Annotated in this window: 39 protein-coding genes (2 of these 39 only partly in view); 34 read left to right on the top strand and 5 right to left on the bottom strand. The window is 44.1% G+C overall.

Features of this window, described 5'->3' with window-relative positions; translation table 11 throughout:
• From AC0WRU_RS22240 to AC0WRU_RS22225, 4 genes are all read left to right on the top strand, one after another.
• Window positions 1–1132, top strand: the 3' portion of a protein-coding gene (locus tag AC0WRU_RS22240) for a DUF4179 domain-containing protein (RefSeq protein ID WP_476126322.1). It extends 80 nt beyond the left edge of the window; the window shows 1132 of its 1212 coding nt (coding positions 81–1212); its start codon lies beyond the left edge, outside the window; its stop codon occupies window positions 1130–1132.
• Window positions 1133–1344: 212 nt separating this feature from the next.
• Complete coding sequence (locus AC0WRU_RS22235; RefSeq protein ID WP_476126321.1) at window positions 1345–1728, top strand: hypothetical protein; 384 nt, start codon at window positions 1345–1347, stop codon at window positions 1726–1728.
• A 111-nt stretch (window positions 1729–1839) separates the two neighbouring features.
• A complete protein-coding gene (locus AC0WRU_RS22230; RefSeq protein WP_134912235.1) occupies window positions 1840–1953 on the top strand; it encodes a glycoside hydrolase family 48 protein in 114 nt (37 codons plus the stop codon).
• Window positions 1954–2243: 290 nt separating this feature from the next.
• On the top strand, window positions 2244–6311 hold the full coding sequence (locus tag AC0WRU_RS22225; RefSeq protein ID WP_476126320.1) for a glycosyl hydrolase: 4068 nt from the start codon (window positions 2244–2246) through the stop codon (window positions 6309–6311).
• Between the two features lie 902 nt (window positions 6312–7213).
• On the opposite strand, the gene AC0WRU_RS22220 is transcribed toward AC0WRU_RS22225, so the two are convergent.
• Complete coding sequence (locus AC0WRU_RS22220) at window positions 7214–7585, bottom strand: helix-turn-helix domain-containing protein (RefSeq protein ID WP_476126319.1); 372 nt, start codon at window positions 7583–7585, stop codon at window positions 7214–7216.
• A gap of 254 nt (window positions 7586–7839) precedes the next feature.
• Between AC0WRU_RS22220 and AC0WRU_RS22215 the strand changes: the two genes are divergently transcribed.
• A complete protein-coding gene (locus tag AC0WRU_RS22215) occupies window positions 7840–9249 on the top strand; it encodes a DNA-binding protein (RefSeq protein ID WP_476126318.1) in 1410 nt (469 codons plus the stop codon).
• A 206-nt stretch (window positions 9250–9455) separates the two neighbouring features.
• Entirely contained in the window at window positions 9456–9680 is a 225-nt protein-coding gene (locus AC0WRU_RS22210) for an aspartyl-phosphate phosphatase Spo0E family protein (RefSeq protein ID WP_025684164.1), read from the top strand.
• Window positions 9681–9913: 233 nt separating this feature from the next.
• Here the strand turns inward: AC0WRU_RS22210 and AC0WRU_RS22205 are convergent, their stop codons facing one another.
• A complete protein-coding gene (locus AC0WRU_RS22205) occupies window positions 9914–10726 on the bottom strand; it encodes a flagellar motor protein MotB (protein ID WP_476126317.1) in 813 nt (270 codons plus the stop codon).
• Window positions 10710–11540 carry a flagellar motor protein gene (locus AC0WRU_RS22200; RefSeq protein ID WP_476126316.1) on the bottom strand — a complete coding sequence of 277 codons (831 nt, stop codon included), beginning with the start codon at window positions 11538–11540 and terminating at the stop codon, window positions 10710–10712. The genes AC0WRU_RS22205 and AC0WRU_RS22200 overlap by 17 nt, the downstream gene beginning before the upstream one ends.
• Window positions 11541–11748: 208 nt before the next feature.
• On the opposite strand from AC0WRU_RS22200, the gene uvrB reads away from it, so the two are divergent.
• The 3 genes from uvrB (at window position 11749) to AC0WRU_RS22185 (ending at window position 18389) form a co-directional block, all read left to right on the top strand.
• The gene (gene uvrB, locus AC0WRU_RS22195; RefSeq protein ID WP_476126315.1) at window positions 11749–13740 is read left to right on the top strand and encodes an excinuclease ABC subunit UvrB; all 1992 of its coding nucleotides are present in this window, start codon (window positions 11749–11751) and stop codon (window positions 13738–13740) included.
• Window positions 13741–13908: 168 nt separating this feature from the next.
• Window positions 13909–16770 carry an excinuclease ABC subunit UvrA gene (gene uvrA / locus AC0WRU_RS22190; protein ID WP_476126314.1) on the top strand — a complete coding sequence of 954 codons (2862 nt, stop codon included), beginning with the start codon at window positions 13909–13911 and terminating at the stop codon, window positions 16768–16770.
• A 413-nt stretch (window positions 16771–17183) separates the two neighbouring features.
• Window positions 17184–18389: a hypothetical protein gene (locus AC0WRU_RS22185; protein ID WP_476128701.1), complete on the top strand. Its 1206-nt coding sequence runs from the start codon at window positions 17184–17186 to the stop codon at window positions 18387–18389.
• 165 nt (window positions 18390–18554) lie between these two features.
• Here AC0WRU_RS22185 and AC0WRU_RS22180 read toward each other — a convergent pair whose 3' ends face one another.
• On the bottom strand, window positions 18555–20180 hold the full coding sequence (locus tag AC0WRU_RS22180) for a nitrite/sulfite reductase (RefSeq protein WP_476126313.1): 1626 nt from the start codon (window positions 20178–20180) through the stop codon (window positions 18555–18557).
• A gap of 342 nt (window positions 20181–20522) precedes the next feature.
• Between AC0WRU_RS22180 and AC0WRU_RS22175 the strand changes: the two genes are divergently transcribed.
• From AC0WRU_RS22175 to galU, 5 genes are all read left to right on the top strand, one after another.
• Window positions 20523–21764, top strand: coding sequence for a S1C family serine protease (locus AC0WRU_RS22175; protein WP_476126312.1), 1242 nt, complete (start codon window positions 20523–20525; stop codon window positions 21762–21764).
• Window positions 21765–21812: 48 nt separating this feature from the next.
• Window positions 21813–23726: a stalk domain-containing protein gene (locus AC0WRU_RS22170; protein WP_476126311.1), complete on the top strand. Its 1914-nt coding sequence runs from the start codon at window positions 21813–21815 to the stop codon at window positions 23724–23726.
• A gap of 569 nt (window positions 23727–24295) precedes the next feature.
• Window positions 24296–26806 carry a U32 family peptidase gene (locus AC0WRU_RS22165; RefSeq protein WP_476128700.1) on the top strand — a complete coding sequence of 837 codons (2511 nt, stop codon included), beginning with the start codon at window positions 24296–24298 and terminating at the stop codon, window positions 26804–26806.
• 290 nt (window positions 26807–27096) lie between these two features.
• Window positions 27097–30537: an SNF2 helicase associated domain-containing protein gene (locus tag AC0WRU_RS22160; protein ID WP_476126310.1), complete on the top strand. Its 3441-nt coding sequence runs from the start codon at window positions 27097–27099 to the stop codon at window positions 30535–30537.
• Window positions 30538–30656: 119 nt separating this feature from the next.
• Window positions 30657–31550, top strand: coding sequence for a UTP--glucose-1-phosphate uridylyltransferase GalU (gene galU / locus AC0WRU_RS22155; RefSeq protein ID WP_476126309.1), 894 nt, complete (start codon window positions 30657–30659; stop codon window positions 31548–31550).
• Between the two features lie 75 nt (window positions 31551–31625).
• Here the strand turns inward: galU and AC0WRU_RS22150 are convergent, their stop codons facing one another.
• Window positions 31626–34082 carry an O-antigen ligase family protein gene (locus tag AC0WRU_RS22150; protein ID WP_476126308.1) on the bottom strand — a complete coding sequence of 819 codons (2457 nt, stop codon included), beginning with the start codon at window positions 34080–34082 and terminating at the stop codon, window positions 31626–31628.
• Window positions 34083–34199: 117 nt separating this feature from the next.
• Here AC0WRU_RS22150 and AC0WRU_RS22145 point away from each other — a divergent pair, with 117 nt between their 5' ends.
• The 20 genes from AC0WRU_RS22145 to ligA all read left to right on the top strand — a co-directional run.
• Window positions 34200–34991, top strand: a complete 792-nt coding sequence (locus tag AC0WRU_RS22145; protein ID WP_476126307.1) for an ABC transporter permease — start codon at window positions 34200–34202, stop codon at window positions 34989–34991.
• A 115-nt stretch (window positions 34992–35106) separates the two neighbouring features.
• Window positions 35107–36306 carry an ABC transporter ATP-binding protein gene (locus AC0WRU_RS22140; protein WP_476126306.1) on the top strand — a complete coding sequence of 400 codons (1200 nt, stop codon included), beginning with the start codon at window positions 35107–35109 and terminating at the stop codon, window positions 36304–36306.
• Window positions 36299–37204, top strand: coding sequence for a class I SAM-dependent methyltransferase (locus AC0WRU_RS22135; RefSeq protein ID WP_476126305.1), 906 nt, complete (start codon window positions 36299–36301; stop codon window positions 37202–37204). Before AC0WRU_RS22140 ends, AC0WRU_RS22135 begins: the two co-directional genes overlap by 8 nt.
• Before the next feature lie 21 nt (window positions 37205–37225).
• Complete coding sequence (locus tag AC0WRU_RS22130; protein WP_476126304.1) at window positions 37226–38752, top strand: hypothetical protein; 1527 nt, start codon at window positions 37226–37228, stop codon at window positions 38750–38752.
• A 41-nt stretch (window positions 38753–38793) separates the two neighbouring features.
• The gene (locus AC0WRU_RS22125; RefSeq protein ID WP_476128699.1) at window positions 38794–41022 is read left to right on the top strand and encodes a glycoside hydrolase family 99-like domain-containing protein; all 2229 of its coding nucleotides are present in this window, start codon (window positions 38794–38796) and stop codon (window positions 41020–41022) included.
• 17 nt (window positions 41023–41039) lie between these two features.
• The gene (locus tag AC0WRU_RS22120) at window positions 41040–41975 is read left to right on the top strand and encodes a glycosyltransferase family 2 protein (RefSeq protein WP_476126303.1); all 936 of its coding nucleotides are present in this window, start codon (window positions 41040–41042) and stop codon (window positions 41973–41975) included.
• A 21-nt stretch (window positions 41976–41996) separates the two neighbouring features.
• Entirely contained in the window at window positions 41997–42740 is a 744-nt protein-coding gene (locus tag AC0WRU_RS22115) for a sugar phosphate nucleotidyltransferase (RefSeq protein ID WP_476126302.1), read from the top strand.
• 13 nt (window positions 42741–42753) lie between these two features.
• A complete protein-coding gene (rfbC, locus tag AC0WRU_RS22110; protein ID WP_476126300.1) occupies window positions 42754–43293 on the top strand; it encodes a dTDP-4-dehydrorhamnose 3,5-epimerase in 540 nt (179 codons plus the stop codon).
• A 44-nt stretch (window positions 43294–43337) separates the two neighbouring features.
• Window positions 43338–45440, top strand: a complete 2103-nt coding sequence (locus AC0WRU_RS22105) for a DUF3329 domain-containing protein (RefSeq protein WP_476126299.1) — start codon at window positions 43338–43340, stop codon at window positions 45438–45440.
• Window positions 45441–45475: 35 nt separating this feature from the next.
• Complete coding sequence (locus AC0WRU_RS22100) at window positions 45476–46447, top strand: glycosyltransferase family 2 protein (protein WP_476126297.1); 972 nt, start codon at window positions 45476–45478, stop codon at window positions 46445–46447.
• Window positions 46444–46875, top strand: a complete 432-nt coding sequence (locus tag AC0WRU_RS22095; protein ID WP_476126296.1) for a GtrA family protein — start codon at window positions 46444–46446, stop codon at window positions 46873–46875. The genes AC0WRU_RS22100 and AC0WRU_RS22095 overlap by 4 nt, the downstream gene beginning before the upstream one ends.
• A 15-nt stretch (window positions 46876–46890) precedes the next feature.
• Window positions 46891–47910, top strand: coding sequence for a dTDP-glucose 4,6-dehydratase (gene rfbB, locus AC0WRU_RS22090; RefSeq protein ID WP_476126295.1), 1020 nt, complete (start codon window positions 46891–46893; stop codon window positions 47908–47910).
• Window position 47911: 1 nt separating this feature from the next.
• Entirely contained in the window at window positions 47912–48787 is an 876-nt protein-coding gene (rfbD, locus tag AC0WRU_RS22085; protein ID WP_476126294.1) for a dTDP-4-dehydrorhamnose reductase, read from the top strand.
• A 707-nt stretch (window positions 48788–49494) separates the two neighbouring features.
• Window positions 49495–49587: a putative holin-like toxin gene (locus AC0WRU_RS22080; protein WP_219727884.1), complete on the top strand. Its 93-nt coding sequence runs from the start codon at window positions 49495–49497 to the stop codon at window positions 49585–49587.
• A gap of 249 nt (window positions 49588–49836) precedes the next feature.
• Window positions 49837–50745 (top strand): glycosyltransferase family 2 protein, encoded by a 909-nt coding sequence (locus AC0WRU_RS22075; RefSeq protein WP_476126293.1) that lies wholly within the window; start codon window positions 49837–49839, stop codon window positions 50743–50745.
• Window positions 50742–52142 carry an undecaprenyl-phosphate glucose phosphotransferase gene (locus AC0WRU_RS22070; protein WP_476126292.1) on the top strand — a complete coding sequence of 467 codons (1401 nt, stop codon included), beginning with the start codon at window positions 50742–50744 and terminating at the stop codon, window positions 52140–52142. Before AC0WRU_RS22075 ends, AC0WRU_RS22070 begins: the two co-directional genes overlap by 4 nt.
• 106 nt (window positions 52143–52248) lie before the next feature.
• The gene (locus tag AC0WRU_RS22065) at window positions 52249–53121 is read left to right on the top strand and encodes a phosphatidylinositol-specific phospholipase C/glycerophosphodiester phosphodiesterase family protein (RefSeq protein ID WP_476126291.1); all 873 of its coding nucleotides are present in this window, start codon (window positions 52249–52251) and stop codon (window positions 53119–53121) included.
• A 146-nt stretch (window positions 53122–53267) separates the two neighbouring features.
• Window positions 53268–53960, top strand: a complete 693-nt coding sequence (gene pcrB / locus AC0WRU_RS22060) for a heptaprenylglyceryl phosphate synthase (protein ID WP_476128698.1) — start codon at window positions 53268–53270, stop codon at window positions 53958–53960.
• A 41-nt stretch (window positions 53961–54001) separates the two neighbouring features.
• Window positions 54002–56326, top strand: coding sequence for a DNA helicase PcrA (gene pcrA, locus AC0WRU_RS22055; RefSeq protein ID WP_476126290.1), 2325 nt, complete (start codon window positions 54002–54004; stop codon window positions 56324–56326).
• Between the two features lie 88 nt (window positions 56327–56414).
• Window positions 56415–57671: the 5' portion of an NAD-dependent DNA ligase LigA gene (gene ligA, locus AC0WRU_RS22050; RefSeq protein ID WP_476126289.1), read on the top strand. Its footprint extends 759 nt past the window's final position; only the first 1257 of its 2016 coding nucleotides appear in the window; its start codon is at window positions 56415–56417; its stop codon lies off the right edge, out of view.

Here is a 57671-nt window from a genome sequence, read left to right as displayed (position 1 = left end):
GCGTCAACGGCTGGAAACGGTATATAGCCAGATTGAGACGGGTTTTGTCTATCAACATACGAACTCTGTGGATTCAACCTCTCGTCGCCACGCATTTAAGAGAATCATCCTGACAGCTTCTTTAGTCACAGTAATGAGCAGTGGAATTATAGCTGCTGCATTCGTTTCTCCTACGATGGCGAAATCGTTGTGGCAAGTTCCACTGGTAAGCAGTGTCTTGCAATTGGCTGGTAACTGGGGGATTTCAACAGCAGGCGGGAGTGCATTTATGCGAGCGGGTGACTTGGGACTTCAGAAGGCCGAAGAAGCAGGTCTTGTAACAAAAATGGCGGCCAGCAGCACTCATAACGGAACCCAGCTCCGTATCTCTCAAGTTGCTTATGACGGTGTCCGTATGGCTCTGACGCTGGAAAGTAACCGGGAGGACTTGGGCACAACGCTGCATGAACGAATTGAAGATATTACGTTATGGTGCAATGGCAAACCATTTCAATTTGATGGTCCTTCGCTAATTACTAACTCTGGAGGCACTCCGGGTTCCGTCATCATTTATTATAGTGATTTGGAGAGAATGTACTCCACAGGCAAGGGACTTCCTGATCAATTTAAACTAACGGCAGAAATACAAATTACAGGAATAAAACAGCCCTTTAAGCTTGAATTACCTGTGCAAAAGATTCCTTCTAAAAACGTAGTGCTCACGCCCCGAATGGAGAAATCTAATGATTTTACCCGTTTCGTTGTGGAAAAATTAGAGATGACACCGATGTCTACCATGATTGTGACCAAGACCCATTACATAAGTCCAGGCCCGACTACGTATAGGAGTGAGGCATACGGGTATGGACTGGCTATGAATACACTGGGCTACGCGGTTTTGGATGATGAGGGGCAGGAACAACAATGGGTTAATGGGGATTCAGGACGTCCTGGAACTAAAACAAGGACAGGTATTCACCAAATCCTCGTAGCTCCCTTTGAGAAAACACCGAAATTCATCACCATTAAACCCTATTTTAATGTAACCGGGCCGGGAGGCAAACCTGTATACGATGAACAAGGAAATTCGAAAAGAACATACCTGCCTGAACTGGAAATGAAAATTCCAATCGGAGAAAATAAGCTCAAGTAAGGTTTGAGTTTGAGGTAGATACGGAGAACTCTTCGGATGAAGTAGATCTGGAGAGTTCTTTCTGGAGATATAGGGATATGTTAAAATGCAAAATTTGTTAAAGGAATCATATTTTAAAATGGGACTTAACCTATATATTACATATGCTGGAACCTGTTAGATTTTGTGCGATTCAACGATAAATCTGAACTTTTGTTAAAGGAGATTTATATATGGTAAAACCGCTGATGTTCATGCGTTGGTGTGAGTATTATGAATTAAGTGATCGTGAGACGGATTTTATATCGTTTTTTATGATGAATTTCTCAGCCGCCCGATCAGGCAATCAACCAAAGCTTAGAGAGCAATTTATCGAAATTCAGAAAAAAACCTTTCCCGAATACCCGTTTGATATCACCCCGGAGGAACTGGATTATCCCAAATTTGAAGGACTGATGAAACAGGTGTTGAAAATTCATTTTGACACGGCGGAGCTGCTATACTCCTTCTATCTTCAAAAGCTGTGCGCCCCCTTGGCAGAATACATTTTATCCACTGGAGAATCAGAGCCTGCACGCATCTATTATGAGCTAATTCAAAAGGACAAGGTACGGTAGGGGAGATGGGTGTGAATCAATCCAGTTTCAAAGCAAGACGGTGACATAGCTAGAACAACTTTGCGGCGAATTTATGTTCTACTATATGGCTATATGGAATAATCTGTGTATATGGACCTTCCGTCCAACAAATGGTTCGATATGCAGGCTTGGTCGGTAGAACGTATAGCAGAGCTGTACTATTACACATTTGTCAACAAGAAGCCGGTAACGGTACTCCCTTGATGCAAACGGCAAACCCATCATGTGCGGTGTGAATACGGCTGTTGCAACACTTGAAGATCCGGGCCAAATCTGGATTTCGGACGGAGAGGAGAGTGTAGTCAACCGAGTGGACAAACTACAATGTGGCAGATGAATACTCCTACGATCCTACAAAAAATTAATTTGCAGATTAGAGTAAGGTGACGTTGTACCAGAACGATAAACTCGTTTGGAGTCAGGAGCCTTAAAGCCTGACGGAGGCGGCACTCGTATGGGTGCCGCTCTTTTCAAATGTAGAGGAGGAAAGCGGCATGAAGGCGGAAAATAGTAGTAGTGGTATTTTGTCCAAACGTTCCAAATGGCTGGCTGTCGTCATGGCATGCACGATTATAGTAGGGGGGGCTCTACCAGCTCCAACTGTAGTTCACGGTCAAACGGCAAAGACCGTTACCATTAAAGTCGATACATCCAAGGATCGTAAGCCTATTAGCCCTTATATATACGGTACGAATCAGGATTTGGCAGGTGATGAGAATCTGACTGCCAGACGACTGGGTGGTAATCGAATGACCGGATATAACTGGGAAAACAATATGTCCAATGCAGGAAGCGATTGGCAGCAATCCAGCGATAACTATTTATGCAGCAATGGCGGTCTGACAAAAGCCGAATGTGAAAAGCCGGGGGCGGTGACGACTTCGTTTCATGATCAATCGCTGAAGCTTGGCACTTATTCTTTAGTCACGCTGCCGATGGCCGGTTATGTGGCCAAGGATGGAAACGGAAGTGTGCAGGAAAGCGAAAAGGCCCCTTCCGCTCGTTGGAATCAGGTCGTAAACGCTAAAAATGCGCCGTTCCAACTACAGCCTGATCTGAATGACAATCAGGTTTATGCAGATGAATTCGTCAACTTTTTAGTGAAAAAGTACGGCGCTGCTTCAACAAAGACGGGTGTGAAAGGATATGCGCTCGACAATGAACCCGCTCTCTGGTCGCATACGCATCCGCGCATTCATGGTGAAAATGTCGGAGCGAAAGAGTTGGTGGATCGGTCGGTAAGTTTATCCAAAGCTGTTAAGGCGGTTGACGCGGGTGCGGAAATTTTTGGGCCGGTCCTTTACGGTTTTGGCGCCTATAAAGATCTTCAAACTGCACCTGATTGGAGCTCTGTAAAAGGCAGCTACAGTTGGTTCGTGGACTATTATCTGGATCAAATGCGTCTCAGCTCGCAAGCCGAAGGCAAGAGATTGCTGGATGTGTTCGATGTGCACTGGTATCCTGAAGCGATGGGCGGAGGCATACGAATTACGAATGAGGTAGGCAATGACGCAACGAAGAAAGCCAGAATGCAAGCGCCTCGTACTTTGTGGGATCCGACCTATAAGGAAGATAGCTGGATCGCTCAAGGGAACAGCGAATTCTTGCCTTTACTGCCTCGATTGAAGCAGTCAGTGGACAAGTATTACCCGGGAACCAAGCTGGCTTTGACCGAGTATAGCTACGGCGGCGAAAATGATATTTCCGGCGGGATCGCTATGACCGATGTGCTGGGCATCTTGGGCAAAAACGACGTTTATATGGCAAACTACTGGAAGTTAAAGGATGGTGCCAACAACTACGTTAGTGCCGCTTACAAGCTTTACCGCAATTATGACGGAAAAAGCTCTACTTTCGGTGATATCAGCGTTAATGCGCAAACGTCCGATATTGTCAATAGCTCGGTGCATGCTTCCGTAACGGATGCATCCTACAAAGAACTGCACCTTGTTGTCATGAATAAAAGCATGGACAGCGCATTCGATGCCCAATTTGATCTTTCCGGCGAGACGACTTACGGTTCCGGTAAAGTATGGGGCTTCGACAAAAATAGCTCGGAAATTAAGGAAGCAGCGCCAATTACGCAAATTTCAGGCAACCGCTTTACCTATACAGTACCGCCTTTGACGGCTTATCACATCGTGTTGACTGCCGGCAATGATACGTCTGTGCCACCTGGGGAAGGTCCTGAAAGCTTTGCGCTGAGAGCTGAGGCTGGCGATGGGAAAGTCGATTTGTCCTGGGACGCTTCCAGCGGAGTTGTAGGTTACAGTGTACAGCGGGCAACGTATGAAAACGGTCCTTTTACTGCTGTAGCATCCAACTTGATCGAAACGTCTTATACGGATACTAACGTAACGAACGGCACTTCGTACTATTATAAAGTAAACGCAAAAACAAATGCGGGAACGAGCGATTCCAATGTCTTGAAAGCGGTTCCGCAGGCGTCTGTAAAGGGTTCGCTTCGCTATGAAGCCGAAGATGGCACGCTGAAGGGAACCATTGTGGAATCCAGCGGGACCGGCTTCTCCGGTACCGGTTATGTAACTAATTTCCACAATGCAGGGGATTCCCTGACGATGACGATCCAGGCAGAGGCGGCAGGCTTGTACAATCTTACAATCGGCTACCGTTCTCCTAGTGATGACAAACGCACGAATTTCTCTTTAAACGGCAAAGCGTCTGGAGAGCTGGTACTTTTGAAATCGGCTGATTTTAAAGAAACTTCCGGAGGCAAGCTTCTGTTGAATGCAGGGGCGAATACGATCGGTTTTGAAACGGGCTGGGGCTGGTATGATATCGACTACGTCAAGCTGGAGCCAGCTGCTGACCGTCCGCCGCATGCGGTAACCAAAACGCTCATCAATCCGAATGCGACGGTAGAAGCAAAAGCATTGATGAACTACCTGGTTGATCAATACGGCAAGAATATGCTCTCCGGTCAAGAGGATATGCCCGAAATTGATTGGCTTCAAGCGAATGTAGGTAAAAAGCCGGCTATTGCGGCGCTTGACCTGGTTGACTATTCGCCAAGCAGAGCGGAACACGGTCTTCGTTCCACAGAGACGGAAAAGGCGATTGAATGGGATAAGCAAGGGGGCATTGTTACCTTTGCATGGCACTGGAACGCGCCGAAAGGTCTTATCGATACGCAGGGAAAAGAATGGTGGAGAGGCTTCTATGCCGATTCGACCACATTCGATATAGAATATGCGATGAATAATCCAGAGTCCGAAGATTATAAATTACTTATTCGCGACATCGATGTAATTGCAGAGCAATTGAAGAAGTTGCAGGATGCGAAAGTTCCTGTCCTGTTCCGTCCTTTGCACGAAGCGGAAGGCAAATGGTTCTGGTGGGGCGCTAAAGGTCCTGAGCCTGTTAAAAAATTGTATATTTTGATGCACGACCGTTTGACTAATGTGCACAAATTGAACAATCTGATCTGGGTCTGGAATTCGGTTGCTCCCGATTGGTATCCGGGAGACGACTATGTGGATATTTTGAGCTTTGACTCTTATCCGCAAGCAGGCGACTACAGTCCTCAAATTGTAAAATATGAAGACCTTGTTACATTAGGCAAGGACAAAAAGTTAGTTGCCATGAGCGAAAACGGACCTATCCCGGACCCTGATCTGATGAAGGCGTATCAAGCCCATTGGAGCTGGTTCGCTACATGGTATGGGGATTTTCTGAGAGACGGCAAACAAAACAGTCTTGAGCATCTGAAAAAAGTGTATAATCATCCGAACGTCATTACGCTTGACAAGCTCCCGACCAACTTAAAAACGTATGGCATTACCGAGCAGCCGTCAGTACCGGGCAGCTTCACGCTGAATGCAGCGGGCGAAACGGCGAAAGTAAAACTGAGCTGGACAGCATCGGCGAATGCGGCAAGCTATGAAGTGAAGCGTTCGATGGTTGAAAACGGCATGTTCGCGACAGTAACGAGCGATGTATACGGAAGCAGCTACACCGACACAGCCGTAACGGCAGACACGACGTACTATTACCAAGTCGTAGCGAAGAACGATGCAGGACAAACGGTTTCGAACACGGCTAGCGCAGCGCCGAAAGCGGATACTCAGCAGCCGACAAAGGGACTGTTGCTCCAGTATCGCGCAGCGGATACAAATGTGAACGACAATAACTTGAAGCCGCATTTTCGAATTTTAAACAAAGGTACAACCTCCGTACCGATCAACGAGTTGAAAATTCGCTACTACTACACGATCGACGGTGACCGTGACCAGACATTCAACTGCGACTATGCGGTGCTGAGCTGCTCGAAGCTGAATGGTAAGCTGGTTAAAATGGATAAATCTGTAACCGGCGCTGATTATTATTTGGAAGTCAGCTTCAACTCGAATGCAGGCGTGTTAGCACTTGGAGAAAGCACGGGCGAAATTCAAACCCGTATTCATAAAACAGACTGGTCGAACTATAACGAAAGTGACGATTACTCGTATAAAGGCACGCAAACTTCATATGCTGATCATACGAAAGCTACGTTGTATCATAATGGCGTACTTGTTTGGGGAACCGAACCGACAGCTAATTAAGACAAGCGTCCGTTATACGGCAACATGTGAATCAACCGATTATTTGCCAAGAGAGGGGGGGCATTACGTTCTTCTCTTGGTTTAAGCCACCAGTTTCTATGGAGAGTCTTTAAGATCATATGCAATTAGACTAGGCCAATCTTAAGGGATTGGTCTTTTTTATTGATTATTTTGTAAAAAGAGAAATGATTTGTTTATTTTCATCGTTCTTGTAACACATCAAGAATTATAATTTCCTTTAGAGCTGGTGGGAAGGGGGATAGATAAGATAAGTACCAGTGCACGATTGAGAGCAACTGGCTCGGTGGATAAAGGGGGGACTTTAGAAGGAACTTGCTAAAAGCGATTCGTATGTAACAATGGCGCTAAAACCACTTGTTTGAAAGGAGTTCGTAGGTATTGAAATAGTTTTATAGAGGGGCTGACCTGTTGTGTACCTCATGCTCAAAGGACATAAGGTAGTGTCGCATTTTGGAAAAATTCATCTTTTTTTTATTAGACGATCCAAAACCAAACCAACAAGATACCAGAAACCTAGTGTAGTCAAGTATACAACGACTATTGGAATACCTGCTTCTCGTACAAATCGAAATGATTCATACATCCAAACCAACGGGCTAATGATAGCCAATAGTATATTATAGTCATCATAGCCCAAAACATTTACAACAATCACTAAAATTGAGATTAGGATCAGCCAAAATCGAAATGATTTCATTGACCATACCTCCAAACAAATATTTACAGTTAACATAACATATAGTCGCCGTAGTTGCAAAAAATAATACAACTACTTCTTAGAATATAAAAAGGGCTATGTAACCTACCACTCTAGGTAGAGAAAACATAGCCTTTTTGATCTTTTGCGTACATGGCTAGTCGGGAGCAAATTAAAGTTATCCTTAGTCGTCCGAATCATCGGGGTTACTTGCTGTAAGCCCGCTTTCTGAGGAAGTGAACAGTTCCTTCAATATCCGATAAGCTTTATTTTGGTCGGCTTCATTCTGCTTGGACAGTAAATGAACACATTCCCATATCCAAGGCTGGCTTCGAAGTTCCTCATATGGGTTGAAGTCAAAAAATGCAAATACGTTTGTTTCCAGCGCTTCGGCTATTTTTTCCAAAGTTTTAATCTGTACATTGACCTCACCGCGCTCCAACTTGCCGATATAGGAGCCTGTTGAATCGGATGCTTCCGCCAGTTGTTCTTGTGTAATACCACGCAAAGTCCGAAATTGGCGGATTTTCGCTCCTATGAGTTTTGTTGTTTCCATAGACATCCACACTCCTATAGTATGAGTGTAGACAAAGGTAGATCAAGCGTGGAGGTAATCGAATTGCCTAAATAATATAGTATTAAGTCCCTGTAAGGACTTTTATACACATTAAATTACAATATATATTAAAACGGTGTAAAAAAAGGGGTTGACCATCATCCAGTTTATTCATATAATTTCTAGTATATTGTAATTGTTTGTCGAGGAGGGTGATTTTTTAAAATCATCTGAATATGCCGGGGGTGTTTTTATTGGAAAATGCAACCACGATTCGTTCGGAAATTGAGAAAGAGTTAAAACTTGGTGGCTACACTTTTAATAGTTTTGGACAAGCTACGGGTCTTAATCGGGGCATATTTAGTGCTATGCTTAATGGCAATCCGCCTAAACCGATTTCCGTAAGACAAATGGACTTAATTACTAAAGCGCTTAACTATCCAGAGGACTGGTTGTATGACCTATACGTAGATGAATGCTTTTACGATGGCAGACCTCATTGGAAAAGAGTTAAGCCATTCCTGATTCGTTGTGTTGAAGTGGGGAACTTGCGGTGTGTGGAGAAAGTGCTTTCACGCCTAATGGAGGATCTCAACCACATTCCAACGATCTTTGCTTTGGCAGAGGAGTTGTATGAAGAAGGGAAGCTGCAAGAAGCAGTTCCTTTCTATGAATGTGTTATTGAAAATGAGAAGTATCAACATTCCGAGAGGTTGGCAATTAGCCATTATAGAATTTTTTCAATCTCTGTTAGTGAAAATATGAAGATAAATTTTGAAGCTGCACTAAGATTCGTACCCTTTAGAAATCGGGTACCCTTAGATTATCATCTAGATGGTCTGCTTAAACTGTCAAATCTTTATTACAACTTGCATCAATGGAAAGAAGCAGAGCGTTATGCAGATGAATTAAGAGCTCTTGCAACTATTGTTTGTAAGAGCAGAGAAACTAATAAAAAGAAATTTACATTGAAAACTGAGAGACATTTAGTCGTCTACTATGGTCAAGGTTACTTGACGAAGGGAAATGCATTGGAAAAGCAAGGAAGATATGAAGAAGCCATGCAGTATATTTCTGGCTATGCCGATTTGAGTTGGTTTAAAGATTTAGGGGAAATTGGTCAGCAAGAAGTGCAAAGGTTTACTCTTTGGGCACATGCTAATCAACTTAATTTAAATATTCTTATGGGAGATACAGATAGTTTACCAAAGTATATTCAATTTCTTAAAAGTAATCCCCCTGAAATTTTATTGGGGTTATTAACGATAGTAGAGTCGGCTAACAAGCATGGTTTTTTGATAGAACATATTCTACAACAGTTTTCTAACGAACTGACGTCCTTTAATAATGAATTATCTGTTGGTACCAGTTATTATAAGCAGTCATTTAGTTACGACACTTATGCTGATTTGTGTTACCAACTGGCTATATATATGTTTAATAACCTTTTCCATGAGAAAGGTGTTTATTATATTTTAAGAAGCTTAAGAAAATATCTTGAAATCAATAATAAAGATAAGTGTATGGTCTGTACAGCTTTGTTTGAAAGATTCAGACTTGAGGCTACGAAAGATCAAAAATCAGAATATGAAAGAATCATGGAGGAGGTTTTAGTTAATGCAAGTAAAAAACCTGAAATACATGCTAATTATAGGGCTTATTAGCTTCTTTGAATTTTCCCATAATATTATTGTTTTTGGACATGGAACTGGAGCTTAATAGTTATCAAAAAACCAGTCCTAATAAGGCTGTTTTTTTGATTTATCCCGTTAAAGGGATGAAATGGGTTTTATTATATTATTAACCTGTAGGGAAGGTATCAGCTTGTAAACTAACTATAAATACCATACCAAACAGGAGGTTTGTTGATGTGAAATTGCAAAAATTGGAGGACTGCATCGAAGAAAAGCGTAAGGAATTAAATGATTTGGCGAAAGAGGTGGGCTTGAAGGATCGGCAGGTGTTGACCAAGTCTATGGAGTTGGATCGGCTCCTTAATTTGTACAGCGATTGGAAATATAGCTACCACAAGCAGACCATCCCCCAAAATTCACCATTGCAAGAGAAGCAACACGAGTGTGCCTTATCTTATTGATTTTCCAGCATCATGACAAGATATACCTAACTTCACCTTGGCTTCTAATACATAGTGGGGATATAGACTTAAACAAAATAACCTCTCTCATCTCTCGTACGCCGCTCTATACAACGCTGTTCGTACGGTTTATTGTTCTGCGTCATCAGAGCGGAAGCCATGTAGAACTATATAATATGTATCTAAAAAACCTCCCGGTTCACGTTGAGTGTGACTGAGGAGGTTTTTGGCATTTACTGTTGAAGCTGGCGCAGCACGGTAATTTCGACACGGCGGTTTTTTTGTCGTCCGGCCTCGGTCGTATTATCTCCAACCGGTCGGGTATCGGCATAACCCGCATATTGAAATTCCGAGGGTGACAGATTTTCTCTGTCGAGAAAGAATCGAAGCACCGATAGCGCCCGTGCCCCGGAAAGCTCCCAGTTGTCCTTGTAGGTCGAAGCGTTCGAAGAGCGTGTGAACGGAATATTGTCCGTATGGCCCTCGATGCTGATCGGCGTTTTCAAATCCCGGAACAGACTGGCCAGCTTGGATAACGTGTTTGCAGAGCCTTGCTTGAGTGCAGCCCTGCCCTGATCGAATAAAAAGCGGTCGCTCAGGGTGATGACAATACCGCGAGGCTGATCTGACACAAAAATCTGATTTTCCAGTTTGTTGTCCGTAATATATTCTTGAATGACACCCATTAAATTTTGTAGCTCTTTTTCCTGCGTGCGAAATGCTTGTTCACGTTCGGTGAGCTTTGTCGATCCAGCTTCCTTTTTATCGGCTGCTGGTTGCTTGGTCGTGGGCGGATTCTTACTTGTGTGCTGATCCGCAGTACCCGTAATGCCTGAGCCTTGCTCCAAAATAGAATCGCCCTTATGGAACGTATCCTGTAGGGATTGAACAACGACATCGTATTTTTTAGCATCCAGACTACTCATGGCATACATCACAACGAAAAATATGAGCAGCAGGGTGATCAGATCGGCATAGGTAATCATCCAGCGGTCACGATGGTCTCCGCCTCCTTGACTCCCACGGCGCTTAGCGCGCGCTCTCATGGAAGTCCTCCTTTGGAGCAACGTCATCTGTACGTGAGCGACGACGAGGTGGCTTAGGCCCCAGAGTTTTCTCTGAACGGATAAAGAACTCCAGTTTTTTGCGTACAAGCTTCGGATTCTCACCGTTTTGGATGGCGAGAATGCCTTGCAGCAGTAAATCCATCGTGACCATTTCATTTTCGCTGCATGCTCTGATTTTGGATGCGATGGGCAGGAAAATCAGATTGGCACTGGCAACGCCGTATAGTGTAGCGATAAAGGCCACAGCAATAGACGGTCCAAGCGCTGTTGGCTCGGTCAGGCTGCCGAGCACATGGATCAGGCCCATCACAGTACCGATAATCCCCATCGTAGGGGCATAGCCGCCTGCGGATTCAAATATTTTGGCATATCCTTCGTGTTTATGCTCAATGGTATCTAACTCGAGTTCCAGAATTTGCTTGATTTGCTCCTGCTCGGTGCCGTCAATGACCAGTTGAAGACCTTCGCGCAGAAATGCATTCGGATGCTCTGAGGAAATACGCTCCAGCGCAAGCACCCCGGATCGGCGGGAGGTGGCCGCCATGGAAACCAAATCTTCAATATATTGCTCGGAGAGGTTGTCCTCACGGCTAAACGCCATCCGAAGGGCAACTGGTACGGTCTTCAGCTTGGAAACGGGGTAGCTGATGACGACTGCGGCGAATGTTCCGCCAAATACAATCAGAGCCGATGTACCTTGAAGCAGCCCTGTAAATTCTCCGCCTTCCCATAAGAAGCCACCGATTAATGCTATGATTCCGGCGATGATGCCCAATACGATGGTGATATCCAAAATTTAATTCACTCCTATTCAAGACTTATCGTTTGCATCCAAGGTAAGAAAGAGGTATAATACGGGAACAAACATTCTTATTCAACCATATTTCCCAAGTATCATTGCTCGGGAAATATCGACATAGGTTTACAGGTAAAGACGTTTCAGCTCGACTGTTGTAGAAACATGATGTTTCCATTTTAGACGATAAGGGTGATGCAGGGCAATGAGTGATATCGTTGTTAGCGATAAGACTTTTGAAATTCAGTCGGAATTCCAGCCTCAAGGCGATCAACCCCAGGCCATTTTTGAATTGGTAGAGGGGATTGCAGAAGGAAAAAAGCATCAAACACTATTGGGTGCTACGGGAACAGGTAAGACATTTACCATCGCGCAGACCATTGCCAAGCTGAATCGGCCTACTTTGGTTATTGCACATAACAAGACTTTGGCTGCCCAACTGGCGAGTGAGTTTAAGGAGTTTTTTCCGAATAACTCAGTCGATTATTTTGTCAGCTACTATGATTACTACCAACCGGAAGCATACATTCCGTCTTCCGATACGTATATTGAGAAGGATTCCAGCATCAATGAGGAGATTGATAAACTTCGCCACTCCGCCACAAGCTCTCTGTTTGAGCGTCGTGACGTTATTATTGTAGCGAGTGTCTCCTGCATTTATGGTCTGGGTTCCCCGAAAGAATATTCAAGCCTGCTGCTCTCGCTTAGAGTCGGCATGGAGAAACCCCGCAATCAGATTTTGTCCCGCTTGGTCGATATTCAATATCAGCGGAACGATATCAACTTCGTGCGGGGTACTTTCCGTGTACGGGGAGATGTTGTTGAAATATTCCCGGCTTCCCATGGGGAACACGCTATACGGGTAGAACTGTTCGGGGATGAAATTGAACGGATCACCGAGATTAATGTGCTTACGGGTGAATTGATCGGTGAACGTGATCATATTGCCATTTTCCCTGCATCTCACTTCGTTACTCATGAGGATACGATGAAGGTAGCACTAGTCAACATTGAACGTGAGCTTGAAGAGCGGTTAGTGGAGCTGAAGGAACAAGGGAAGCTGCTGGAGGCACAACGTTTGGAGCAACGTACCCGCTATGATATCGAGATGATGAAAGAGGTTGGTTTTTGTTCCGGCGTCGAGAATTACTCAGGTCCACTGACATTCCGCGAGCGGGGGGCGACACCGTATACGCTGTTGGATTATTTTCCGGATGATATGCTGATCGTGATTGATGAGTCTCATGTTACATTGCCACAGATTCGGGCGATGTATAATGGTGACCAAGCGCGTAAGAATGTACTGGTGGAGCATGGTTTCCGTCTGCCATCCGCGCTGGATAACCGCCCGCTGAAGTTTGAAGAGTTCGAGGACAAGGTGAGTCAGATCGTCTACGTTTCAGCTACACCAGGCCCCTATGAGCTGGAGAAATGTGAAACGACTGTGCAACAGATTATCCGGCCTACGGGGCTTCTTGACCCGATCATTGAGGTGCGGCCGAGCAAAGGACAGATTGACGATCTCATTAGTGAAATACGGCTTCGGATGGAGCGTGAGGAACGGGTACTGGTCACCACGCTTACCAAGAAAATGTCTGAGGATCTGACCGACTATTTAAAAGAAGTGGGTATCAAGGTCAGGTATATGCATTCCGAGATTAAGACGCTGGAGCGGATGGCGATTTTACGAGATCTTCGTTTGGGTACCTTTGATGTCCTGATTGGAATTAATCTGCTGCGGGAAGGTCTGGATTTGCCAGAAGTGTCGCTGGTGACGATTTTGGATGCGGACAAGGAAGGCTTCCTGCGTTCCGAGCGTTCACTCATCCAGACGATTGGACGGGCAGCACGGAATAGCGATGGCCGTGTTATTATGTACGGTGACAAAATTACGGATTCTATGGATAAAGCGATAAAAGAAACCGAACGCCGCCGTACGATTCAAATTCAGTACAATGAAGACCATGGCATTACCCCGCAAACGATTCGCAAAAAGATTCGTGATGTCATTGAAGCAACCAAGGTGGCCGAGGCACGTAATGATTACCTTCCTGGTGAGACAGGTAAACTTTCCAAGAAAGAGCGTCAGTCGCTGATTCAGCGTTTGGAAGCGGAAATGAAGGATGCCGCCAAGAATCTTCAGTTCGAGCGGGCCGCCGAGTTGCGTGATGCTTTGCTGGAGCTGCGGGCTGATTAAGCTTTCAGGGGCGATTAGTAGAACGAACACATTGAAAATGAAATGGATGATTGCTTTTAAAAATAGAGAGGGCGGCCCATGTGGTCGTTCTCTTTGCGATATATCACTTGCTTGGGGTATCCCATGCAATATAGCATGACGTGAACTATGGCTAAGGAGATGAAACATTTGGCGAATGAAAGCATCATCATCAAAGGCGCTCGGGCGCATAATCTCAAAAATATTGACGTGACTATCCCCAGAGACAAATTTGTCGTCCTGACGGGGCTAAGTGGCTCAGGTAAATCGTCACTGGCTTTCGACACGATTTATGCAGAAGGACAGCGGCGTTATGTGGAGTCTTTATCCGCGTATGCGCGTCAATTCCTGGGACAGATGGAGAAACCGGATGTGGATTCCATTGACGGACTGTCTCCTGCGATTTCCATTGACCAAAAGACTACGAGCCGTAACCCGCGTTCTACCGTTGGTACGGTTACGGAGATTTATGATTATTTGCGGTTGCTGTTTGCCCGAATTGGTCACCCTCATTGTCCTGAGCATGGCGTTGAAATTACATCACAAACGGTTGAACAAATGGTGGACCGCATTTTGCAATATCCTGAAAAGACAAGACTGCAAATTTTGGCTCCATTGGTTTCGGGACGCAAAGGTGAGCATAAAACGCTGTTTGCGGATATTGCCAAGCAAGGCTTTGTACGGGTGCGTGTCAATGGCGAACTGCGTGAGTTATCCGAAAAGATCGAGCTGGAGAAAAACAAGAAGCATTCCATTGAAGTGGTTGTAGACCGGATCGTAGTGAAGGAGGATGTGCGTACACGTCTGTCCGACTCTATTGAGACAGCATTGAACCTTTCAGGAGGTCAGTTGCTGGTGGACATAATGGGGCAAGAAGAGCTGCGTTTCAGTTCTAATTTTGCCTGTCCGATCTGTGGTTTTAGTATAGACGAGCTGTCGCCGCGGATGTTCTCTTTTAACAGTCCATTCGGTGCTTGCCCGGATTGTGATGGATTAGGCGTTAAAATGGTTGTCGACCCCGACCTGCTTATTCCTGACCCGGAGAAAAGTGTAGAAGATGGAGCATTTCAGGCGTGGAGTGGAGGAACTTCTACCTATTATCCGCAATTTTTACAGTCCGTATGCGAGCATTATAGTATTCCACAGAACATTCCTGTCAGCCAACTGACCACGGAACAAATGAACATCTTATTACATGGAACGGGCGACCAGAAGATCCGGTTTCGTTATGAAAATGATTTTGGTCAACGCAAGGAAGCCTATGTGACCTTTGAGGGAATTATTCCGAATCTGGAGCGTCGCTATCGTGACACAGCTTCTGATGGTATCCGTGAATTTATTGAAGGATTTATGAGCGCAAAGCCGTGTAATACTTGTAAGGGACATCGTTTGAAGAAAGAAACTCTGGCGGTGACTATTCAGGAGCGTAACATTGCCTATGTAACTGATTTGTCCATCGGCGAAGCATCTCAATTTTTCATAACGTTGGTGTTGAGTGAGAAAGAACAGTCCATTGCTAATCTTATTCTTAAGGAAATTAACAGCCGTTTGGGATTCCTCGTTAATGTTGGTTTGGAGTACCTGACCTTAAGTCGTGCAGCGGGAACGTTATCCGGTGGTGAGGCACAACGTATCCGGTTGGCGACACAGATCGGTTCCAGCCTGATGGGCGTACTGTATATTTTGGACGAGCCAAGCATCGGGTTGCACCAGCGGGATAATGACCGACTGATTAGTGCATTGGAGCATATGCGGAATCTCGGGAATACACTGATTGTGGTGGAGCATGACGAAGATACGATGATGGCAGCAGATTATATTATTGATATCGGACCGGGAGCTGGAATCCACGGCGGCATGATCATGTCACAGGGGACTCCGCAGGAAGTTATGGAGGACCCGAATTCCTTGACCGGGCAATATTTGAGCGGACGCAAGTTTATTCCGGTCAATACCGAGCGGCGTAAGCCTGCTGACAAGTGGCTGGAAATCCGGGGAGCCAAAGAGAACAATCTCAAAAATGTGAATGTCAAAATTCCGCTTGGGGTTTTCACGGCTGTTACGGGTGTGTCCGGCTCCGGAAAATCTACGTTGGTTAACGAAATTTTGTACAAAACACTGGCGCGTGATCTGAACCGGGCGAGAGTGCGTCCGGGTCAGCATAAGGAAATTCGCGGGCTTGAAAATATCGAAAAGGTCGTAGAGATTGATCAGTCTCCAATTGGCCGCACGCCGCGCTCCAATCCCGCAACTTATACTGGAGTATTCGATGATATCCGGGATTTATTCTCGCAGACGAATGAGGCCAAGGTGCGGGGCTACAAAAAGGGTCGTTTCAGCTTTAACGTAAAGGGCGGCCGTTGTGAAGCTTGCAGAGGCGACGGGATCATCAAGATTGAGATGCACTTTTTGCCAGACGTGTATGTTCCATGCGAAGTGTGCAAGGGCAAACGCTATAACCGGGAGACCCTTGAAGTGAAATACAAAGGTAAGAGTATTGCTGACGTACTGGAGATGACGGTAGAGGATGCGACAGAGTTTTTCCAAAACATCCCGAAGATCCATCGCAAGATCCAGACGCTAATGGATGTAGGTCTGGGATATATCAAGCTGGGACAGCCTGCGACTACCTTGTCCGGGGGCGAAGCGCAGCGGGTGAAGCTGGCTTCCGAACTGTATCGTCGCAGCACGGGTAAGACGATTTACATTTTGGACGAGCCGACAACGGGTCTGCATGTTCACGATATTGACAGATTGCTGACGGTGCTGCATCGTTTGGTTGATTCGGGAGAAACAGTATTGGTCATTGAGCATAATCTGGATGTGATTAAAACAGCCGATTATCTGATTGATTTGGGACCGGAAGGCGGTAGCGGCGGTGGCACGATTTTGGCTACTGGAACACCTGAGCAGCTTGTGAAGGTCGAAGAATCCTATACAGGACGGTATTTGAAGCCAATCCTTGAACGGGATACACAGCGCAGCAAAGCGCTTCAGACAGCCGATCTGTAGACATCATTTAATGTAAGTCTTGTAAGCCCCACACAGGTATGGAGGCAGAATACGAATTAGCGTATTCATTCCTTTGCCTTGGTGGGGCTTTATTTTGTAAAAAAAGAGAACTTTTATCCAAATCTTGCGTTAAAGCATGTGACACATAGTTTACCAAGCGCTGGAATAATAAATCTATACGTATATTCATCGGCAGAAAGTCTCGGAGCAGTCTCCATTTTGGAGTTTCAAATGTTTGGGCTCGGGCTTGAAGAGGTAAATATATAAATCATGATTGTATAGCATCGCATGAAGTTCCGTGACCACGTGACAACCAGTACAAGTTGAAGCGAAACCGTTAGTCTATCACATCTAAGGTTTTTAAAAACATCTCTGAGGTAAAGTCATGAAGGGAGCTGGAACGTTTGAAGGGAATGCGAAACGGGTTTCTACGTACACGTGTTTATTCATGGACAGCAGGAGTTGCCTTAGCGGCATGGGTCATGGGTTTTAGCGCTGTTCCGTCTTATGCATCCGAGGTGTCCGAGGCGGCTGTGCCCAAGCAGGCTGAAATTGAAACAAGCGCGGCAATTGGAAGCTTTGAGGATGAAGGGAATCCACACAATTATATTCAGCCCGCAGCGAATGGTGGGTTTCTGGTACTGAACATCGAAGACAACACTGAGACAAGTGTGGCGCATGTCACGTACGGCAAGCTGGACAGCTCGCTGGAGAGTGTGTGGAAACATGAGCTGGATCTGAATGTGCAGCCTGGTGCAAGCAGTAGGGGAGTCCAGCGGGAGACGTCGGATGGTGGCTCGCTGCTGCTTATCGACTATACGAAGCCAGACGGGATACGGGAGTTACAGGCTTCACGGTTAGATGAGGGCGGGAATAGCGTGTGGTCCAAAACGTTACAAACGGATGGCTTGGCATCCCATGGACAGAACTCCCTTATAGGTTTGGAACCGCTTGCGGACGGCGGATTTCTTGTATCCTCTCTCGACCGGGCGGAACAAGCATTTACCGTACTCAAATACTCAGAAACTGGTGAGGAGCTGTGGAACCGAACGAAGGACGGGGTGACCTCGGGTTGGCTGGTTGGCAATCACGATGGATATTATGCACTTATGAACAGTCCGCATGGCCCGGTAGGAGTACAGGCAGATGTGTACGGCCAGGAAATCCGTAACATTAATTTCGATTTGGGCTCTGGTAAGGATATTGCAGAGGTACGGGAGTTGTCCGGTGGCCATATAGCCGTCACAGGGCTTAAAGGGAACAGCAAGCGTACACAGATTTTGAGCAACGGACTGCAATTGTTCGGTGATACAGAGGATTATCCGGCTGACCGGGTATATCTGCCGGAGGAGCAGGTGTACGTTCGGTTTAGTGACCGATATGATCCGCTGGGAGGCAGCACGAAGATGCATGGGATTACCATCACTGGCTTGAAAGGGAACGGTACGAAGGTTTGGGAAACCACTACCCATTACAAGGAAGACAATTCCTTCGGCATCCGATATGACACGGGACTCATATACAAAATACCGACAGGCTATGCAGTGGTGACATCCACATCCGGCGGCGCTCATAAACCGGTAGTACTTGATTTTGCGAAAATATGGATACCGGAATAATCTGAATAATCCGGTATCTTTTTTTGAAAGCGCAGAAGATGACCTTTTGCAGCCATGTTATGACCACAAGAAAATAGCCTGCTTGTATGCGAGATACAAACAGGCTGCCTTGGAAGGCCTATTAGGTTAAGAGAACACATGATAGAAGAGCCTTACTTACAGACCTCAGGAAGCAGCGGTGCTGGCCTGCAAAATAGCAGACAGCTTTTCCTGAAAAGTCGGAATGCCTACCCGATGTACATACGCATAAAAGGTTTCGTCGGCATTTCGATTTTCTTTGTAAAACAGAATCAGTTCGGCCAACACAGGGCCAACCTGATCACCACGTACGCGGCCTTTGAGGGCTTTACTGAACTGGGCACCCGGTCCGAGCGCTCCGCCGACAGCAATGTCGAACGCGTCGACCATACCCTCGGGTGTTTTAATGAGCGAGCCTTGCAGACCGATGTCTGCAATATGCTTGTGTCCGCAGGAATTCGGGCAGCCGATGAAATGAATGCGTACTTTTTCGTCCAGCTCTACGTGCTGATCCAAATACTCGGCAACATCAACCGCCCGCTTTTTAGTCTCCACAATCGCCAGATTGCAGAATTCATTCCCGGTGCATGAAACGGTACGGCTCATAAAATGCTTGGGCTGTGGCGTCAGGCGTTGCAGCACAGGAGCCTGTAGTAATTCATCCACCTGATTGTCCGGCACGCCGCTCAGCAAAATATTTTGTGACATGGTGGTACGAATCTGTCCATCACCGTAGCGGTCAGCCAGGTCGGCCAGCTCGTGCAGTTCGTCAGCATCCAGACGGCCGACTGGCACGTTCAGACCGACATAGTTTAGACCCTGCTGCGCTTGTGGATGCACACCGTCAAAGTAGGCTGCTTGCCAGCCGATCGTTTTATCCTCGCCCCGGCCGGGCATTTCGCCGATATACTCCGTGAGCTTGGCTAAAAACTTTTCCGGGCCCCAATCGGCGATGAGAAATTTTAAGCGGGCATGATGTCGTTTTTCCCGATAGCCGTAATCCCGGAAAATGGTGGTGACTGCAATGGAAACCTTCAAAACTTCATCAGGACGGACAAACAGGTCCAGCGATTGCGCCAAATGCGACTTGGCGGATAAGCCCCCACCGACCATCACATGGAAGCCGATGACTTCTTCCCCGTCGATTACTTTAGTGGCTGGCGTAAAGGACAAATCGTTAATTTCAGCCTGCGCATTATTGTACGTGTTACCGGAGATGGACATTTTGTATTTACGCGGCAGATTGGAGAAGTCCCGATTTAACACGAAAAAACGGTTGACTTCATCCACAATGTCCTTGGTGTCGACCAATTCATTCGGATCAATGCCTGCCAACGGATTGCCAACAATCGTACGCGGGCAGTCGCCACAGGCTTCAAAGGAGTACAAATCAACTTTTTCCAGCCGCTCAAAAATATCGGGTAAATCTTGAACCGTCAGCCAGTGAAGCTGAATAGCCTGACGGGTGGTGACATCAACGAGACTGCGTCCGTACAGTGTGGATATGTCCGCCAATGCATGTGCCTGCGCTGATGTCATGATACCTGTAGGAATACGGATGCGCATCATAAAATGACCGTCCTTGGGCTTTTGCTGATACACTCCGGCCCATTTGAAACGATCCATATCGTCCGCAGTGATCGAATCGAAGCCTTCGCTCGCATAGTTTTCGATAATGGTGCGTATGACGTCGAGGCCGTCCTTTTCCAGCTTGGCAAATTCGAATTTGTTCAGTTTATCGGGATGAGCGGTCCAGATTGGTTCGTAAGCCATCCTTTCAACCTCCTTCATAAGCGTTGATTACAGGGATTCAAAGTTATTCTTTTATTTCCGACAATAGAACTAAGATATAATGTGATGGTATCATAGTTGGGAGTGCCCGTAAACGAAGGAATGGCCCAAACGCTATAACGATTATTTATCGTTTTTGCTTATTTTCTTGATATAAGGATTTGGTAATTTTATAGTATAAATGACATGAGGGGTCATGTAAGCGGCAAACATAGCTTTTAAAAAAAAAGATAGGGCTTAAAGCGATTGTATGCGTGTCTCCTCTATGGTAGATTTGGACTAACTGATAGAACAGGGTCATGTTAGAGAGGAAAAGGTGAAACTATGCGTAAGATGGGGAAAAGGGCTGTCATACTGGCTTTGAGCAGCGCTTTGTGTGTTTCTGGAACAGCAGGTGCAGCCAGCAGTGGAACTGCTTTGAAAACAAAGGTCATTAACGGCGGGGTCTATGTCAACGTAGGCGATGTGAATAAAGCATTAGGAACCAGCGGCGCGTATAACAGCGCAAATGGTACATATACGTTATCGGCCGATCGTGTGCCGCAGGTGGTTAAAAATGTATCTCCCTCTGTGGTAGGCATCATCGGTCGCTCAGCAACGGGACAAACCGTGGCAGGCGGAGATCGGTACAATCTTGCTCACGGTACGGGGGTTATTATTCGGACAAATGGATGGATTGTCACGAATGCACATGTTATTGAAGGATTAAATGATGCTGTGGTCGTGACCTCGGACGGTAAATCTTACAGTATTACAGATAGCTACAGTGATCCGGTCAGCGACCTGGCATTGGTTAAAATCAAAGCAAGCGGCCTTAAACCTGCTACCTTAGCGGGCTCGCCGAATAATCTTCAGGTGGGAGAGCAGGTAGTGGCTATCGGTACGCCTATCTCTTTTTCCCTGCGTAATTCGGCAACTTCGGGTGTCGTCAGCGGATTGAACCGTGGCGTCAACGCTGCCTATCGACTTATCCAAAGCGATACCGCGATCAATCCTGGTAACAGTGGTGGTCCGCTCGTAAACCTCAAAGGAGAGGTAATCGGGATCAATACGATGAAATTTTCGGCTGTCGGTATTGAAAATATGGGCTTTTCGATTCCTTCGGATACGGTGAAGTATGTTATTGCTCAATTTTTCAAGTATGGTGAGGTTCGGCGTGCCAGTCTTGGTCTAGGATTGGAAGAGAGCTGGTCGGCGATCGTGGGGCTGCCTACGGAGGACCCTTTGAAAGTCACAAAAATTACTTCGGCTAGTGCTGTTCAGGCCAAAATCAAGGAAGGCGACGAGTTGTATAGCATAAACGGCAAGCGTGTGGCTTCCGCTATCGATGTTAACGAGTTGCTTAAAAGCTATCAGCCTGGGCAGACGGTGAGCTTGCTTATGCAGACGGACGGCGATATTGTAAAACGCAAGTTGGTACTGTCACAGGATAATGGTGAAATCTATGAATCTATTCAGGGCGGAGAGGATGCCGGGGACTCGGATGAGTCGGCTGGTGATGGCAATGTAGTGCCTTCCAAGGGAGCATCTGAGTCAGTCCAAGAGGCAGCCGCTACAGGGAAGTAAATGAAAACGGATCGTTATGATATCAAATATAGCTAGAGGGAGATTACTGTGAAGCATATTCAAAGAAAAATGATGCATAAGCTGGGAGCTGGCGCGGTTGCATTGTCCGTTCTGCTATCTGCTTTGCCAGCAGTGGCGGCGGACAGCGATAAACCGATCTTGGAGCTACGCCTGCAAGGCGGCAGCAACACAGCCATCGTGAACGGTCAGAATGCCAATATTGCAAAACCCTATTCAAAAAGCGGTGCGTTGATGGTTCCGGCTGGTGTGTTCAAAAAAGCATTTAACAGCAAAATTCGGCTGGCCGAAGATAATGTGGTCAAAATTAGCAGCGGTGCTCGCATCGTATCGCTGACCATGGGTAGCCGTACTGCCTGGGTGGGCGGTCATAAGGTAACACTCCCCGCTCCACCGGAAATGTCATCAGGTGTCCTGATGGTTCCGCTGCGTCAAGTAGCAGAAGGCCTTGGAGGCAAGCTGGAGAAGAATGGTGCGGGCATTGTCATTCGGATGGAGGCGCAAGAAGAGGCAGGCACGGTAGCTGAAGAGACGCCAAGCATTGATAACGATGAGGGCAAGACGCAGATCGGGAACAGTTACTACGATTGGTCCATGAACTATCCAACAGGGCTGGTCATCGGTCAGGGTGGCGGGGATGAGAGCATTTCCACATTTATGGACGAGAATAGTGCGTATTATATGGAAGTGCATACGGCCCCACAGCCGGTCCCGTTGAATGCGGACGATTTGCTTCAACAACTGGTGCAAGCCGCCAAGGAGACGGGAGAAATCGTTATAGATCGAAAATCCTTCCCGAAATCAAAGGTACCTTATGCTCGTGTCATTACGAAGGATGGGGACGGCGTGCTGTGGGAAAACCGTCAGTATTATGACAACGGAAGATTGTATGTCATTTATTTTTCCGATGCCAAAGCAACGAACTATAAGGATCTCGCACAGTATGCGGGTCTGTTAAATTCCTTCAAGACCTCCTTCAATGCACAGGATAAAAGCATTAAAGACCTATCGACCGTCGTAGGGGGAACACGTGAGGCTGGAAACCTGGACTATGGTGTGTCGCTTAGCATACCGGCAGGTTGGAAAATGGACGATCAGCGGATGCAGTACGAAAGCAATGATGGATCGAGTTTCCGCTTGAACGTGACTTCAGCTCCTGCTGATGCCACGTTGGAGAACTGGAGCCAACAGCTGCAAAAGTGGCTGAGTGATTCATTTGTATCTACAGCTTATGAGTCCCAGAAGACCTATCCACTTGAGGTTGCGGGGGTTAAGGGGCTGGTTCAGGAGTATCGATACAACTTTGGCGATGGATGGGTTAAGGAATACAATGTGCTGATTCAGCAAAATGGATACCGCTATCTGGCTGAATACGCTGTGCCGGAAAAAGTGAGCAAAGGGAATGATCAGTTCAATGCGCTCATTTCCTCGCTTCAAATCGATTTCCAAACCGTAGCGAGCAACTTCGGACAACTGGAAGAGGACGACTATCTGGCAGACAAAACGAAAACGGTCAAAAAGACTTCCAAAGCCTATGCGTACACGGTGAATATTCCACGATACTGGACAGCGATCAGCGACCAATTTGAATTGGGTGATGTGGAATACCAGTTTACTGGAGGACGCTTCTCTATCAAGGTCGACAATGACCAATCGTTCGAGTTAACGGTATCCCAGCTCAAGGACTTTTACGATAAGCAGGGTAAAAGCTACAAAAACCTCAAGGTTGAAGAGGTTAAGGACGTGACGTTCGCCGGGGTTCCGGCAGCTTCCTTTACATTCCACCGTGTGGAAGAAGGTATTGGCTATACAGGCCGCCAAATTGTTCTGGAGCGTGACGGAAAAACGTATACCGTGGCAACGACGCTGAATGACGCGAACAATACGGCTGTGCAGTCTACTGCACTGGATTCGACGCTGAATTCGTTTAATTTTGTGAAGTAGAGGGTGTAGGGAAAAGATTAGCGAGTTATGGTGGGGAGAGCGCTGCGCGTGCCATTTGATCCTTCGATCGCTGTTGACCCGGGATTCTTTGATTGTATAAGGGATTGAATGGTAAGAATCCCGGGTCAAAGGCGAACGCTGCGCTTCTACGGATTCAAATGGCCCGCTTCGCTGGTGCCCGCCATAAGATCGCCAATCTTTTTAAGAGTGAGGTAAGCAGGGAAGATCAAGGGTTGTTCAAGCATCTCCAATGTACCGTTTGACGGGGTAGGGGGTGTTTTTTATTTTTAGTACGATATTTTTGCAAGGAATCGCTTGGAAAGTGTAGAAGCTTGGGGCGCAGTCTGGTACACTAGATTAGTTACAAGATAAGAATGATTATGCCGCAATGTTTGTCATGCGGATTTTTTGAGTTGGATGTCAATGATCCCGTGAGCCTATGGTTCAGAGTAGGGATGATCGGATAGGATGATAGTTCATAGGATTTTAAAATAAGCAGCATTGCTGCTCTGGAAAATAACGCTTTACCAAAGAATAATAAGTTATTTCTCAGTATAGGGAGGACAATGATGAAATCAGCAGTACGAAGAGAAGATGTCGAGCTTCTGGCACCAGCCGGTGACTGGGATTGTATGCGTGCGGCGGTAGCGAATGGAGCCGATGCGATCTTTTTCGGAGTGGAAAAGTTCAACGCACGGGCGCGGGCGAACAATTTCCGTATGGATGAACTGCCTGAAATTATGGCGTTTTTGCATAGCTATGGGGTTAAAGGCTTTCTCACATTCAATATATTGGTGTTTGAAAACGAGCTGGAGGATGCCAAGGAACTGGTCGATGCCTGTGTGGATGCGGGTGTGGACGCGTTGCTTGCACAGGATATGGGCTTGGTGAAAATGGTTCGCGATATTTCACCGGATTTTCCGATCCATGGCTCTACCCAGATGACGATTACCTCGCCGGAGGCGGTAGAGTTTACGAAACCGTACAACATTGAGCGGGTTGTGCTCGGACGTGAAAATAACTTAAAACAGATTCAAAAAATAGGTGAGCAAGCGAGACTTCCGATGGAAGTATTCGTGCATGGCGCATTATGTGTATCTTACTCGGGTCAATGCTTGACTTCTGAAATGTGGGGCGGGCGCTCTGCGAACCGTGGCGAATGCGCACAGGCATGCCGTTTGCCTTACGATCTGATGGTGGATGGCGAGCAAAAGCCGATGGCCGACGTGACGTATCTACTGTCACCTAAGGATTTGGCTGCAATTGATCTGCTGCCGGAGTTGATTGGCGCGGGCGTCATCTCTTTTAAAATCGAAGGACGACTGAAAACGCCTGAATATGTAGCCAACGTGGTCAGTAAGTACCGTAAGGCGATTGATAAGTATTTTGAAGGTGACACTTCCAAGACCAGCAAAGAAGATATCCGCGAGCTTCAGCAAAGCTTTTCACGCGGCTTTACGCACGGGTTTCTGGAAGGAACGAATAATAAGAAGCTGGTTGACGGTACGTTCCCGAAAAGCCGGGGTGTTTATCTGGGTCGGGTGGAACAAATCCTTCGTGACGGCGTAGTATGCCGTATTGATGCGCCGCTGAAGCGTGGCGACGGTATTGTATTCGATGCAGGAGATCCCACGCAAAAAGAAGAAGGCGGACGCGTATACGATATCCGTCGCAAGGGTGTAAAGATCGAAGGCGAAGCCGGAGAAGGCTGGATTATCGACATCGTAGCGGGACGCAACGATGTGGATCTGCGCCGTGTACATGTTGGCGACCGCATTTGGAAGACCAACGACCCGGCGCTGGACAAGCGTCTGCGCCAGACGTATGAGACCGACAAGCCGTACCGTGTCTTTCCGGTACATGTGCGTGTCAGCGGCTCTCCAGGGCAGCCGCTGACGACCTGGTGGACCGATGTGCAGAAAGGCACGACGGTCCGCGTGGATTCCGAGCTGGAACTTGAAATCGCCCAGAAGCGTCCAATGACGCGCGAACTGCTCGAGGAGCAGTTCGGCCGACTGGGCGGAACGGTGTTCCAGCTGGAAGAACTGGACGTCCACCTGCATGGGGACGTCATCGTGCCGATGCGCGAGCTGAACAGCATCCGCCGTCAGGCGGTGGAATTGCTCGCGGGCGAGCGCCCCAAACCGCCCGTGTACACGAAGCGGGCGGTAGAGGTGTATGGCGATGCATCGGTTCCTGCATCGCCAGTGGCACGCGGTCAGGCAGAACTGACCGCGCTGTGTCGCAGCCTCCCGCAGGTTGAGGCTGCGCTGGAGGCCGGCGTGGAGTTCATCTACGCCGACTTCGAGTTCATTAAGCAATTCCCGGCAGCCGTAGAGGCTGTACACGCCGCAGGGCGTCGAATTGCGTTGGTGACCCCGCGTATTCACATGCCGGGTGAAAACGGCTACCACAACAACATCCTGCGTCTGAAACCGGATGCTGTGTTGGTACGCAATCCGGGGGCGCTGTATTTCTACATGCGTCATCGGTTGGAAAATCCGGACGCACATCATCCGCAGCTGATCGGTGACTTCTCGCTGAATGTCGCCAACCACAAAGCGGCTGATCTGTTCCTGGATTCCGGCTGCGACCTTGTTACGCCGTCGTATGACCTGAACATCCAGCAAATGGTCGATATGCTCGGACGCACGCGTACCGATAAGCTGGAGATCGTGATTCAGCAGCATATGCCGATGTTCCATACCGAACATTGCGTATACTGCACCTTCATGAGCGAAGGCACGGACTACACCAACTGCGGGCGTCCGTGTGAGGACCATCGCGCATCCCTGCGCGACCGTATTGGTATGTCTCACCCCGTTCGCGTGGACGAAGGCTGTCGCAACACGGTATACAATGCCATCGAGCAATCCGGCGCCGAGTACCTATCCAACTTTATGGAGCTGGGTGTGTCCCGCTACCGCGTGGAGTTTCTTGAGGAGACCCCGGAGCAGGTACGAGAGGTGATTGACCTCTATAACCGTGCCCTGCGCGGAGAAATCAGTGGTACACAGGTCTGGAAGACGCTTAAAGCGACGAACCAGTTGGGTGTTACACGCGGGCAACTGGTCAAGTAGTCTGTGTGATGCATACGTAACTGCTACAGTGTTTGAAGAATTATACTGACATTCAGCATGATGAACAAAGCAGACCATTGCCCTTTCCGGGAAGTGGTCTGCTTTTATGTATAGCCAATGAGGCGGCCCTTTTTTAATATCTTTCCGCGTGTCCAATTGCGCAACTGTTGTACAATGGACTTACAAGTGTGCTGAACATGTGGAACAGCTACCATTTCCAATAAGCTCAAATGATTCAATTATATTAAGGGATTTTGCGAAATTTTCATGGATACAAGGAGGGAGTGTAAATGAGTCATTTTACATTGGAGGATGTGCGTGACATTTGTGGGACAACGGCATACAACAAAGGGCGGGAATATGTCGAAAAGGGCAGAGTTACGTCATTAAAAATCAATGCCCCATGCACCAGAATAGCTGCTGTAGTGAAGGGGAGTCGCAACTATCAGGTCCATATTGATCTGGATGAGTTCGGTCTGGACGCGGAATGTACCTGCCCTGCCTATCAAAACAGCTACTATCATGAGGGATGTAAGCATATTGCCGCAGTGCTGATTGCTGTACATCGAATGATCAAGGCCGGGACGCAGAGCCAAATTATTGTACCTGACTATCAATTGGATATTCCAGCAGCGGGACAAACCCAGCCAACCTCCATTTTTGGACCTGATTCACTTCTATCATCTGCACCTTCCCGGCGACCTGCTATACGTTCTGCTATTGAGCCATTCCAGCAGATGATATCCTATCGTACCGCCGATCAACTGATGGAGCTATTCAAGCAAACTGATGAATCGGGAGACAACGGCTTGTCGCCAGCTAGCAGCGAATTTACAACCACCCCTCAGGAGAAGCTCCAGGTTGAATATATTTGTCATGTAGAGGATAGCTCATATAAAGGTGAGCAGATCAATATTGAGATGAAAATAGGGACGAAGCGAACTTATGTTGTGCAGAAGCTAAGGCCATTCTTGGATAGTGTGGAAAAAGGGGAGTCTTTTCGCTTTACGAAGTTGTTTTCCTACGAACCAGCAACGCAGTATTTTGCCCATGCAGATCGACAGTTGATGGAACTTCTGATTCACATTAAAAACGGTGAGCGGATGTACAAAGAACTATTGAACCCCTCTAGCTTATCAGACAGCTTTGCCGGAGATGCTCGTGCTATGTTCATTCCTCCCATGAACTGGCCTGATGTGTATAAGCTGCTCCAGCAATGTCATTTTGTGACCTGGGAGGGGAAGGGAACGCTAGGCAATGGTCAAATCACGGCTTCTGATGAAGTTTTACCCATAGAGTTTAACATTGCTCCAGGCGTTAGCGGTGGCTACAAACTCAATGTCAATGGATTGCAGGAAGCCGCTTTGCTCCCTTCCTACGGTTTGACTGTTAGCTATGGGAAGATTTTCGAAGAGAACCCGCTGAAGCTACGGCGACTTGCCAAAATGAGAGATACTCTCTCGGCCTATGGAGGTAATAGTAGCGTAGATATATCGGCAGCCCAGATCGAGCCATTTGTGCAGCAGACGCTGCCCGTGTTACGCAAAGCGGGGAAGGTAAGCGTAGATAAGCGGGTCAGAGAACGGATCGCCGAGCCGGAATTGGTGAGTAAAAGCTTTGTTGATCGGGAGGAAGGCAAGCTGTTCGTACGGTTAGAATTTGATTATGAGGGCATTCTCCTGAATCCTTTGGATGAAAAAGGGAAACAACGTGCTGACAGTAAAATGATTTTAATACGAAATATGGACAGTGAGCGTCGGGTACTGCATGTCCTGGAGTCTTCGCGTATGCGCAGGAACGGGCTCCGATGGATTGCCACCACCGATGATGAGATCTTTGATGCTCTATATCATGTTCTGCCTGAGCTGGAGGAACTGACCGAGGTATATATTTCCCAATCCGCCCGAGGCATGCGCTATGACCCTGACAGCAGACCCAAAATCAAAGCGGAGCTTACTAGCGAGCTGGACTGGCTGAACGTGTCTTTTGAACTGGGGGGAATGAATCAACAGGAACTACGGGACATTATGCTCAGTGTTGTGGAAAAGAAAAAATATATTCGTCTGCGCAGCGGTGCTTTTCTGTCACTGGAGGGTGAGGAATATGCGACTTATGGACGTATGGCCGAGGAACTGAGTGTCAAGCGAAGTGACGTGAAGGGTGGTACGGTCAAACTGCCTGCTCTACAGGCCCTTCAGTTGTCCGACGATATTCAAGGTGCCAGTTCACTTCGGATGGGCAAGCATCTGCGCCGTTTCCTGGAGCGTTTGCGTCATCCTGAGCGGCTGGAATATGATCCACCGGAATCCTTGGCAAATGTGCTGCGAGATTATCAGGTACAGGGTTTTCAGTGGCTTAAGAGCCTGTCTTTCTTCCGTTTTGGCGGGATTTTGGCAGACGATATGGGCTTGGGGAAAACGCTGCAAACGATTGCTTACATCTGTTCCGAATTGGACAGCCACGCAGAGATTGGGAAGCAAACGGACAAGTCGTCCTCGCCTGCCCAGGCTTCCATGCCTGTACTAATTGTTACCCCGGCGTCTCTTACGTATAACTGGGAAAATGAATTCAAGCGCTTTGCTCCCCATGTTCGTGTAGAGGTCGTTGCCGGACAGAAGGGGGAGCGTAGCGGCTTGCTCGCCACGGTAGAAGGAGATCAAGGGCCAGAGGTCATAATTACCTCCTACCCGCTGTTACGGCGCGATTTTGAATGGTATGAGGACAAAACGTTCAGCACGCTCATTCTGGATGAAGCCCAGGCGATTAAAAATGCAGGCTCCCTAACCGCTCAATTGGTCAAGCAGCTGTCAGCTCCGCGCCGTTTTGCTTTGACGGGCACACCGATTGAAAACTCATTGGAGGAGTTATGGTCCATCTTTGACGCTGTGTTCCCCGGCCTGTTCTCGGGTCGTAAAAGCTTCAGGGACATTCCGCGTGAGCAGCTTGCACGTATGGTCTCTCCCTTCATTTTGAGACGTCTGAAAGAGGACGTGCTTGAGGAACTGCCGGATAAAATCGAAACTGTACAACGTTCAGAGCTATCCGGAGAGCAAAAGAAGCTCTATGTCGCATATCTGTCTCAACTGCGGGATGACACCATTCAGGACTTGCAAACAAATGGATTTCAAAAAAGCCGTATGAAAATTTTGGCAGGGATTACCCGGCTGCGCCAGTTGTGCTGCCATCCCTCCCTCTTTGTGGAGGATTATCAAGGCTCCTCAGGCAAGATGGAACAGCTGCTGGAGACCGTTGCCGAGGCACGCGCCAGCGGTAGACGTATGCTCGTCTTCTCCCAGTTCACCAGCATGTTGGACATAATCCGTTCCGCACTGGAAAAGGAGGGGGCAGGAGTATTCTATCTGAGCGGTAGCACCCCTGCACGTGACCGTGTAGAAATGTGCCGCCGCTTTAACGAAGGAGAGAACGACGTGTTCCTGATTTCCCTCAAGGCAGGTGGAACGGGTCTGAACTTGACCGGAGCTGACACGGTTATCTTGTACGACCTGTGGTGGAACCCCGCCGTCGAGGAACAAGCCGCCGGACGCGCCCACCGCATGGGCCAGAAACGCGTCGTTCAAGTCATCCGTCTCGTCGCCGAAGGCACCATTGAGGAGACTATGCTGGAGCTTCAACAGCGTAAGAAGGACCTTATCAAGGACGTTCTAGATCCGGCCGAAGGCCCATCATCCACACTCACCGAGGAGGACATCCGGGAATTGTTGAGGGTATAGTAGGGGAAGTCCAGTACATGTCGGAAAATATAGCATACACTATTAAAATAGTTCGCCTTCTTGTTATAATCATAGACAGTATATCTATCCGTTATATTGAAGACAAAGGAGTTTAACCCATGAAAATCCGTAAAGCAATTATTCCTGCTGCGGGATTAGGAACCCGTTTCCTTCCTGCTACCAAAGCGATGCCTAAAGAAATGCTTCCGATTGTAGATAAGCCAACCATTCAATATATTATCGAAGAGGCTGTAGCATCTGGGATTGAAGATATTATTATCGTAACAGGTAAAGGTAAAAGAGCGATTGAGGATCATTTTGATTACTCATTTGAGCTGGAGCATAATCTGGCAGCCAAGGAAAAATGGAATCTGCTCAATGAGGTGCGCAAGCCATCAGAGATGGCAGATATCCACTATATTCGTCAGAAGGAACCTAAAGGGTTGGGACATGCCATCTGGTGTGCACGTAAGTTTATCGGTGACGAACCTTTTGCCGTACTTTTAGGGGATGACATCGTTGAGTCTGAGAATCCATGTCTCAAACAGATGATTGACGTGTTCGATGAGTATCAGCGTTCTGTTGTAGGAGTAAAACAAGTGGATTGGAACGAGGTTAACCGCTACGGTATTGTTGAAGGCCAAGCACTTACAAGCAAGATTTCAGAGGCTAGGCGTTTAGTTGAAAAACCGAAGATTGAAGATGCGACTTCCAATTTGGCTATTATGGGGCGTTATATTTTGACACCTGATATTTTTGATATCCTGGGTCAGCAATCCGCAGGTGTGGGTGGCGAGATACAATTGACGGATGCTATATCCAAATTGAGTGAGATCAATCCGATCCTGGCCTATGAATTTGATGGGAACCGTCATGATGTTGGGGAGAAGTTGGGGTTCATTGAAACAACCATTCATTATGCCCTGCAGCATAACGAGATTAAAGATGAAGTTTTGGCTTATATGAGACAGGTTATTGAAGAGATAGATCAACAAAAAAAAGTATCACCGTAATAAGCCCCTCTTCCTTTATAAAAAAGAGACTGCCAGATGATGTGTTATATCACGGCAGCCTCTTTTTGTGTTGCTCTATTTCTCCGATTTCAACTGAGCGATTTGCTCCTTCTCCTTCGGATCAGCTTTTATCAGCTTATCGTACAATGCTTTGTCATCCTGTCCCTGCTTTTGCAGAGCGACGATATAATAGCGAGCCACCTCACGATTCGTAGCATCGCTCAAATCGTCTTTCAAGCCGTTTTTGAGGATGTTGGCAGCCTCTGCAGGCTTACCTGACACGAACTCAATTTTGCCAGTACTGAGCGCAATGCTTGGGGTTACTTCAAAAGTACGTGTCAATTGAATTTCAGGTGGAACCGTCCTAATATGAGCTACCCCATCCAGAACCTGCTGGTAAGCAGCAAGACCTGCTTGGAAATATTTCTGCTCCTTGGCCGTGTCCTTCTGCTCACGTGCCTGATCACCAAGAGAATAAGCTTGAGTGATCAACATATTGTACCAGTCATTGTCCCATTTAAAGTTGGAAATGTTATTTTCCAAAATGCTGAAGGCCTGCTCATTCTCACCCTTTATTTGTAAAAGGTTAATTTTGGAGTTATACATGATTTTATTATACGGCTCTGCCTTCAGGCCCGTATTTAGCACCTCTATTGCAGCAGTATAAAATTCCTCTTTTTTCGTTTGCTGATAAACACTCTTGTACAGTGCAGCCAGTCTTATAACCGAATCCGGATGTGTAGGGCGAAGTTCAAGATCTTTATTAATAGCACTTTGAATTTCCTCAAATGATGTGCTGACCGCCATAATCTGTTTGGCATATGTGGCAGCATTAGCCGATTGCACGAAGCGGAGACCAGCAAAAAGCAGCACGATGCTCAGGACACCAATGACTGCACTGTACATGATCCGGAATCCGGAAGCGTTCATAGACAGGCGTTTAAGCGGCTTGCTGTCCATAGCAGCGGCCATACCACCGAGACTCACGAATACCAGTATGCCCATGAACACGTAACTGAGATTAAAGTCCAACAAGCTATGAAGTAGGATTGAGAGTGCCACAATAAGATACAGAAAGTGAGAATCCCGTTCTTCATCATTCTGTCTAATATAGTTACGAATATATTTGTAGAAAATATATAAGATGAATGACATGAAAATTACAAAACCGAGAATGCCAACTTCAACCAGGTACTGCATAAAAAAGTTATGGGCCTGACGGCTTGTATAAGGATAATCTTGGTATTTTTCGTATAAAGTTGCCCAACCGCCACCGCCGCTTCCAATAACAGGGTGATCCTTAATCGATTTGGCAGCATCCTGATAGAATACAAGTCGCTCTAGCACACTATGCTGCCGGAAATTGATGTTTTCTAACCGGACCTGGACGTTATCAGGCAGTACGCTGCGCAGGCCGGTTCCAATAAACAGAAAAGCCAGCAAGCCAATCACCACAACCGATCCGACAGGCAGCCACAGGTTGGAGAACTTCCGGGAGGTCCACCCTTTGAGGGCATTCTCCAGCTTTGGTGCCAGATAACGTTCAACAAGCCACAGTACGACAGCTACAGCAAGGGAGACACCAATAAGTAATCCCCAAGCCTTGGCCGCCTCCCCGCCGTTGTAGGTCTTATTGAGTTGTAATCCCATATTCGTAATCGGAGCCAAGATAGATATTGACGCTACACCAGCAATGGCGCAATGCAAAATCCATATAATCTGGCGTGCAGGTTTAAAGAAAAGCAAGAGCAGCACGAATACGACTGGCAGCATAACCAGACCGCCCCGTGACAAGGTCAGGAATAGCGAGACCAGAATTGGCACCAACATGAAGCCATGAGTAGCTTTGCCATACCATGATTTTGATTTCATCAGACAAAAAACGGCTGCGAATAGGAAAGCCATTAGAAAGGCGGCATATGTATTCGCATATTGAAACACTGATGTCAGCCGGAGCCCATTTGAATCTGTCATGACTGCATTGGTATAACGGTTTTGATAAACATATTGGCTAAACCAACCTACCAGCTTGCCGGTAAGCACCCACTGTCCGAACCAGTTGATAAAGCCAAAGCCTACAATGACATAAGCAACGGTCATAATCAGATTGTGAATAATCTTATTGCCTAACCGATCCTGGAGTAGATAGATTGAGATGATAAACAGAGCGGCATATATGCACTGCACTACTACCATATTCATTGCGAGATAATGAGAAGCTGCTGAAGTTAGCGAAAGCACATAAGTCAGGGGAAGCAGCAGTACCAATACAGCCAGCCAATCCCTTTGCTCTTCCAGCTTGAATTTCTTATAATAGGTTACGATTCCTAAAATCAATAGAATCGTGCTGATGATCAAAGCCCAGTATAATGGCTTCTCAAAATCGAGCATTTGCCCATTAAAAAGTGCAGCCTGGAAGGGGGCCCAAGCTAAAAACAGAATGATCCCAACAATTAACACCCAAAAAATAGCCGGCCTTTTATCGTCACGGGTCGACGTTTTGGCCTGTTTCCCGTATACTGGATTCGACAAGGTTTACAATCTCCTTTTCTTGTAGATACGTCAATATTTTAGCATAGAATGTTGTTTAGTTGAAATTTATAAAACAAAAATCAATGAGATAGTTATTAGTTAGGGGATGCTTGAGTAGTGAGCCATTTGAAAGAGTACATTTCTAAAAGAAGACTGATTATAGATCTATCAAAAAATGATTTTAACAAAAGATTTAAGGGATCCTACTTTGGAGCTATTTGGGCATTTGTAAATCCAGTTATAACAATTTTGCTGTATTGGTTTGTTTTTGCAATTGGATTTAGAAGCGGTAGTACACCAGAGGGATACCCTTTTGTATTATGGCTGATCTGTGGAATGGTGCCCTGGTTCTTTTTTTCAGAAGCCTTTATGAATGCAACATTGAGCTTTTCCGAGTATAGCTTTTTAGTCAAGAAAGTTGTATTTAAAATTAGTATACTCCCAATTATAAAAATTCTTTCGGCTCTATTTATACATTTATTTTTTATTGTATTTTTTATAGCTATTTTATTTATTTATGGAGTTATGCCAACTTTATCATGGTTGCAATTAATATATTACGTTGTCTGTACAGTTGTTTTACTATTAGGTGTAACCTTTATAACCGCGTCAATACTGCCGTTTTTTAAAGATATTGCACAAATCGTTTCTGTGATGATACAAATTGGTTTTTGGCTGACTCCTATTGTGTGGAACTTGAATATTGCTCCAGCCAACTATCAATTCCTGTTTAAGTTAAATCCTTTCTACTATATTGCTGAAGGATTTAGAGACACCTTTTTGTATAACAATTGGTTCTGGGAAAAACCTTTTCAAACTCTCTATTTTTGGATTGTTTGCGTTGTTTTGCTTTCAGTAGGCTTAGTCATATTTAAGAAATTAAAACCTCATTTTGCAGATGTTTTATAAATTGATTCGTGTAGGAGATACTATGATGACCCCAATAATCGATGTAAAAGAACTGACGAAAATATACAAGTTGTACTCTAATCCCTCAGATCGATTAAAAGAGTCGCTTCATCCAATGAAAAAAAGTTATCATAAAGAATTTTTTGCTTTGAATAATCTTTCATTTCAAATTAATAAAGGCGAATCAGTAGGGATTATCGGTAAAAATGGATCGGGGAAATCGACTCTGCTGAAAATTGTAACAGGTGTGCTATCGCCTACTACTGGAGACGTCCAGGTTCGTGGGAAAATATCTGCTTTGTTAGAGTTAGGTGCAGGATTTAATCCCGATTTTTCAGGGATCGAAAATGTGTATTTGAATGGTACAATGATGGGATTCAGTAAAGAAAAAATGGATGCTAAATTGGATGATATTATTCAGTTTGCGGATATCGGTGATTTTATTTACCAGCCTGTAAGAACCTATTCTAGTGGAATGTTTGTTAGGTTAGCCTTTGCGGTTGCGATTAATGTTGAACCGGAAATCCTTATTGTAGATGAGGCATTGTCTGTGGGGGATATTTTTTTTCAAGCAAAGTGTTTTAAGAAATTTTCAGAGTTTAAAGAGCAAGGTAAAACAATTCTCTTTGTTACTCATGATATGAGCAGCATTATGAAATACTGTGAACGTGTAATTGTAATGAACGAAGGCGAAATTGTTGAAGAAGGCCTGCCCGGCCCTATGATTGATATATATAAGAAAATATTAGTTGGTATGTATGATACCAATAATAGTAGTGAACCTTTAATATCTAAACATAGTAGGGATGATAACGAAATATGGAAAGATAAACTTAATATTAATCCAGCTTATTCAGAATATGGTGACAAACGAGCTGAAATTTTAGATTTCGCCATTTTTGATCACAATAATGATTTAACGAATGTAGTTTTGAAAGGAAAGCCTTTTAAAATTAAAATGAGAATTCGGTTCAATAACGACATAAGAGATCCTATTTTTGCCTTTAGCATCAAGGATGCCAGAGGAACGGAAATAACTGGCACGAATACAATGTTAGAATCTGTAAATATTGACAAGGTAGTACCTGAGAAAATTATCGAAATTAGTTTCACCCAAAACAATGACCTTCAAGGTGGAGACTACTTAATTTCATTAGGATGCACGTGCTATGAAGGGAATGACTTTGTTGTTTTTCATAGATTGTACGATATTATGAATCTTCATGTTATATCTAATAAGAATAGTGTGGGCTTCTTTGATATGAACTCAACGATCCTCATTTCAGATTTCGAAAGGAAGGGGCAAGATGATTGAGTATATTGGAAGTGTGAAAATGAACTATAGTTATTATAATGGCGAAGATAGCTATTCAGATGGAAAAATAGAAGATGAACTACTGAGCATGTTGTATAATGGCCGCGATTTAGGTCAAGTTCTTCGAGAAGATAGCCGATGGCCGATTTTGTATCATTTTTCTCCTACTCGTCACAATCTATTAGAGTGGTATCAATTTAGACCAGAAAGTGAAATTTTAGAAATAGGTGCAGGTTGTGGAGCTTTAACAGGTCTGCTATGTAACAAGTCAAAGAGTGTTACATGCATAGAATTATCAAAGAAACGTGCATTGATTAACGCGAATCGTCACTCAGACAAGAGTAATCTCGAAATTGTGATAGGGAATTTAAATGATATTCAACTAGATAAAAAATTTGATTACATTACTTTAATAGGTGTTTTGGAGTACGCAGCTTTATATACGGAAACTAACTCACCCTATGTTACGTTTTTGAAAAATATTAAAAAATTCCTTAAAAGGGATGGTGTTCTTATTATTGCCATCGAAAATAAATTAGGTCTTAAATATTGGGCAGGAAGTCGTGAAGATCATACAGGTGATTTTTTTGACAGTCTTCAAAATTATCCTTCAAACAGGGGGATGGCCACTTTCTCAAAGTTGGAAATAGAAAAATTGATTTATAATTCGGGATTTGGTGGAATGAAATTTTATTATCCGTTTCCTGATTATAAGATGCCTACACAACTCTATTCAGATAAGCGACTGCCTTGTGTGGGTGAATTAAGGAGCAGAAATACTAATTACGACCAAAATAGAGTGGTGCTGTTTGATGAGGAATCGGTCACGGACAACATCATCAATAACCAGCTATTTTCTACTTTTTCAAACTCATTTCTCGTTTTTTGTTCAAGTTAAATGAGGAGAGGAGGTTAAGAAATGGAAACTATTTATTCCAAATATAGTCGCGAACGTGCTCCTGAATATCAAATAAAAACAAGTATACATCAAGATAAATTTATGTATGTTTCCAAAACTGCATTAACAGATCGAGCAGTGGATCATATTAAGCGGATTTATTCAAACTATGAGTTACTAAAAGCTGTATACCAGCCTAGTAAACTTGTCAAACCGCTTTCTTATGAGAAAGGGTCAGTGCTATTTGAGTACTTAGAAGGTAAAAGCCTAGACCAACTGATTCTTGAAGCAGTGATAAATAAGCAAAGAGATCTAGTATACGAAATACTGGGATTGTTTACTGATTTCTTGGAGACCGTCGCAGAAGGTCATTATTGTGAATTTAGTAATACACCCGAGTTTATCAGTGTTTTTGGAGAAAAAAGTAAACTATTAGGTTTGAATAGTTTTACCATTGCTAACATTGATCTTAATCTGGATAACATACTTTTGGGTGATGATAATCAGCTTAGTATCATTGATTACGAGTGGGTATATCTGTTTCCGATTCCTCTAAATTTCATTAAGTTTAGAGCGATTAATAGTTTCTATTATTCCCATTATGCCAGCTTGCAGAGCTTTATTCCCATTGAGGATATGTTTTCCTATGTCGGGGTCTCACAGGGGGAGATTCCAGATTACATTGATATGGCTAATAAATTCGCAGATAGGGTAGGAACTGAAAAAGAACTGCTATTTTTGCAAAAATATTTAAAAAAGGCAGTCCAATTCAAGTTTATCGAACCAGTAGAATATACAGCTCAAATTTTTGTAAGTGCAAACCAAGAACTTTCTGAAGATAAAAGCATGTATTTTGAGATAGCAGAACCCGATCAGACGATTGCTTGTGATTTATCCCAGAAGGGTCAGATCAGTTGTGTCCGATTTGATCCTATGGAAGGCAGAGGAATTGTACGTATTGGAGAAGCGAGACTAATAGATCTTGAAGATAACATAGTACAAATTAGAGAATTTTCTTCAAATGCTGATTGGACAGGTGGCGGATACTATGTTTTTCTTGATGATGACCCGCAAATATATTACCAGGTAAAAAATAAGGAATATAAAAGGATAGAGTTTCCAATTGTCTATATTGAGGAATTCCCAGAAGGTTTAATGAAGGAAGTTCAAAAGAAAAACAACTCACTTCAGAATGAGATTTTAATAAATCAGAGCAATTTTTCCGCTCAAGAAGAAAAAATCAGTGAGTTGGTAGTTGAGAAAAACGAGCTTCTAGACACTTTAAATGAATTGGGTTTGAACTTAAGTATTGTAAAAGAAAATCTTAGTGATAAAGTAGAAAAAATTAATGTTTTAAATCATAAATTGGATTCGTCAAATCAGGAAATAAGCTCATTGCATCAAGAAATTCATGGATTACAACGACAAATGCAAGAACTAACATGCTTGTTGACAAGTAGAGAGCAAACTATAAATGATATGACAAGCACAAGATGGTGGAAAATTCGTCTTTTTTGCAAAAGAATTTTTCGGAAAAGCGTGGATTAATAATAAATTTTATATTTTAAGGAATGATTTAATTGAGAGAGATGGAAGTCGTTAATTTATTAGATATTAATAAAAATGGAGATAAATGGGAAAGTTTTGGTAATGATCCTCAGATTTATTTGAAGGGTTCGTTTAAAAAAGGTTGGTATAAGATTAATTGTGAAGGTTCTTCGGAATCATTGAGGTTTCTTAAGCTGTATATTGACTATGGGGCCGGTTTTAGTGAAGATAATTCTTACATCATCGGAAAGCTGGATCGTCAGAATTCGAATGGCAGGCCTTTTGAGTTTAAGCACGATGTAGTGTCCCTGAGACTGGATCCTGGTGACTCTCCCGGCGTATTTTACATTCAACGGATTGTTATAGAGAAGGTTGGAGTACTTTCGATCTTAAATCAGGCTTTTCACAGCTACAAAGAATTAAATTCGGGAAATAATTCCAATTTGTTTGTTAAAGTGTTTGAAAAATGGAGGCAAAACGGATTTAAGTGGATGTGGAACAGGGCTATTACATTGATGGCAAATAGGAATGATAATCAGGTTGGAAGATTTGAACCATACACGTATAAGGAAGGCACCCAAATTACCAACGTTCAATACCCTGTCAGACATTTGTTCTCTATCATTATTCCCGTGTACAAATTAAATCAGGCCTATCTGGAGTTTTGTTTGAGTTCTTTAACTAGCCAAACGTATTCCAAGTTTGAAGTAATTATAATTTCAAGGGAAGAGATTGTTAAAAATCAATTTACGAGTGGCTTTGATTTGAGCAAAGTTCAGTTTATTCATACTGCCAATAGTATGTTTTTAGATATGGTAAGAGAGGCTAGTAAGATTGCACAAGGGGATTATATTACGGTATTGGAACAAGAGGATTTTCTATCTATTAATACATTACACCATTTGGCTTTGAATTCTATAGATAGTGAAGACTTGATTTTTACAAATGAAGACAGATTCCTTGATAACGGTGATCATTTTGCTCCTTTCTATAAAGAGGAACATTTAACTTCCGAAAAGTTAAATTCTAAGGTAGCTGGATCATTTATTGTGGCTCAGTCCACACTTTTTAAAGAAAAGATTTTGCTTGTTGTTAAGGACTATGATTCTTTTATGGAAGAACTAGTTGCAAGCGCAATGAAAGTAAAACATATTTCTGAGTTTAGTTATCACAGAAGATCTACAGCATCCGCTTGGCCGGAAAACCAAAACAAAACAACAAATATTGTTTCTTTTTATTTACCTCAGTTTCATGCAATTCCAGAGAATGATGAGTGGTGGGGAGAAGGGTTTACAGAGTGGAGAAATGTTCGTAAGGCGACATCTTTATTCAAGGAACATTATCAACCGCATGTTCCTTCAGATTTAGGATATTACAATTTGGTTGAGGATAGTGACATTCAGAAACGTCAAATAGAACTTGCTAAAAAATATGATATTTTCGGTTTTTGTTACTATTATTATTGGTTCGATGGCAAGAGGCTTTTAGAGAAGCCAATGAATGCTTTATTGGAAAATAAAGATTTGGATTTTCCTTTTTGTATTTGTTGGGCTAACGAGAGTTGGACAAGGCGATGGGATGGCCAAGAGAAAGAAATGCTTATGAAGCAAGTGCACGATGAAGATTCAGATAACAGATTTATTGAAGAAGTTATTCCTGTTTTAAAGGACGAAAGATATATCCGTATTGATGGTAAGGACCCCATATTGTTGATTTACAGAGCTGAATTGTTTCCTAATCTGAAAGCAACCGTCCATACATGGAAAGAAAAGTGTAAAGAAGAAGGCATTCCAAATCTTCATGTATGCATGGTACAGTCCTTTGGTCAAGTAGATCCAACGATCTACGGTTGTGATTCAGCAGTCGAGTTCCCGCCGCATGGTGTTTATGCCAACGAAATTTCTAAAACTATGAATGAGCTGGTTCCTGACTTTTCAGGAAACATTTACGATTATCGAGAAGTGGTAGATCGTTCGCTTCAGAAAAAGAAGGCTGGGGACTTTACATGGTTTAGAGGTACTATGCTAAGCTGGGATAATACAGCTAGAAGAAAAAGTGCAGCTAATGTCTTTCACTACGCGAATCCTGTAGAGTATGAAAAATGGTTGGTAGGCCTGGTTGATTATACTCGGAGATTTAGTCAAGATTCGGAACAAATGATTTTTGTTAACGCATGGAATGAATGGGCTGAAGGTACACATTTAGAGCCGGATCAAAAGTATGGACACCAATATCTAGAGGTAACTAAGAGAGCATCCCGGATCCGATAATAAATGAGGAGAAAAATATGAATAATCAAGATACGCCTTTAGTTAGTGTTATTGTGCCGTCTTATAATTATGAAAAATATATAGAGGCTGCCTTAAAATCCATTTATGAGCAAACGTACGATCAGCTTGAATTGGTGGTGATTGATGACAACTCGAAAGATAACAGTTGTCATATCATAAATGAACTGATTTCTAGTGAAGCTTTTTTGGAAAGATTTAATAATCGCATAACATTCATTTCGCACGATCAAAATCAGGGTGCTCATAATTCAATTAATGAAGGTATAAGGGTCTCACAAGGAGAATATGTAACAATACTTAATGCGGATGACTTGTTTGAGTCAAATCGTATAACACAATTAATTAAACATTTATTCGGTTCTGATTCAGATTTCGTTTTCTCGAGGATTAAAGTAATTGATGGAGAAGGAAATGATATTAGTACTGTATCCGACCAGGCTATAAGCTTCATTAATACACAAAATTCGATAAAAAACTTTCCTACCGTAGGGTGGTCTTTGATACCTCACAACACCGCTATATCAACAGGAAATATGTTGTTTAGTAGGAGAATTTTTGATAAGCTGAATGGATTCCGAAATTTGAAATATTGTCATGATTGGGACTTTGCTCTAAGGTGTTTGCTTTTATCAGAGCCTTTATTTGTAGAGTCTACGTATTATTACTATCGCTTGCACGGCAATAATACTTTTTTGACATTAAATGACGTCGTAGACAAAGAAGTGAAGACAGTACTTGGGTTTTATTTTAAAACGTGTAGAAAAAAAAATATTATTAATAAATTGGCTCCTTCTCCTCAAAATTGGCCTGTACAATTCTTTGAGATACTAAGGGATTCGTCAATAATAAACTTTTGGCATTATTCTAGAACTATTGCAAACTTTTTTTTGCAATTCAGACAAAATCGAATTGATTATAAAGATATCAAATAACACTTAATCTAGGAGGTTATCATGAAAGGAATAATTTTGGCAGGGGGAACTGGAACACGGTTGTACCCATTAACAAAGGTTACAAATAAGCATCTTCTTCCGGTAGGGAAGTATCCAATGATTTTCCATGCAGTATATAAGCTGAAACAAGCTGATATTCAGGACATTCTCATTGTCACTGGTAAAGAGCATATGGGCGATGTAGTGAATCTTTTAGGAAGTGGAAAAGATATGGGAGTTACTTTTACGTATAAAGTGCAGGACGAGGCAGGCGGAATTGCTCAGGCCTTGGATCTAGCAGAACAATTTGTGGGAGACGATCAAATGCTTGTTATTTTAGGTGATAATGTATTTGAAGACGATATATCTCCATATGTTCAAAATTTCCGTAATCAAGTGTCAGGTGCTAAACTGCTTTTGCAGCAGGTAGAAGATCCGAAACGTTTCGGTGTTGCTGAACTACAGGGAGATCGAATTGTTTCAATTGAGGAGAAACCTCAAGAACCCAAAAGTGATTATGCGGTAACAGGTATCTATATGTTTGATCACAACGTTTTTGATATTGTCAAAACCCTTAATCCTTCATCGCGTGGTGAATTAGAAATCACGGATGTAAATAATGCATATATTACAAAAGGGAAACTGACATTTGATATTCTTCAAGGTTGGTGGACCGATGCAGGTACACATGCATCCCTTGCTAAAGCCAATGAACTAGCTAAAGAAATAATATTTAGCGACGAGTTTGGGAAATTAAAATTATAAGGAGATTAATTGTATGAAAGTACATGAGTTAAAACTGAAAGATGCTTTACTTATTGAACCGGTGGTTCATGGGGATCACCGAGGTTTTTTTATGGAAAGTTACAATCAAAATGTATTGAGTAGCTTAGGTATTAACCATGAATTCATTCAAGATAATCATTCTTTGTCTGCTGAAGCAGGCGTTCTACGAGGCTTGCACTATCAACTATCCCCTAAAGCTCAAACTAAATTAGTTCGTGTAGTTGCTGGCGCTATTTATGATGTCATTGTAGACATTCGACGTGATTCGAAAACATTTGGGCAGTGGGTAGGAGTAATTCTCAGCCAATATAATAAGAAGCAATTATTGGTCCCGCAAGGATTTGCTCATGGTTTTTGCACATTAACACCAAACACGGAAGTCTTGTATAAAGTTGATGAATATTACTCTTCAGCACATGACCGAGGTATTTTATGGAATGATCCTGCGCTCGGAATTGATTGGCCCGTATCTAAGCCTATACTATCTCAGAAAGATGAATGCCATCCTTTATTGGGAGCTGCTGAGATTTAAATTTCTTTGCTTCAAAATCGGAATCATAGAGGATGAATTTATTTATGAAGTTGGAAATAAAAGTGGATGATAAGTATTTAAATATATATCGTTTAATTATCATCACTTTGGCCGTGAGCATGTATTTATACATGCTCAGAATTAATTATTTTGTGCCGTACTGGAATGATGAGTTTGCCTACAGTTTTATTATGGGTACAAATCAAAAGATTGAAAGTATAACTGATATTTTTCAATCTCAAAATTATTTGTACCATAATTGGACCGGAAGAGTAATAGTACACTTTTTTGTACAATTATTTCTATGGTTAGGCAAAGATGTATTCAATATTGTAAATGCATTTTTTTATGTATTGTTGTTGTTTTTAATCTGCTCCTTCTCAAAAATAAGAAAATTTAACACTAAAGAAGATTTGGGTGTTTTCTTACTCGTTTCTTTGATGTGCTGGTTTATGCTTCCTGTTTTGGGTCAAACAGCTTTTTGGTTAGCAGGTTCCGTGAACTATCTCTGGGCTACTGTCTTTATTTTAATATTTTTATTCCCATATAGATTTCTTATTGATAATAAATATGTACTAAAAAATAATTTAATAACAATACTGACAATGTTTTTTTTGGGTATTTTAGCAGGTTGGAGTCAAGAAAATACTGCTGTAATAGCAGTAGCATTTGTCGGTATTTCTTTTTTAATTGCTCTAAAAAAGAAAATTGAACTTCCTTTATGGTTTTTTAGTGGAATTATTGGTTGCCTTATAGGGTTTGTTTATTTGGTACTGGCTCCAGGAAACAAAGTCAGAAAAGAAACTATGTACTTTAACGTTGGTTTTAAAGATCAGATAATTAACTTTTTACAAACAATGAAAGGAATATTGTTGCAAGACCAGAGATATTTATTCCTAATACTTTTTGTAGTGATATTATTTTATGTTTACAAAAACTATAAAAGGTCTAAAAGGACTCTCTGGATTGCTTTACTAATTATGTTCACAGGCTTCCTTTCTTATGTAGCAATGGTGGCTTCTCCCGAATTTCCTCTTCGTGCAGCTTTTGGTGGGGCTGTAATGATTATTATTTCAATAACTATGATAGTAAAACCGAACAAGAAGCTACTTGTCGTTGTGTTGGTTGCATCAATTATCCCTTTATATATTACAATGCATAATGTGTATACTCAATATAAATTAATTGCAGAGGAAAGTGCTCAAAGACTTCAAATCGTGAATAAAAATCTAGAACAGGGGGAAAGGGTTGTAAAACTTCCAAAGTTAACAGCCAAAGAGAATAGCTATGTTTTTATTTATGATATTTCTTTAAATCCGAGTTATACTTCGAATGATCATTTTGCAAAATATTATAATCTAGCATCTGTTAGTATTGACAAGCCAACGATGATAGTTGAGTTGGAGAAAGCAAAAATTAATATGTACCAGCTATACTATGATATTGGTGATGGTATCAATGAAAAGGATTCATCAAAAGCATATATTTATAATCAAGCTGATGGGAATAGACTGTTCTTTGAACTGCCCAATAAGCCAATTTATAGTTTCAGATTAGATCCCGGTATTTTAATAAATCAAAATGTACAAATAAAGAGTATCGAATTCGATAATAATAATGTTCATCTGAAATATGATGCAAAAAAGTTGGAAAGTCTATTTTATCCACTTCATGATATTTCCAAAATAAAAGCAGAGAGTGGTATATTAGACATATACACTAATGGTTTTGATCCGCAGTTGAAATTCATAAATGATTATACAGAAGATGTTGATATTCAGGTTGAGTTTAAGTATCCTCAAACTGATGTTTTTCAACTGTTTTATGACAGGGGTAATGGCTTTAACGAAAAGGATTCCATCAGTCAGCAACTAGATCATAAGAAAGTATTTAAAACAAGTATTCCATTAAATCATATTCAAAATTTCAGATTTGATATAGGAACTACCTCCCATAAGTTAGTACCTATTAAATCAATTATTATTACAGAGAAAAATAAAAAAGCCTTGGTTCTTAAGGGGAGTGCGCTACGAAACAAAATCAAAGAAACTGCACAAGTTGAATTAAAGGGTTCTGATGGTGATTTCACTAACTTATACACTGAGGGGGGCGATCCATATATTCAATTTGGGGATTTAGATCACTAGAAGTAAGTAGGTTTGAATTAAGAGGGGATATAAGAATGAAATTTAAGATGTCATTAGTTGTACCTATGTATAATGAAATTGACAACATTGATTTTTTTTATGAACGCATTTCAGAAGTACTAAATAAACATAACTATGATTATGAAATCATATGTATTAATGATGGTAGCAAAGACAATACTCATGCTAGATTAAGAGAAATTGCCTCTACTGATTACAGAATCAAGGTCATTGATTTGTCTAGAAATTTCGGTAAGGAAATTGCAATGAGTGCAGGTTTGAAATATTCTAGAGGAGATATAGTAATCCCCATAGATGCCGATTTGCAAGATCCACCTGAACTCATTCCCTTGATGGTTGAAAAGTGGCAAGAAGGATACGATGTTGTCTATGCAACAAGAACTAAAAGGGATGGAGAGACTTTCATAAAGAAAGCAACAGCCAGTTTTTTTTATAAATTTATAAGACGAATAACGAAAATAGATATTCCAGCCGATACTGGAGATTTCCGTTTGATGTCTAGACAAGTTGTGAATGCTGTAAATAACTTACCAGAAAGTCACCGATTTATGAAGGGGCTTTTTAGTTGGGTAGGATTTAAACAGACAAGTATATCGTATCTTCGGGATGCAAGATTTGCTGGGAAAACCAGTTTTAATTATTGGAAATTATGGAACTTTGCTATTGAAGGGATTACATCTTTTAGCTTTGCTCCTCTACAACTTGCTATGTATTTAGGCTTCATTGTGTCAATTTTTGCGTTGATCCGTGCACTTTTTTTAATGATAAATACATTAATATATGGAAATCCGGTTCCCGGCTATCCATCTCTTATGGTTACTGTATTGTTTTTGGGGGGAGTTCAGCTAATTACTATTGGAATCATTGGAGAATATATTGGTCGTGTATATGGTGAGAGTAAACGTAGACCGCTATTTCTTGTAAGAGAAACTATAAATATTGAAATAGAAGCTCAGCAACAAGAAAAAGAGCCCCATAATTTATGAATATTATAAAAAGATTTGAGTTCCTGAGATTCCTTTTAGTAGGGGTTATTAATACTTTAATTGGTTTGTCTAGTATTTATCTTTTTTATAATTTATTTCATTTTAATTATTGGATCTCAACAAGTTGTGGAAATATAATTGGTGGAATTTGTAGTTTTTTTTTGAATAGGAATTTTACTTTCAAGGTGAATGAATGGTATTTAAGTCAGACTTTGAAATTTACCTTTGTAACTATACTTTCTTATGTAACCTCTTATTTTATAGGGTATTATTTAATGCCATTCTTGGGATTTATGGATAAATCATTAATTTTAAATGTTATAGGAGTTGGGAACGTTTCGATTTTAATTGCATCGGGTCTCTACACAGTGTTTAATTACTTTGGGCATAAGTACTATACGTTTAACACTAAAATAATGGATAATTGAATTTAGGAGGTCTTTATGAAACTTCTTGTCACCGGCGGGGCCGGATTTATAGGCAGTAACTTTGTATTGTATATGTTAAAACAGCATCCAGATTACGAAATTGTAAATATAGATGCGCTTACGTATGCAGGTAACCTGGAAAATTTGAAATCCATTGAAAATAACCCCAAACATAGCTTTATCAAAGTAGATATTACTGACACACAAGCGATTGATCAGTTGATGCAGCAGGGAATCGATGTGGTGGTTAATTTTGCAGCGGAGTCACATGTGGATCGGAGTATTCTGGAACCGGAAGTGTTTGTGAAAACAAACGTATTGGGTACACAGGTGCTGTTGGATGCTGCTAAGAAATATAACGTGACCAAGTTTGTGCAGGTATCGACAGATGAGGTGTACGGTTCTCTGGGTGAAACAGGATTGTTTACAGAGGAAACACCACTTCAACCTAACAGTCCTTACTCAGCTTCGAAGGCAGGCGGAGACCTGCTAGTTCGTGCATATCACGAAACGTTTGGTTTGCCTGTAAATATCACACGATGTTCCAACAACTATGGTCCGTACCAGTTCCCGGAAAAACTGATCCCGCTAATGATCTCACGTGCGTTAAGTGATCAGCAACTACCCGTATACGGGGATGGTTTGAATATCCGCGATTGGTTGTATGTTGAGGATCATTGCAGTGCAATTGATCTGGTCATTCATCAAGGGAAGCCTGGTGAGGTATACAATATTGGTGGAAATAACGAACGGACGAATGTGCATATCGTCAAAACGGTATTGGAGGAGCTGGGCAAGCCAGAATCTCTAATTTCGTATGTGCAGGATCGTCCAGGACATGACCGTCGTTATGGTATTGACCCGACCAAAACCATGAACGAGCTGGGCTGGAAGCCAAAACACTCTTTTGAAACAGGTATTAAAGAAACGATTCGTTGGTACTTGGACAACAAAGAATGGTGGACTCGCATCCAATCCGGCGAATATCAACAATATTATGCTAAGCAGTATGGTGCCCGCCTGGGGGATGCGTAAGATGAAGGTACTGGTTACTGGAGCATCCGGTCAACTTGGTAAAGACGTGGTAAAGGTATTTCAGGAGCAAGGGTATGATGTCCTTGGATACGATCGGGAACAGCTAGATATAACGAATTTGGAGCAAGCTGTGAAGATGGTAGGGCAATATCAACCTGACGCTGTCGTCCACTGTGCAGCGTATACAGCAGTGGATGCGGCGGAAACCGATGTAGACGGGGCTTATCAAGTGAATGCAGCAGGAACACGTAATATGGCACTGGCTGCGGAAAAAGCAGGAGCCAAGCTGGTTTATATCAGTACAGATTATGTGTTTGATGGAACGGCAGAGCACCCATACCATGAGTATGACAATACAAATCCGCAGAGCATCTATGGAAAGTCGAAACGTGCGGGAGAGATCGTGACCCAGACACTTTCCTCCAGATACTTTATTGTTCGTACGTCTTGGGTGTATGGACTGCACGGAAATAATTTTGTTAAAACGATGCTGAAGCTTGGACAGGAGAAGCCGCACCTTCAGGTTGTGAACGATCAGAAAGGCTCACCAACTTATACGGTGGATTTGGCCCGTTTTGTGGCGGAGTTAGTACAAACCGAGAAGTATGGTGTATATCATGCTTCCAACAGCGGCTCCTGCACCTGGTATGAATTTACGCAAGCTATTTTGCAGGATGCGACGGAAATATTTGATGCTAAGATCACAGCAAAATTGGAGCCGTGCAGCACAGAGCAATTCCCCAGACCCGCAGCGCGGCCACGTAATTCCGTGATGGAACATATTGCGATCCGGACAAATGGGTTACATGATTTGCGTGCTTGGCGTGAGGGATTGCGGGGTTTCTTAAAAGAGTATCTGTCAAGTTCGAGTAAGTAAAGGCACATTATATCTACAGCGATCTCCCATCATATTATGATTGGGAGATTTTATTATGTAGACACATATGTCGATCAAGTTTAATGACATTCGACTATTACGCTTTTTGTGATCAGGATGATGTGTGGATGCCGAACAAGCTTGCTCAGGCTGTAGCTCATCTTCAAGGAAAAAAGGGGGGACCGACCCCTGATGTACTGTTCTGCTACACAAATGGTCTCTCAAACATTGGAACCACTCAAAGTATGGCCAGCTGACATACCCCGACCTGTATCCTTCTATAATGCACTCATTGAGAATGTGTGTGTAGGTTGTACCATGCTGATCAATACAGAAACCCTCCAGCTCGTGAAAAAGAGAATTCCGACTTCTTTGGATAACATTATTATGCATGACTGGTGGATTTACTTATGTGTATCCTCTTTTGGTGAGGTTGTTTTTGACCCTAAACCCTCCATTTTATAGACAGTCACGGTTGGACAACTGGATTTATAAGTTGGTTTTCATATTGGGGAAATTATAGAGGTACGGAAAGAAAAAATATTGAAACTTTTTTCCATATATAAGCGTCAAATAATCAAAGGTACAATGAATGCTAGATAAAAAACCATCGAATGCATGTTCCTTTATGGAAAAATATAGTATAATTGAAACGTGCAACCGATAGAGCTGGCAAGGGCGGTCGGCTAACTCTCCCGAGGAGGGGGGTGAAGCCTGTGACAGTGTTTGAGGCGCTCAGTTTAATGCTGACGTTCGGGGCGTTGATCGTCACACTGTTAGAGTTTAACAAACGGAAATAGACCGCCCCCGCAAGGAAGGGTCTATTTTCGGCCTGATTGTTCCAAAACCGTCCGCTCTTGGAGCGTTGGTTGCGCAGGGGCTGGCTGGCACCAGCCCTTTTTCCATGTATATCTTACCACGATGATTTTTATACCTCAACTATGTAAGGTTACAAGTTATGTGCTTTTTTGCGTCCCGCGCCCTGCGGGGGTATGCTATAATAGTCGATAGTAGAATAGATTACTGAATTTGTCAGGAGCGTTTTAAATATGGATGTAAGCATACTGGTCGTCAACTATAACACATGTCGATTGACGCTGGATTGTTTGCAGTCGGTGTATGCGTCAGAGACGCAATATCGATATGAATTGATTGTTATCGACAATCACTCCAATGATGGGTCTGTGGAAGCCATTCGTGCTGCATATCCGGAGATTACGTTGATTGCCAATGAGGATAACACAGGTTTTGCCAAGGCAAACAATCAGGGTATCGAGGTAGCGAGCGGGCGTTACGTATTGTTGCTGAATTCCGATACGCTGGTGCAACCGCACACGCTCGATACGATGATTCGGTTTATGGACACGCATCCAGAGATAGGAGCATCGGGCTGCAAGGTCATTTTGCCGGATGGTTCGCTGGATAAGGCCTGCAAGCGTGGGTTTCCAACGCCGTCTGCCTCCTTTTATTACGCCTTCGGCTGGTCGAAGCGTTACCCGGATAACCCGAAGTACAATCAATACCAGCTCGGGCATTTAAGCCCGGATGATGAGTATCCAGTGGATGTGCTGGTGGGTGCTTTTATGCTGGTGCGTCGGGAGACAATTGAGCAGGTCGGCGGCTTGGACGAAACCTTTTTCATGTATGGTGAGGACATTGACTGGTGTTACCGGATTAAGCAGGCAGGATGGGGCATTTACTACTATCCGCGCACATATATTATTCATATCAAAGGAGGCAGCGCTCGTCGTCGTCCTTTGAAAATTATTTACGAGTTTCATAGAGCCATGTGGGTATTCCACCGCAAGCATTATAAACAGCAGTATAGCTGGATCACGAACATGGCTGTATACACGGGAATTACGGTGAAATTTGGAATGGCCTTTTTGAAAAATAAGCTCACTGCACCGGCCAAGCCGGACGGCGGCGAACAATCTCGTACCGAGGTGAAAGCATGATACGCAGAAATCAACGTTTTTTAACCCAATTGTATATTGTGGCGGATTTCGCGGTCATTCAGCTCTCCTTTTTGATCGCCTGGTTCTTCAAATTTGAAAGTGAATGGATTACCTATCAAGAGCCGCTTCCTATTCAAGTATATGGTGGCTGGAGCTTGATCTATGGTCTGATTGCCGTGGTGCTGGGGATGTTATTCTCTCTTTATTCACCCAAACGCAAAAAACGGTTTGCAGACGACGTATTTCGCGTCACCCAGATTCATATTGTTGGCCTGTTCGTGCTGTTGAGTGTCATGTTCTTTGTAAAGCAAATTGACATTTCGCGGTCCTATCTGGCGATCTATATGATTGGGAACGTACTGCTTATTTTATTCTATCGATATTTTTTGAAGCAGGTACTTAAAGCTCTACGCCAAAAAGGCTACAACAAGCAGTTCATGCTCATTCTCGGGGCGGGTACTCTTGGCCAGCGTTTTTATCATAATCTTGGACAGTATCCTGATCTGGGATATGAAGTGGTGGGTTTTCTGGATGATAAGCGCCACTGGGATGAAGAGGAAGAAGAGCATTTCCGCCCAATCCTTGGAGGCTTGGATCATTTAGAAGCTACGCTGTCGAACATGATGATAGACGAGGTCATTTTGGCTCTTCCGCTGGATGCACATGATAAGTACCCCAAGATTATCAACATGTGTGAAAAGGCTGGGGTGCGCACGCTCATCATTCCCGACTTTTTTGATTACTTGCCATCTCGACCTTATTTTGATAACTTTGCAGGCATGCCAATGATCAATGTACGGGATATTCCGCTGGATGTGGCGGGGAATCGATTGTTTAAGCGTTTGTTCGATATTCTGTTCTCGTTGTTCGCTATTATTCTGACTTCTCCGGTTATGCTGGCAGTGGCGATTAGCGTGATGACGACATCGAGAGGTCCGGTCATTTTCAAACAGGAGCGGGTGGGTCTGAATCGGCGTACCTTCATGATGTACAAATTCCGCTCGATGAAGGTATTGCCACCCGGAACTGAGGATACAGGCTGGACGACGGCCAATGACCCTCGGCGTACTCGCTTTGGAACCTTTATTCGTAAAACGAGTCTCGACGAGCTGCCTCAGTTTTTCAACGTGCTGCTGGGTGATATGAGTGTCGTTGGTCCACGCCCGGAGCGCCCGTATTACGTGGATCAGTTCCGCGAGGAGATTCCAAAGTATATGGTGAAGCACCATGTTCGTCCTGGTATTACAGGCTGGGCACAGAGCAACGGGTTGCGTGGTGACACGTCCATTGAGGAACGAATTAAGCATGATATTTTCTATATTGAGAATTGGTCGCTCTTATTCGATATTAAAATTATTTTCCGTACGATTCGCAACGGTTTCAAAAACGCGTATTAATCCAGAGTCACCCTTCGGTTCAGCCGGAGGGTGTTTTTGTGTTTGGAGGTTGTTTTAAGTGTACGCATGCAGGGTATTGACCTGTACGAAAAGGATGTGACACCCTATGAAACGACTGATTGCTGCGGTAATTCTTTTAATGTTAATCGGCACATTTTTACTGGCTTACAAAGGACAATCTACAGAAGAACATACTGGCTTTACCACGCACCGCGTGATTTCGCATGCCATGGGAGCCGTTGATGGTTTGGCCTATACTAATGCGCGTGAAGCATTTGTGAATAATTATAAAAAAGGCAGCCGCGTATTCGAGGTTGACCTGATGTTTACTTCGGACGGGCATTTGGTGGCGCGCCATGAATGGACAGAATCTTTTACAGAGCAAATGCAGCAGGAACATGCCGTTGCTATAGAACAGGGCGGAAAGCCTTGGAGCTATCATCAATTTAAGAACACACCCATACACGGTTCCTATACCCCGGTAGATTGGAAGGATGTATTGGATCTATTAGAGAAATACCCGGATGCCTATGTCGTGACTGATACGAAAGAACAGAACCCGGCCCAAATAAAACAGTTGTTTGCGCAACTGACCCGTCAGGCACAGGAGAAAAATCCGGAACTTTTGTCCCGCATTGTCCCGCAAATTTACGACGAAGAAATGCTGCGAACGCTGCGTAGCATTTATCCCTATACCTCCATTATTTATACGCTCTATGCGACAGAAGACACGGATGACCAAATCATCCGGTTTGTACAACAAAACGATATAACGGCAGTAACTTTACCAGAAAACAGGGTCAGTGGTGCTTTAGTGGAAAGCTTGCGGCAGGCGGGGGCGGTGTGCTACGTAAATACAATTAACGATCTAAAAGCTGCCGCTGACTACGAACAGATGGGTGTCCGCGGATTCTATACGGATGTTTTAACGGAAAAGGAACTCCAAAAACGTAGTTGGCTGTATGCGTTACGGCCCTGAGATGTGTGAACGGAGTGTTCCCATCTAATACGAACATTGACACCTTTTGAGCACTGTCATAGACTTAGCATAGAACGCTTTTGGATATTGGAATCTGGCTAGACCGGATCGTGGCAAAAGCACAATGGATGCTGGAGGAATGTGTGTTGGCAGATTCGATTCAATCATGGAGGCATGTATTTAAGCTGGACCCTGACAAGGAACTGGACGATGAGGGACTGGATGCCATATGCATGTCTGGTACGGACGCGATTATGGTAGGAGGCTCGTCGGGCATTACCTATGAAAATACGGTGGATTTGCTGTCGCGGGTTCGGCGTTATGAGGTGCCGTGTGTGCTTGAGGTGTCCGATCTGGAGGCTGTAGTGCCGGGATTTGATCTGTATATGATCCCGATGGTGCTTAATACCACGGACAGTAATTGGATCGTAGGACAGCACCAGCGTGCGATTGAGCAGTTTGGTTATATGATCCCTTGGGATTTACTTGTGACGGAAGGATATATTGTTTTGAACGGTGATTCCACGGTGGCCAAGCTTACCGGAGCGGATACATCACTTGATGCTTCATCTGCCGCCTCATATGCACAGGTTGCTGACAAGCTCATGCACCTGCCAATTGTATATGTGGAATATAGCGGTGCTTTTGGGGACATGGAGCTGGTACAAAAAATACATCGCAGTACGGAGCGCGCCCGTGTCCTATACGGAGGGGGTATCGTGGATAAATCTACCGCGTTACAAGCGGCTGCCGTTTGTGACACCATTGTAGTAGGAAACATCATTTACCGTGACTTGGCGAAGGCGCTGGAGACGGTAGCTGTGAAGTTGGAAGTATAGAACGTGATTTTATGGAAGCTCAGGGAAAGGAGCATGTACGCATGCAATCAATAGATATACACGAGGCTGTAGCCCGTCTCAATCCGCCTCAGCGTCAGGCAGTGGAGGCGATAGACGGACCGTTGCTGATTATGGCTGGCGCAGGCAGTGGAAAGACTCGAGTGCTCACGCACCGGATTGCCTACCTCATCGCGACCCGCAAGACCGCTCCATGGGGCATTTTGGCGATTACCTTTACGAACAAGGCCGCGCGTGAAATGCAGGATCGCGTATCCAAGCTGATTGGTCCGCAGGGGAGAGATGTGTGGGTATCCACCTTTCACTCCATGTGTGTGCGTATTTTGCGTCGGGATATCGAGCGGATCGGATTTACCTCCAATTTCAGCATTCTCGATTCCACGGATCAATTGTCTGTCATTCGGAACTGCATGAAGGATCTGAACATAGACACCAAAAAATTCGAGCCCAAAGCGGTTCAGTCCATGATGAGTACAGCTAAAAATGAACTGGTCACTCCTGAAATGTATGAGCGCAAGATTGGTGACTATTTCGAGGGAATTGTGGCGAAGGTATATACCAAATACCAACAACGTCTCAAAAACAACAACTCTCTTGATTTTGATGATTTGATCATGGCAACGATTCAGCTCTTTAAAGAAGTACCTGAGGTGCTCGATTTCTATCAGAAAAAATTCCAATACATTCATGTCGATGAATATCAAGATACGAACCGCGCGCAGTACATGCTGTGCAAAATGCTGGCTGATAAGCATCACCGGATTTGCGTAGTTGGCGATAGCGATCAGTCCATCTATCGTTGGCGCGGGGCGGATATCAGCAACATTTTGAACTTTGAAGAGGATTATCCGGAAGCGCGTACCATTTTACTGGAACAAAACTATCGGTCAACCTCGAATATTCTGAATGCTGCCAATGAAGTGATTGGTCAAAATACAGGTCGCAAGCCGAAGAAACTATGGACTGACAAAGAAGGCGGCGCCAAGATTAAAGTTTACCGGGCTGACTCCGAGCATGATGAGGGCTATTTTATCGCCTCCGAAATTCATAAAAATATCAATGCAGGCAAAACCTATAGCCATCATGCTATTTTGTACCGTACCAATGCCCAGTCGCGGGTGGTCGAGGAAATTTTGATCAAATCGGATATTCCGTACCAGATCGTTGGCGGTATCAAGTTCTATGATCGTAAAGAGATTAAGGACTTGCTGGCGTACCTTCGTCTGCTCTCCAATCCTGATGACGATATCAGCTTGATCCGAATCATTAATGTGCCAAAACGGAGTATTGGGGATACAACGGTCGGTAAATTGCAAGCAGCCGCAGCGGAGCGTGGAGTTTCTATTTTCCGAGTATTGCAGGTGGTAGATGATTTGGGCTTTGCCGGACGTACGCGCAATGCGCTTGTAGAGTTTTACGATATGATCGAAGGCTTGAGTCGGATGGTGGACTATCTCTCGGTCACCGAGTTAACGGAAAAAATGCTGGAAACCAGCCAATATCGACTGGAGCTGCAAAACGAGAATACGCTTGAATCACGCTCACGTCTGGAGAACATTGATGAGTTCCTGTCGGTAACGATGGAATTTGAAAAAGGAGCGGAGGACAAGTCACTCGTCTCCTTCCTGACCGATCTTGCTCTTATCGCAGATATTGATTCCATGAATGACGATGAAGAGGAACAAAGCGATGCGGTTGTATTGATGACTATGCACAGTGCAAAAGGACTGGAGTTCCCAATCGTATTTATTGTCGGTATGGAGGAGGGAGTATTCCCTCACAGTCGGGCCTTTTTGGATAATGAAGAGCTGGAGGAAGAGCGTAGATTGGCGTATGTCGGGATTACCCGTGCAGAGGAGCAACTATTCCTTACATGCGCGCAGATGCGCACGCTGTTTGGCCGCACCACGGCTAACCCGCCTTCCCGCTTTCTCGAGGAGATTCCAGACGAGTTAAAAGAGGATACGATCATCAAACGTGACCGCTACCGTCGTTCAGGCAATGTAGGCGGATCTTATGGTGGGCGCGGATTGAATAAAGGTAGTGGCAGTAACTTTGGTGGAGAACGCTCGTTTGATACGATGAGCCGTAGTGGTTCTTCCGCTTCCGCGTCGCCACGCGTAACCGTTACAACATCTTCATCCGCGAAACCAACTCCGGCTGCTTCGGCAGGAGGCCCCTCCATTTTTGCTGCCGGAGACAAGGTGCAGCATGGCAAGTGGGGAATTGGAACTATTGTAGCTGTAAAAGGGACGGGCAATGATATGGAGCTTCAGATCGCTTTCCCGGCTCCAGTAGGGGTTAAACGCCTGCTGGCTGGCTTTGCACCGATTACAAAAGTAGAATAAATCTCAAACATTATTAAATCTCGAACCTCACTGCGGCAGCTTGGCTTAGGCCTCTGCCCTGATGAAGTTCCCGGAGGGGTACGCCTGCATGAATCCAATGCACAGGATGGAGCAGCTTGTTGCTGAGCTGAACACATATAACTATCATTACTACACACTGGATGAGCCCAAGATCAGCGACAAAGAATATGATGTGCTTTATGACGAACTGGTAGCGCTTGAACAGACGAGCGGTCTTGTGCTGCCGGATTCGCCGACACAGCGTGTGGGCGGGGAGTTACTCAAAGGCTTCACACCGCATCGCCACCTCGCCCCATTATGGAGCTTGGATAAAGCACAGAATGTGGAGCAGCTTCGTGCCTGGAACGCGCGTGTCGTGAAGCTGGTCAACGATTACAACACCAAGAACCCGGAGCAGCCTTTACCGCCTCCAGGATATGCGATAGAGCTTAAATTTGATGGACTGACGCTGAACCTGACTTATACCGACGGGAAGCTGGTACAGGCTTCTACACGCGGCAATGGCGTGGTGGGTGAGGGAATACTGGCACAGGTGAAGACCATTAAATCCGTGCCGCTTACGATTCCTTTTCAGGATGGGACCATTGAAGTACAGGGAGAAGGCATTATGAATCTGTCTGTGCTGGCCAAATATAATGAGACCGCTGTGGACCCTCTTAAAAATGCACGCAACGCCGCAGCAGGTGCTCTGCGTAATTTGAATCCCAAAACAACAGCAGAGCGGCGGCTGAATGCATTTTTCTACAATGTGGGGTACGCGGACCGCATCCAGTTTAGCAGCCACCAGGAGATGATGACGTTCCTGCGTGACAATCATTTTAAGGTGAATCCATATCTGACTTACTTTGACGATTTTGACGATGCTATGGAACAACTGGCTGATATCGAAGAGTCTCGTGCCGGACTGGATTATCTCATTGACGGGGCGGTACTCAAAATTACGGATATGCGCACACGTGAGGTTCTCGGCTATACCGATAAATTTCCGCGATGGGCAGTGGCGTATAAGTTCGAGGCGGAGGAAACGACCACAGTGCTTAACTCTGTTGAGTGGAATGTAGGTCGTACGGGTAAAATTACGCCACTGGCAAGGGTAGAACCGGTAGAGCTCGCGGGAGTCACCGTACAAAATTGTACACTAAACAATGCTGGGGATATCGAGCGGAAAAATCTGAAGTTCGCTTTGGGTGCTCGTGTGTTTATCCGCCGTTCGAATGATGTCATTCCGGAAATTTTGGGAAAAGTTACGTCTGAGGACGACGGAGAGGAAATTATCGTACCGGATCATTGTCCGGCCTGTGGATTCCCGTTGCAGCAGCGGGGG

Source organism: Paenibacillus sp. 1-8 (genome assembly GCF_056316205.1).
This window is presented reverse-complemented; position numbering and strand designations above follow the sequence as displayed.

Coding starts and splice junctions, on each gene's coding strand:
- AC0WRU_RS22235 (WP_476126321.1), top strand. CDS start 1,345: ATGGTAAAACCGCTGATGTTCATGCGTTGGTGTGAGTATTATGAATTA.
- AC0WRU_RS22230 (WP_134912235.1), top strand. CDS start 1,840: ATGGACCTTCCGTCCAACAAATGGTTCGATATGCAGGCTTGGTCGGTA.
- AC0WRU_RS22225 (WP_476126320.1), top strand. CDS start 2,244: ATGAAGGCGGAAAATAGTAGTAGTGGTATTTTGTCCAAACGTTCCAAA.
- AC0WRU_RS22220 (WP_476126319.1), bottom strand. CDS start 7,585: ATGGAAACAACAAAACTCATAGGAGCGAAAATCCGCCAATTTCGGACT.
- AC0WRU_RS22205 (WP_476126317.1), bottom strand. CDS start 10,726: ATGAGAGCGCGCGCTAAGCGCCGTGGGAGTCAAGGAGGCGGAGACCAT.
- uvrB (WP_476126315.1), top strand. CDS start 11,749: ATGAGTGATATCGTTGTTAGCGATAAGACTTTTGAAATTCAGTCGGAA.
- AC0WRU_RS22185 (WP_476128701.1), top strand. CDS start 17,184: ATGCGAAACGGGTTTCTACGTACACGTGTTTATTCATGGACAGCAGGA.
- AC0WRU_RS22180 (WP_476126313.1), bottom strand. CDS start 20,180: ATGGCTTACGAACCAATCTGGACCGCTCATCCCGATAAACTGAACAAA.
- AC0WRU_RS22175 (WP_476126312.1), top strand. CDS start 20,523: ATGCGTAAGATGGGGAAAAGGGCTGTCATACTGGCTTTGAGCAGCGCT.
- AC0WRU_RS22165 (WP_476128700.1), top strand. CDS start 24,296: ATGAAATCAGCAGTACGAAGAGAAGATGTCGAGCTTCTGGCACCAGCC.
- AC0WRU_RS22160 (WP_476126310.1), top strand. CDS start 27,097: ATGAGTCATTTTACATTGGAGGATGTGCGTGACATTTGTGGGACAACG.
- galU (WP_476126309.1), top strand. CDS start 30,657: ATGAAAATCCGTAAAGCAATTATTCCTGCTGCGGGATTAGGAACCCGT.
- AC0WRU_RS22140 (WP_476126306.1), top strand. CDS start 35,107: ATGAAAAAAAGTTATCATAAAGAATTTTTTGCTTTGAATAATCTTTCA.
- AC0WRU_RS22135 (WP_476126305.1), top strand. CDS start 36,299: ATGATTGAGTATATTGGAAGTGTGAAAATGAACTATAGTTATTATAAT.
- AC0WRU_RS22130 (WP_476126304.1), top strand. CDS start 37,226: ATGGAAACTATTTATTCCAAATATAGTCGCGAACGTGCTCCTGAATAT.
- AC0WRU_RS22125 (WP_476128699.1), top strand. CDS start 38,794: ATGGAAGTCGTTAATTTATTAGATATTAATAAAAATGGAGATAAATGG.
- AC0WRU_RS22120 (WP_476126303.1), top strand. CDS start 41,040: ATGAATAATCAAGATACGCCTTTAGTTAGTGTTATTGTGCCGTCTTAT.
- AC0WRU_RS22115 (WP_476126302.1), top strand. CDS start 41,997: ATGAAAGGAATAATTTTGGCAGGGGGAACTGGAACACGGTTGTACCCA.
- rfbC (WP_476126300.1), top strand. CDS start 42,754: ATGAAAGTACATGAGTTAAAACTGAAAGATGCTTTACTTATTGAACCG.
- AC0WRU_RS22105 (WP_476126299.1), top strand. CDS start 43,338: ATGAAGTTGGAAATAAAAGTGGATGATAAGTATTTAAATATATATCGT.
- AC0WRU_RS22100 (WP_476126297.1), top strand. CDS start 45,476: ATGAAATTTAAGATGTCATTAGTTGTACCTATGTATAATGAAATTGAC.
- AC0WRU_RS22095 (WP_476126296.1), top strand. CDS start 46,444: ATGAATATTATAAAAAGATTTGAGTTCCTGAGATTCCTTTTAGTAGGG.
- rfbB (WP_476126295.1), top strand. CDS start 46,891: ATGAAACTTCTTGTCACCGGCGGGGCCGGATTTATAGGCAGTAACTTT.
- rfbD (WP_476126294.1), top strand. CDS start 47,912: ATGAAGGTACTGGTTACTGGAGCATCCGGTCAACTTGGTAAAGACGTG.
- AC0WRU_RS22075 (WP_476126293.1), top strand. CDS start 49,837: ATGGATGTAAGCATACTGGTCGTCAACTATAACACATGTCGATTGACG.
- AC0WRU_RS22070 (WP_476126292.1), top strand. CDS start 50,742: ATGATACGCAGAAATCAACGTTTTTTAACCCAATTGTATATTGTGGCG.
- AC0WRU_RS22065 (WP_476126291.1), top strand. CDS start 52,249: ATGAAACGACTGATTGCTGCGGTAATTCTTTTAATGTTAATCGGCACA.
- pcrA (WP_476126290.1), top strand. CDS start 54,002: ATGCAATCAATAGATATACACGAGGCTGTAGCCCGTCTCAATCCGCCT.